At 60.9% G+C, this 57,671-nt stretch carries 49 protein-coding genes (2 of these 49 only partly in view); 19 read left to right on the forward strand and 30 right to left on the reverse strand.

Annotated features, from left to right (window positions below; genetic code table 11):
* Positions 1-27, forward strand: the end of a protein-coding gene (locus M5B42_RS13660) for a sarcosine oxidase (RefSeq protein ID WP_248746144.1). It extends 540 nt beyond the left edge of the window; only the last 27 of its 567 coding nucleotides appear in the window; the start codon falls outside the window, past its left edge; its stop codon occupies positions 25-27.
* A gap of 70 nt (positions 28-97) precedes the next feature.
* Here M5B42_RS13660 and M5B42_RS13665 read toward each other — a convergent pair whose 3' ends face one another.
* Positions 98-349: a DUF1652 domain-containing protein gene (locus M5B42_RS13665; protein ID WP_103497282.1), complete on the reverse strand. Its 252-nt coding sequence runs from the start codon at positions 347-349 to the stop codon at positions 98-100.
* A 201-nt stretch (positions 350-550) separates the two neighbouring features.
* Positions 551-2,464 carry a PAS domain S-box protein gene (locus M5B42_RS13670; RefSeq protein WP_248746145.1) on the reverse strand — a complete coding sequence of 638 codons (1,914 nt, stop codon included), beginning with the start codon at positions 2,462-2,464 and terminating at the stop codon, positions 551-553.
* 222 nt (positions 2,465-2,686) lie between these two features.
* On the opposite strand from M5B42_RS13670, the gene M5B42_RS13675 reads away from it, so the two are divergent.
* Positions 2,687-3,229: a DinB family protein gene (locus M5B42_RS13675; protein ID WP_248746146.1), complete on the forward strand. Its 543-nt coding sequence runs from the start codon at positions 2,687-2,689 to the stop codon at positions 3,227-3,229.
* 72 nt (positions 3,230-3,301) lie between these two features.
* On the opposite strand, the gene M5B42_RS13680 is transcribed toward M5B42_RS13675, so the two are convergent.
* Positions 3,302-3,664, reverse strand: a complete 363-nt coding sequence (locus tag M5B42_RS13680; protein ID WP_248746147.1) for a helix-turn-helix domain-containing protein — start codon at positions 3,662-3,664, stop codon at positions 3,302-3,304.
* Between the two features lie 117 nt (positions 3,665-3,781).
* On the opposite strand from M5B42_RS13680, the gene M5B42_RS13685 reads away from it, so the two are divergent.
* Entirely contained in the window at positions 3,782-4,516 is a 735-nt protein-coding gene (locus M5B42_RS13685) for an SDR family oxidoreductase (protein WP_103497431.1), read from the forward strand.
* Positions 4,517-4,585: 69 nt separating this feature from the next.
* The gene (locus M5B42_RS13690; RefSeq protein ID WP_248746148.1) at positions 4,586-5,185 is read left to right on the forward strand and encodes an NADPH-dependent F420 reductase; all 600 of its coding nucleotides are present in this window, start codon (positions 4,586-4,588) and stop codon (positions 5,183-5,185) included.
* A gap of 66 nt (positions 5,186-5,251) precedes the next feature.
* Here the strand turns inward: M5B42_RS13690 and M5B42_RS13695 are convergent, their stop codons facing one another.
* The 4 genes from M5B42_RS13695 to gabT all read right to left on the reverse strand — a co-directional run bounded on the left by M5B42_RS13695 (position 5,252) and on the right by gabT (position 8,359).
* Positions 5,252-5,704, reverse strand: coding sequence for a helix-turn-helix domain-containing protein (locus M5B42_RS13695; protein ID WP_103497429.1), 453 nt, complete (start codon positions 5,702-5,704; stop codon positions 5,252-5,254).
* A 76-nt stretch (positions 5,705-5,780) separates the two neighbouring features.
* Positions 5,781-6,269 (reverse strand): Lrp/AsnC family transcriptional regulator, encoded by a 489-nt coding sequence (locus M5B42_RS13700; protein ID WP_100943735.1) that lies wholly within the window; start codon positions 6,267-6,269, stop codon positions 5,781-5,783.
* A gap of 45 nt (positions 6,270-6,314) precedes the next feature.
* Positions 6,315-6,971: a 2-haloalkanoic acid dehalogenase gene (locus M5B42_RS13705; RefSeq protein ID WP_248746149.1), complete on the reverse strand. Its 657-nt coding sequence runs from the start codon at positions 6,969-6,971 to the stop codon at positions 6,315-6,317.
* Positions 6,972-7,066: 95 nt separating this feature from the next.
* Positions 7,067-8,359, reverse strand: coding sequence for a 4-aminobutyrate--2-oxoglutarate transaminase (gabT, locus tag M5B42_RS13710; RefSeq protein WP_103497426.1), 1,293 nt, complete (start codon positions 8,357-8,359; stop codon positions 7,067-7,069).
* A 273-nt stretch (positions 8,360-8,632) separates the two neighbouring features.
* On the opposite strand from gabT, the gene M5B42_RS13715 reads away from it, so the two are divergent.
* Positions 8,633-9,559 carry a glyoxylate/hydroxypyruvate reductase A gene (locus M5B42_RS13715; RefSeq protein WP_248746150.1) on the forward strand — a complete coding sequence of 309 codons (927 nt, stop codon included), beginning with the start codon at positions 8,633-8,635 and terminating at the stop codon, positions 9,557-9,559.
* Between the two features lie 61 nt (positions 9,560-9,620).
* Here the strand turns inward: M5B42_RS13715 and M5B42_RS13720 are convergent, their stop codons facing one another.
* From M5B42_RS13720 to M5B42_RS13780, 13 genes are all read right to left on the reverse strand, one after another.
* Positions 9,621-10,700: a tartrate dehydrogenase gene (locus tag M5B42_RS13720; protein ID WP_248746151.1), complete on the reverse strand. Its 1,080-nt coding sequence runs from the start codon at positions 10,698-10,700 to the stop codon at positions 9,621-9,623.
* Between the two features lie 41 nt (positions 10,701-10,741).
* A complete protein-coding gene (locus M5B42_RS13725) occupies positions 10,742-12,199 on the reverse strand; it encodes an NAD-dependent succinate-semialdehyde dehydrogenase (RefSeq protein ID WP_248746152.1) in 1,458 nt (485 codons plus the stop codon).
* Between the two features lie 132 nt (positions 12,200-12,331).
* Positions 12,332-13,489, reverse strand: coding sequence for an acetylornithine deacetylase (gene argE, locus M5B42_RS13730; protein ID WP_248746153.1), 1,158 nt, complete (start codon positions 13,487-13,489; stop codon positions 12,332-12,334).
* Positions 13,486-14,640, reverse strand: a complete 1,155-nt coding sequence (locus M5B42_RS13735) for an FAD-binding oxidoreductase (protein WP_248746154.1) — start codon at positions 14,638-14,640, stop codon at positions 13,486-13,488. The genes argE and M5B42_RS13735 overlap by 4 nt, the downstream gene beginning before the upstream one ends.
* Positions 14,637-16,013, reverse strand: coding sequence for an FAD/NAD(P)-binding oxidoreductase (locus M5B42_RS13740; protein WP_247263224.1), 1,377 nt, complete (start codon positions 16,011-16,013; stop codon positions 14,637-14,639). The genes M5B42_RS13735 and M5B42_RS13740 overlap by 4 nt, the downstream gene beginning before the upstream one ends.
* The gene (locus tag M5B42_RS13745) at positions 15,995-16,303 is read right to left on the reverse strand and encodes a (2Fe-2S)-binding protein (RefSeq protein WP_103496042.1); all 309 of its coding nucleotides are present in this window, start codon (positions 16,301-16,303) and stop codon (positions 15,995-15,997) included. The genes M5B42_RS13740 and M5B42_RS13745 overlap by 19 nt, the downstream gene beginning before the upstream one ends.
* Positions 16,300-18,141 (reverse strand): ABC transporter ATP-binding protein, encoded by a 1,842-nt coding sequence (locus M5B42_RS13750; protein ID WP_248746155.1) that lies wholly within the window; start codon positions 18,139-18,141, stop codon positions 16,300-16,302. The genes M5B42_RS13745 and M5B42_RS13750 overlap by 4 nt, the downstream gene beginning before the upstream one ends.
* 1 nt (position 18,142) lies before the next feature.
* Positions 18,143-19,018 (reverse strand): ABC transporter permease, encoded by an 876-nt coding sequence (locus M5B42_RS13755; RefSeq protein ID WP_248746156.1) that lies wholly within the window; start codon positions 19,016-19,018, stop codon positions 18,143-18,145.
* Positions 19,015-19,971 carry an ABC transporter permease gene (locus M5B42_RS13760; protein WP_103496045.1) on the reverse strand — a complete coding sequence of 319 codons (957 nt, stop codon included), beginning with the start codon at positions 19,969-19,971 and terminating at the stop codon, positions 19,015-19,017. Before M5B42_RS13760 ends, M5B42_RS13755 begins: the two co-directional genes overlap by 4 nt.
* A gap of 48 nt (positions 19,972-20,019) precedes the next feature.
* The gene (locus M5B42_RS13765; protein WP_248746157.1) at positions 20,020-21,657 is read right to left on the reverse strand and encodes an ABC transporter substrate-binding protein; all 1,638 of its coding nucleotides are present in this window, start codon (positions 21,655-21,657) and stop codon (positions 20,020-20,022) included.
* 92 nt (positions 21,658-21,749) lie between these two features.
* The gene (locus M5B42_RS13770) at positions 21,750-23,024 is read right to left on the reverse strand and encodes an FAD-binding oxidoreductase (RefSeq protein ID WP_248746158.1); all 1,275 of its coding nucleotides are present in this window, start codon (positions 23,022-23,024) and stop codon (positions 21,750-21,752) included.
* A 53-nt stretch (positions 23,025-23,077) separates the two neighbouring features.
* The gene (locus M5B42_RS13775; RefSeq protein ID WP_103496048.1) at positions 23,078-23,746 is read right to left on the reverse strand and encodes a haloacid dehalogenase type II; all 669 of its coding nucleotides are present in this window, start codon (positions 23,744-23,746) and stop codon (positions 23,078-23,080) included.
* 361 nt (positions 23,747-24,107) lie between these two features.
* Complete coding sequence (locus tag M5B42_RS13780; RefSeq protein ID WP_103496049.1) at positions 24,108-25,580, reverse strand: aldehyde dehydrogenase family protein; 1,473 nt, start codon at positions 25,578-25,580, stop codon at positions 24,108-24,110.
* Between the two features lie 242 nt (positions 25,581-25,822).
* On the opposite strand from M5B42_RS13780, the gene M5B42_RS13785 reads away from it, so the two are divergent.
* Together M5B42_RS13785 and M5B42_RS13790 are read left to right on the forward strand one after the other, a co-directional pair.
* The gene (locus tag M5B42_RS13785) at positions 25,823-26,680 is read left to right on the forward strand and encodes a GNAT family N-acetyltransferase (RefSeq protein ID WP_248746159.1); all 858 of its coding nucleotides are present in this window, start codon (positions 25,823-25,825) and stop codon (positions 26,678-26,680) included.
* Positions 26,681-26,745: 65 nt separating this feature from the next.
* Complete coding sequence (locus tag M5B42_RS13790; RefSeq protein WP_248746160.1) at positions 26,746-27,459, forward strand: cupin domain-containing protein; 714 nt, start codon at positions 26,746-26,748, stop codon at positions 27,457-27,459.
* 80 nt (positions 27,460-27,539) lie between these two features.
* Here the strand turns inward: M5B42_RS13790 and M5B42_RS13795 are convergent, their stop codons facing one another.
* Positions 27,540-28,136, reverse strand: coding sequence for a TetR/AcrR family transcriptional regulator (locus M5B42_RS13795; RefSeq protein ID WP_103496052.1), 597 nt, complete (start codon positions 28,134-28,136; stop codon positions 27,540-27,542).
* Positions 28,137-28,747: 611 nt separating this feature from the next.
* Here M5B42_RS13795 and M5B42_RS13800 point away from each other — a divergent pair.
* From M5B42_RS13800 to M5B42_RS13835, 8 genes are all read left to right on the forward strand, one after another.
* Positions 28,748-29,761, forward strand: a complete 1,014-nt coding sequence (locus M5B42_RS13800) for an SDR family oxidoreductase (protein ID WP_103496053.1) — start codon at positions 28,748-28,750, stop codon at positions 29,759-29,761.
* Positions 29,762-29,840: 79 nt separating this feature from the next.
* The gene (locus M5B42_RS13805; RefSeq protein WP_248746161.1) at positions 29,841-31,361 is read left to right on the forward strand and encodes a class I adenylate-forming enzyme family protein; all 1,521 of its coding nucleotides are present in this window, start codon (positions 29,841-29,843) and stop codon (positions 31,359-31,361) included.
* The gene (locus M5B42_RS13810; protein ID WP_152739479.1) at positions 31,351-31,962 is read left to right on the forward strand and encodes an HAD-IB family hydrolase; all 612 of its coding nucleotides are present in this window, start codon (positions 31,351-31,353) and stop codon (positions 31,960-31,962) included. The genes M5B42_RS13805 and M5B42_RS13810 overlap by 11 nt, the downstream gene beginning before the upstream one ends.
* 3 nt (positions 31,963-31,965) lie before the next feature.
* Positions 31,966-33,729 carry an FAD-dependent monooxygenase gene (locus M5B42_RS13815; protein WP_248746162.1) on the forward strand — a complete coding sequence of 588 codons (1,764 nt, stop codon included), beginning with the start codon at positions 31,966-31,968 and terminating at the stop codon, positions 33,727-33,729.
* Between the two features lie 117 nt (positions 33,730-33,846).
* On the forward strand, positions 33,847-34,932 hold the full coding sequence (locus M5B42_RS13820; protein ID WP_248746163.1) for an acyl carrier protein: 1,086 nt from the start codon (positions 33,847-33,849) through the stop codon (positions 34,930-34,932).
* Between the two features lie 82 nt (positions 34,933-35,014).
* The gene (locus M5B42_RS13825) at positions 35,015-38,443 is read left to right on the forward strand and encodes a beta-ketoacyl synthase N-terminal-like domain-containing protein (RefSeq protein WP_248746164.1); all 3,429 of its coding nucleotides are present in this window, start codon (positions 35,015-35,017) and stop codon (positions 38,441-38,443) included.
* A gap of 48 nt (positions 38,444-38,491) precedes the next feature.
* On the forward strand, positions 38,492-38,968 hold the full coding sequence (locus tag M5B42_RS13830) for an SRPBCC family protein (protein ID WP_103496062.1): 477 nt from the start codon (positions 38,492-38,494) through the stop codon (positions 38,966-38,968).
* An 84-nt stretch (positions 38,969-39,052) separates the two neighbouring features.
* A complete protein-coding gene (locus M5B42_RS13835) occupies positions 39,053-39,751 on the forward strand; it encodes an outer membrane beta-barrel protein (RefSeq protein ID WP_103496059.1) in 699 nt (232 codons plus the stop codon).
* A gap of 48 nt (positions 39,752-39,799) precedes the next feature.
* Here M5B42_RS13835 and M5B42_RS13840 read toward each other — a convergent pair whose 3' ends face one another.
* From M5B42_RS13840 to M5B42_RS13865, 6 genes are all read right to left on the reverse strand, one after another.
* Entirely contained in the window at positions 39,800-42,208 is a 2,409-nt protein-coding gene (locus M5B42_RS13840) for an MMPL family transporter (RefSeq protein ID WP_248746165.1), read from the reverse strand.
* A gap of 52 nt (positions 42,209-42,260) precedes the next feature.
* On the reverse strand, positions 42,261-43,364 hold the full coding sequence (locus M5B42_RS13845; RefSeq protein ID WP_248746166.1) for a YCF48-related protein: 1,104 nt from the start codon (positions 43,362-43,364) through the stop codon (positions 42,261-42,263).
* A 69-nt stretch (positions 43,365-43,433) separates the two neighbouring features.
* Positions 43,434-44,795: a DUF1329 domain-containing protein gene (locus M5B42_RS13850; protein ID WP_248746167.1), complete on the reverse strand. Its 1,362-nt coding sequence runs from the start codon at positions 44,793-44,795 to the stop codon at positions 43,434-43,436.
* A gap of 15 nt (positions 44,796-44,810) precedes the next feature.
* Complete coding sequence (locus M5B42_RS13855) at positions 44,811-46,460, reverse strand: DUF1302 domain-containing protein (RefSeq protein WP_248746168.1); 1,650 nt, start codon at positions 46,458-46,460, stop codon at positions 44,811-44,813.
* Positions 46,461-46,561: 101 nt separating this feature from the next.
* Positions 46,562-47,329, reverse strand: coding sequence for a coniferyl-alcohol dehydrogenase (locus M5B42_RS13860; protein ID WP_248746169.1), 768 nt, complete (start codon positions 47,327-47,329; stop codon positions 46,562-46,564).
* Between the two features lie 63 nt (positions 47,330-47,392).
* Positions 47,393-48,868, reverse strand: a complete 1,476-nt coding sequence (locus M5B42_RS13865; protein WP_248746170.1) for a benzaldehyde dehydrogenase — start codon at positions 48,866-48,868, stop codon at positions 47,393-47,395.
* A gap of 292 nt (positions 48,869-49,160) precedes the next feature.
* Here M5B42_RS13865 and M5B42_RS13870 point away from each other — a divergent pair, with 292 nt between their 5' ends.
* Both M5B42_RS13870 and M5B42_RS13875 read left to right on the forward strand, forming a co-directional pair.
* Positions 49,161-50,933 carry a sigma-54-dependent Fis family transcriptional regulator gene (locus tag M5B42_RS13870; protein ID WP_248746171.1) on the forward strand — a complete coding sequence of 591 codons (1,773 nt, stop codon included), beginning with the start codon at positions 49,161-49,163 and terminating at the stop codon, positions 50,931-50,933.
* 188 nt (positions 50,934-51,121) lie between these two features.
* Positions 51,122-51,733, forward strand: a complete 612-nt coding sequence (locus M5B42_RS13875; protein WP_103496940.1) for a TetR/AcrR family transcriptional regulator — start codon at positions 51,122-51,124, stop codon at positions 51,731-51,733.
* A gap of 24 nt (positions 51,734-51,757) precedes the next feature.
* On the opposite strand, the gene M5B42_RS13880 is transcribed toward M5B42_RS13875, so the two are convergent.
* From M5B42_RS13880 to M5B42_RS13890, 3 genes are all read right to left on the reverse strand, one after another.
* Positions 51,758-52,861, reverse strand: coding sequence for a polyamine ABC transporter substrate-binding protein (locus tag M5B42_RS13880; protein WP_103496941.1), 1,104 nt, complete (start codon positions 52,859-52,861; stop codon positions 51,758-51,760).
* Positions 52,862-52,900: 39 nt separating this feature from the next.
* Positions 52,901-54,238: an alginate export family protein gene (locus tag M5B42_RS13885; protein WP_248746172.1), complete on the reverse strand. Its 1,338-nt coding sequence runs from the start codon at positions 54,236-54,238 to the stop codon at positions 52,901-52,903.
* Positions 54,239-54,358: 120 nt separating this feature from the next.
* Positions 54,359-55,621, reverse strand: coding sequence for a serine hydrolase (locus M5B42_RS13890; protein ID WP_248746173.1), 1,263 nt, complete (start codon positions 55,619-55,621; stop codon positions 54,359-54,361).
* Positions 55,622-55,865: 244 nt separating this feature from the next.
* On the opposite strand from M5B42_RS13890, the gene M5B42_RS13895 reads away from it, so the two are divergent.
* Both M5B42_RS13895 and M5B42_RS13900 read left to right on the forward strand, forming a co-directional pair.
* Positions 55,866-56,909: an aromatic ring-hydroxylating dioxygenase subunit alpha gene (locus M5B42_RS13895; protein WP_248746174.1), complete on the forward strand. Its 1,044-nt coding sequence runs from the start codon at positions 55,866-55,868 to the stop codon at positions 56,907-56,909.
* Positions 56,906-57,671 carry the 5' portion of a PDR/VanB family oxidoreductase gene (locus M5B42_RS13900; protein WP_248746175.1) on the forward strand. It continues 185 nt past the right edge of the window, so 766 of the gene's 951 nt are visible here — the first part of the coding sequence; the start codon lies at positions 56,906-56,908; its stop codon lies beyond the right edge, outside the window. The genes M5B42_RS13895 and M5B42_RS13900 overlap by 4 nt, the downstream gene beginning before the upstream one ends.

Genomic DNA, 57,671 nt, shown 5'->3' on the forward strand with positions numbered 1-57,671 from the left:
CTGGCGGAATTCGGGGTGCAGGGCTAGCAACAGCCTTCGGCAGAAGGCTGGCGTGAACGGCGGGCGACGCGTTTGACAGCCGGTGGTGGGTACGAACCTAGTTCATGCCACCGGCAAAAGCCCTGCGCCCGGCCTTCATCTCGGTGCGCAATTCGCCGATGAAATTGGCAATCGAACGGATGCTGGTGAAGCCGCTGGTGGATACGCCATTGAGCTGCAGATCCACGCGCCCCGAAATCGGATCGAAGATCTTGATCATCAAGGCACCGCTGGCATTCACCGTGCAGGTGCAGGACAGCGGAAGAAAGCCGGATTCAATGATCTGGCAGAGCTCTGCTTCTGGAATCATGCTGTTCATCCTTGATGATCAGTCCGGGTAGTGCTTGACGGGACCAGCATAGACCGGTTTTTTCAAACGCAAGACTCTGCGCGAGCAGATCGCTCAAGGGACTGTGATGCCTGTCACAGACAGGCACCCATCCTGCCGCGCCATCCGACGAATTGCACTCCCCCGCGACACATGGCCGATATGGCCTCGCGGCAGCACCTCTCAGCGCTGCTGCGAGGCAAAGCGGCCCTTGCCCGCCTGCTTCGCTTCGTACATTCGACTGTCCGCCTCACGCAACAGCTGTGTCGCGGATCTCGGATCATCGCGCCGGTACACCGCAATCCCGATACTCACCCCCACCTGCACGGTGGCCGCCCCGATCAGCACCGGCTCATTGATCAGTTGGATCAGTTTTTGCGCCAAATGCTCCGCGTCCTGGGTGCCCCCGAACTGGCCCTCCACCACGGCGGTAAATTCATCGCCCGCCAGCCGGAACACCGCATCCGTCTCCCGCAGGCAGGTCTTCAGCTTCTCGGCCACGACCTGCAGCAACAGGTCGCCGATTTCATGGCCAAAGGTATCGTTCACCGCCTTGAAGCCATCCAGGTCAAGAAACAGCACCCCCAGGGGAACGCCGGTCCGGCGTGCCCTGGCCATTGCGTTGGGCAGGTATTCGAGCAAGGAGCGGCGGTTTGGCAATCCGGTCAGGGTATCGGTCAACGCCTCTTTCTCACGGCGCTCGGCCATGGCCTTGCGTTCGGTAATGTCGTGCAGGAAAACACTGAAAAACCGGTGCCCATCGATTGCGACCGGACTGATCCGCACCTCGACGGGAAAGACCGTGCCGTCACGCCGCAACGCCGATATCTCCAGGCGTTGGCGCAGCGCTTCATCATCACCGGTAGCCAGATACTGCCGCCACGCCGTCAGGCGAGCCTCGCGCATGGCCGTGGGGATGACCAGTTTTTCCAGTGACTGGCCCAGCGCTTCATCACGGGACCAGCCGAAGGTCGTCTCGGCCATGCGGTTCCAGGCCCTTATGGCGCCGGCCTCATCGATACTCACGTAGGCATCGCTGGCGTGCTCCAGCACCGCCGACAGCTCCGCCTCACGCTGCCTGAGCTCGCGATCGGCCTGCAGCCGTTGCAGCATCGTATGGGAGAGCATTTCATTGGCCCGCTGCAACTCCGCGGTACGTTCCTCGACACGCTGCTCCAGCCCGTGCCGCAGCGCCTGCAGGGACGCCTCGGTTTCCTTGCGGCGCTGGATGTTCTGGACCGTCGCGATGTAGTACTCCAGGTCACCATCCACCGACAGCAGCTTGGCCACATGCAGGTCGACCCAGACCGAGGAGCCGTCCTTGTGCCGGTACCTTTTCTCAAGCTGATAACGATCGATTTCGCCACGGTTCAACTGGCGCAACAGATTCAAGTCACTGTCCAGGTCGTCGGGGTGAGTGATGTCCTGGAAGCTCAGGGTCATGAGTTCGTCGGCGTCGTAACCGACGATGGAACAGAACGCACTGTTGAGGCTGAGGAAGCTCCCGTTGCCCGCGACCGCCGCAATGCCCGTCGGCGCCAGGGCAAAGGCGGTTTTCAGGCGCGCTTCACTGGCCGCAAAGGCCGCCGCGGAGTGGGTGATATGGGAACGGGACAGCAACGCCGCCTCGCGCATCTGGAATTCCCGGCTGACCAGCCCGGCAAAGTCCTCCAGGATCTGCTGCGCCTCATCGGTGAAAACCCGGGCCTTGATATCTATCGCGCAGAGCGTACCCAGCGCATAGCCCTCGATGGAGCGGATCGGCGCGCCCGCATAGAAACGAATATGTGGAGCGCTGGTGACCAGCGGATTGGATGAAAACCGCGGATCATTCAGCGCATCCTGGACCACCATCGTATGCTCTTGCTCGATGGCAATGGTGCAGAAGGAAATATCCCTGGGTGTCTGCCGGATGTCCAACCCGAACCTGGACTTGAACCACTGGCGGTCGCTGTCGATCAGCGAAATCAGCGCAATGGGCATCCCGAGCGTGGCGGACAGCAACCGGGTCAAGCGATCAAAAACCGGCTCTGCCGCGGTGTCGAGCACCTCCAGAGCGTGCAACAGCTTTAAACGTCCAGCTTCGGTATGGAGCAAAATAGACGACCTCTCTCAGCTGACCCACCTGCGTTCTCCCTTCCATGTCGAGAATAGTGCAGCGATTCGCTCTGGGCGTGTGTTGGAGCCGCAGGCCACGGTCAGCACGGCTTGATGCTCACAGCATATGCCATTCTGGGTGGGCTTCAAGAAGGGGATGGTATTAGACTGGGCCGGGCGATGAGTGCGGGGCGCTTGTCAAATGATCAAAGGATGAGCGCAGTGAGCCGTACCAGACATATCTGCCTGATGGCGGACTACAACCAGTGGATGAACGCCAAGGTCTATGCGTCGGCCAAGACTTTACCCGAAGAAGAGCTGGGCGCCGACAGGAAAGCCTTTTTCGGCTCGATTCTCGGGACGTTGAACCATCTGGCGGCCGGGGACAGGGTCTGGCTACAGCGATTCGCCCGGCACCCGGCGCAATACCTAGCCCTGGAGCCGATTCGACAACTGCCCACGCCCGAGCGCCTCGACCAGTTGCTGTTTCCCGGTTTCCAGGAGCTTGCGGTGCATCGGGCATGGCTTGATAAAATCATTGTCGAGTGGTCGGGCTCGCTGACAGAGTCGGACCTGGAGCATCCGCTCCACTACAAAAGCATGAAAGGCGTACCGGCTGACAAGAACTTCTATGGCCTGGTCATGCATTTTTTCAACCACCAGACCCATCATCGTGGGCAAGTGACCACCTTGCTGTCGCAGGCAGGTGTCGATGTCGGGAGTACGGATCTGGTGGGGCTTGTTCCGGACGAATTCCCCACATAATTGACGCCCGCTACCGTCCTGCCTTCCACGAAGGCGACGGGGCGTCCGACTCAGCGGTTCTTCGGCACCCTGCTAGGGCAAAGTGTTGCGCTTGGCGAAGATGCTTGCCATTTGCGCCGCGTTCTCGGTTCCCCAGGTACACAGCGGGACGATCGCATCAGCCAGACTGCGACCGAGCGGGGTCAGTGAGTAGTCCACGCGCGGCGGCACCTCCTTGTAGTCGGTCCTCGTTATGACCCGATCGGCTTCCAGATCCTTCAATTGCTGGATCAGCACCTTGTCGCTGACGCCTTGGGTCAAGCGCTTGAGCTCGCCGTAGCGCTTCGGGCCGCCGCGCAGGAAAAACAGGACCAGCGGTTTCCACTTGCCCGAGATGATACGCAGCGTGGCATTGAGCCCACAGCCGGTGTCGCAGATTTCAGAGGGTGTCGTCATTTTTTTTGGTACTTACCTAAAAGTGCATACTTGTCCTTAGGTTATCAGAACTGCATCCTTGGCCTCAAGCAAGCGGTTCCCTGCTTGCATACACAATGCTTAGGAAGGATGCACGTCATGACCAGACTGAATGGAAAGACCGCGGTAATCACCGGCGGCGCTACCGGCATCGGCCTCGCCGCTGCAAAACGCTTCATCGAGGAAGGAGCCTTCGTCTTCATCTTCGGCCGCCGGCAGGAAGCGCTCGACGCCGCCGTGGCTGAGCTCGGGCCCAATGCCCGGGCGGTGAAGGGCTCGGTCTCGGATGAGGCTGACCTCGACCGACTCTACGCCGCGGTGAAGGCCGAGCGCGGAACCCTCGACATCGTCTTCGCCAATGCCGGGGCGGGAGGCCAGCTTCGGCTCGGCGAGATCACCGCCAAGCACATTGACGAAACCTTCGACACCAATGTGAAGGGTACGATCTTCACGGTCCAGAAGGCGCTGCCACTGATGGGCCAGGGCGGCTCGATCATCCTGACCGGATCGAGCGCCGGCACCACGGGCGCTCCGGCAATGAGCGCCTACAGCGCGAGCAAGGCGGCAGTGCGCAACCTCGCGCGGTCCTGGGCGGAGGATCTGAAGGGCACCGGTATCCGGGTAAACGTGCTGTCGCCCGGGGCGACTGCGACCGATCTCGCGAAGGAAGCGTTGGGCGAGGAAGGTATGAAGGTTTTCGCCTCGATGACGCCGCTTCTGCGCATGGCCGATCCAGCAGAGATCGGAGCGGCGGCCGCCTTTCTCGCCTCGTCGGACAGCAGCTTCATGACCGCCAGCGAGGTCGCCGTCGACGGCGGCCTGGCCCAACTCTGACGCGCCAGGCCCGGCACGTCATTCGACTATTCGAAGCGCCGTCGGGCGTGGTAAATCCAAGGAGAATATATGAGTTACGCAATTATCGGCTTCGGCAATATCGGCCAGGCCCTGGCCAAGGCGTTTGCCCGCAGCGGCATCGAAGTATCCGTTGCAAGCACCCGCGACCCGAAAAGCTTTGCATCCGCCGCGGCCGCGATCGGACCGCAGATCATTCCCAAAACACTGGCGGAAGCGGTCAAGGCGGACATCATCTTTTTGGCCGTCCGTTTTGAGTCGCACCCGGCTGTCGCGAAGGCGCTGCCCAATTGGAAGGGCAAGACCATCATCGATGTGACCAATGCCTACGGCGTGTCCCCTGAGGAACTGGGAGGCCAGCCTTCTTCCAGGGTCGTCGCGCAGGCCTTCACGGGTGCAGGACTGGTCAGGGGCTTCAACCATTTGGGCGCTGCCGTCCTTGGCCAGGATCCGGCCGTACAGGGTGGCAGGAGAGTCGTGTTCCTGGCGAGCGACGATGACGGTGCCGCAGAGAAGATCGGTGCGCTTGCGCAACAGCTCGGTTTCTCGCCGATCCAACTGGGCGGCCTTTCGGAAGGTGGATTGCTTGTGCAGGCCCGTGGAAATAGCTGGGGTCACTTGATTTTCAAGGACTTGGTCAAGTTCGACTGACGAGTCGGGATCGCACATTCCGATGCGATCCTGCCTGGTAAACAAAGGGCCGCTACAACGAGCCTCTCATTCCGTACTCCCAGGGAAGATACATCCCCCATTGCGGACCAGCGCCTTCACCTCTTCGCCCACCTCCCGTGGGCTTTGGCTCAACCGAGCAATGAACTCCTTGCGGTGCCGCACATACGACTTCGAATCGTGTTTCGCGCTCCAAAGGACGATGTTAAGCACGATGGGGATGAGGTCCAGGCCCTTCTCGGTCAGCGTGTAGAAGTCCTTGCGCCCGTCGTCGGGGCTGGGCGCCCTCGAGAGAATGCCTTGCTCCTCAAGAAAGGCGAGGCGGGAAGCCAGGACATTGGTCGCAATTCCCTCTTCCGATTTCCGGAACTCGCCATATGTCTTCTTGCCCACAAAAACGATGTCGCGAATGATCAAGAGCGACCATCGGTCGCCGAAAATCTCCACACCGTAGTTCACTGCGCAATGGGACCGAATGTCTTCTTTACAGGTCGTTTTCATGTCCGGATCTTACATTGCTTGCATGAGGCAAGTAAATTCCGGCATATCACTTGCTTTTTATAAGTCATACTCCGATTCAGTGACGCAACAATTTGCGCAACGGCACACCGTCCTTGAGCACGGGAGACTTGATGACGATGTAGCTGAAGTACTTGGAGATGCCGATGTTCTTGTCCAGCAGGCTTTCGATCACCTCCTGGTAATGCTGGATACTGCGGGTCATGAAACGCACCAGGTAATCATAGCCACCGCTGATCAAATGGCATTCGAGCACTTCGTCCACCAGCCGGATATTGGACTCGAATTTGGCAAAGTCTTCGCGCTTGTGGTCGCTCAGGGTGACTTCGGTGAAGACCGTGACCGAATCGGTGATCTTCGCCAGGTTCAGGTGCGCCTTGTAGCTGGAAATGTACCCGGCCGACTCCAGCCGCTTGACCCGTTGCAGGCAGGGGCTGGCCGACAACCCCACCGCATCGGCCAGGCTCACGTTGGTCATGCGCCCATCTTTTTGCAGCTCAACCAAGATGCTGATGTCGATCCGGTCCAGTTTTACTAAACCTTCCATTGCCTACCTCTTGACTGCCGTTTGTAAGACAATCTTCTAGCAAAATCAGCGCCGTAAAGACAGCTGATGCTGCGTCACCAGATCCGCCATGCTGTTGATGCAGTAATTGGCCGCGCAGGGCGACGTTTGTTTTGCCCGGCCACGACAGATCAGGCACACGTCAGTGGTCGCCTGCAGACTGACCGATGGTCGAGTCACCTGCAGAATGTGCGCCCTTTCAAGCTCGTTGACCTTCAACCATTCGGGATCGAGCAAAGGATCGTCCGCCAATGAAATAAAATCATCGGGCATGATCCCCAACCGCTCACAGAGCAGCCCCCGGTCCTCAGTGTCCCGGTCACCCCGTACCAGCAAGCGATAGAACTTGCGCAGGTACAACATCGCCCCGGGGGCGTCTTCGAACAGTGACCAGTTGGCGACCGAACGGGCAAAGCTCATCCCCTCCTCCCAACTGGCTTTCAGCCCCCAGCGCTCGGCCAGCTGGCGATGAACAAAACACAGCAAGCCACTAAAGCCTAGCTCACCGAACCGAGGATAGAGCGTGCGCACGACCTCGGCGTATTCGGCCAGCACCTGTTCCTTGTTCGGATGACCGCCTCGGCTGTCGAGCAACGGTTGCAATGCCGTCCAGACACCCGAATCCCGATCCACCAGAACCTCGTCGCAATCAATGAGCAGCGTCCGATAGTCAGTCAGCCCCATGGTGTGCAAAGCCTCCGGTGATACATTTCATCCATCCGTGCCCCATAAACGCTCACGAGCGATGCCTGGCGGCACCGCTCCGAGCAGCCACGAGCTCAGTTCAAGACCCGTGCCAATGCGCCTTCCAGAATCTGCAGCGCTTCGTCGACCTGTTCTGGCGTGGTCACCAACGGGGCGAGGAAGCGCAGAACGTTGCGGTAGACACCACATTTTATGACCAGCAAACCGCCGCTCCGGGCCTCATCAATCAACCGCTGGTTCAAGTCAGCGTCCGGAGTACGCGCTTCGTCACCCTTGATCAGCTCGAGCGCCAGCATAAAACCGCTACCGCGCACATCACCGATTTGCCAGTGACGCGCCTGCAAACGCAACAGCCCCTGGCGCAAACGCTCGCCCAGTGCTTCGCCACGGGCCAGCAACTGTTCTTGCTCAAAGGCGTCGATCACCGCCAGGGCCGCGGCGCAGGACAAGGCGTTGCCGCCGTAGGTGCCACCCAGGCCGCCTGGCAACGGGGCGTCCATGATCGCCGCCTTGCCGACCACACCCGATAGCGGCAAGCCACCCGCCAGGCTCTTGGCGACCGTCACCAGATCCGGCTGGATCCCGGCATGCTGGAAACCGAACCATTTGCCGGTACGGCCGAAACCGGTCTGGATTTCATCGAGGATCAACACGATGCCGTGCTTTTCAGTCAGGGCACGCAGCGCCTGAAGAAACTCCACCGGTGCCGAGAGGAATCCGCCGTCCCCCTGCACGGGCTCGATGATGATGGCCGCGACCCGTTCCGCTGCCACCTGAGTGGCCAACAACTCGTCGAGTGCCTTGAGCGCCATATCGCTGCTGACACCGCGGTAGGCATTCGGGTACGGGGTATGGAACACCTCCGGCGCGAACGGTCCGAAGTTCTGCTTGTAAGGCTGGCTCATGCCGGTCAGTGTAGTGCCGAGCAAGGTGCGACCGTGGAAGCCCCCGCGAAAGGCGATAACGGCCGAGCGGTTGGTGTGGGCACGGGCGATCTTGATCGCGTTTTCCACGGCTTCGGCGCCCGAGGTGAAGAACGCGGCTTTGTACGCCTCCTGGCCACCGATCATTTCGCACAGGCGTTGGGCCAGATCGAGATAAGGCTGATAGGCAACCACCTGGAAACAGGCGTGGGAGACCTTTTGCAATTGTGCCTGCACGGCCGCGACCACCTTGGGATGATTGTGACCGATATTCAGCACACCGATACCGCCGACGAAGTCCAGGTAGCGCTTGCCGTCCACATCCCACAATTCGGCACCCAGGGCGCGATCGATCACCAAGGGGTGAGCGGTAACCAGGCCACGTGGCACGAATTGATCGCGCTGACGGAGCAAATGAGGGGTTTTGTCGACTTGGCTATTCATGGCATTTCCCATCGTGAGTCCGGCAACCGGGAGATGGTTGCGATGCTGTTCAGGTTAAGCGTTGCGCGAAACGATCTACGCCGAACTTGGCCCCTGAGAAATTCGGATCGACTGTTTTCACCCTGCCAAACGGCAGATTCCTTCAGCACACCGAATCTGCCGGAGCATCGCCAATAGAACGTCGCGCGACCCGTTTAACCCGGCGCTTTCGACAGATCCTGCGCCGGCATTGCGCGATGATGGAGAACACCTTCAGCCGTTCAGGAAATGCCCATGGCCCTGCTGTATAAAGCTGACCCCGTACGCGGCGAACAGTGGAAAGCGCTGTTTGCCGAACATGCCCCGGATATCGAATGGCGCGCCTGGCCGGACATCGGCGACCCCGCGGACATCGAGTACCTGGCCGCCTGGCAGGCGCCCGACGACCTCGAGGCCTTGCTGCCCAATCTCAAAGTGCTGTTCGCCCTGTCCGCCGGAGTCGATCAACTGGACCTCGGTCGCTTGCCCCTCAGTTTGCCGCTGGTGCGCCTGCTGGATCCGGGCATCACCCGGGGCATGTGCGAGTACGCCAGTTTCGCCGTGCTGAGCCTGCACCGGGACATGCTCCGTTATCGCCAGCAGCAAACGGCTCGCTGCTGGCAGGCGCACGTGCTGCAACCGGCCCACAGGCGTCGGATCGGGGTCATGGGTCTCGGGACCCAGGCCCGGCAGATTCTGGCGACGTTGCAGCCCCTGGGGTTTGCATTATCGGGATGGGCCCGCAGTGTCCATCAGGTTGAGGGTGTGGCGTGCTATGCCGGCAACGAACAACTGCCGGCGTTCCTGAACCAGTGCGACATTTTGCTGTGCGTACTGCCGCTGACCGAACAGACCGAGGGCATTCTCGACGGCAAACTATTCGAACAGCTGCCCCAGGGCGCGGCGCTGATCAACATGGGCCGTGGTGGGCATCTGGTGGAAGGTGATCTGCTGGCGGCCCTGGACAGCGGGCAACTCAGCGGCGCGGTCATCGACGTGCTGCAGCAGGAGCCGGCACCGGCGGATCATCCGTTCTGGCACCACCCGAAGATTCTGCTGACCCCGCATATCGCGGCCATGACCCAACCGGAAAGTGCGTTCGAGGTGTTGCTGGAGAATATTCGGCGACACCAACGTGCAGAGCCGATGGTCGGTGAGATCGATCGTACCCGGGGTTATTGAATACAGCGAGCATCCACTGTGGAAGCGAGCTTGCTCCCCCCACAGTGGATCGTGGCGTGGGTCAAAGTCGCTCGGCAATCGCTCTGCCCACTTCCTGTGTCGAGCCCTTTCCACCCAGGTCCGGTGTGATCGGCCCGTCGGCGATCACATGTTCGATCGCCTGCACAATCCCGTCATGCGCCGCGCGATAGCGCGCGTCACCGTTACCCAGGAAGTCGAGCATCAGCGCACCGGACCAGATCATCGCAATCGGGTTGGCGATATTCTGCCCATAGATGTCCGGTGCCGAGCCGTGCACCGGCTCGAACAGCGACGGAAAACGCCGCTCGGGATCGAGGTTGGCCGACGGCGCGATACCGATGGTCCCGGCGCAGGCCGGGCCGAGATCGGAAAGAATGTCGCCGAACAGGTTCGACGCCACCACCACATCAAAACGGTCCGGTTGCAGGACAAAACGTGCGCACAGAATGTCGATGTGCTGCTTGTCCCAAGTGATCTGCGGGTACTTCGCCGCCATCAATGCGGTGCGCTCGTCCCAATACGGCATGCTGATGGAAATCCCGTTGGACTTGGTCGCTGCCGTCAGGCGCTTGCGCGGCCGGGTCTGGGCCAGGTCGAAGGCGAATTTGAGAATCCGGTCCACACCGCGCCGGGTGAACACCGACTCCTGCAACACGAACTCATGCTCGGTGCCTTCGAACATCTTGCCGCCGACCGAGGAGTACTCACCCTCGGTGTTCTCGCGGATCACCACAAAATCGATGTCCCCCGGCTTGCGCCCAGCCAGGGGGCACGGCACCCCGGGAAACAGGCGCACCGGACGGATGTTCACGTACTGGTCGAAGTCGCGACGGAACTTGAGCAGCGAGCCCCACAGGGAAATATGGTCCGGCACCTTGTCCGGCCAACCCACGGCACCGAAATAGATCGCGTCAAAGCCCTTGAGCTGTTCGAACCAGTCGTCGGGCATCATCTGCCCGTGCTCCATATAATAATCGCAGTGGGCCCAGTCGAGTACTTCGATGCTCAAGTCCAGCTGCCATTTCTTCGCGGCCTGCTCCAGCACACGCAACCCTTCCGGCAGGACTTCCTTGCCGATGCCATCGCCGGCAATCGCGGCGATTCTGAATGCCTTGCTCATCAATCATGCCTCGCAAAATGTCTGTGCCATCGTCGGTCGGGTTACAGCCCGCCCATGTGGAAGGCTTTGACTTCCAGGTATTCGTCGAGGCCGTACTTGCTGCCTTCACGGCCCAGGCCCGACTGTTTGATACCGCCGAACGGGGCGACTTCCATGGAAATGATCCCGGTATTGAGACCGACCATGCCGAACTCCAGCGCCTCGCCGAAACGCCAGGAGCGACGCAGGTCCTGGGTAAAATAATAGGCGCCCAGGCCGTAAGGCGTGGCATTGGCCAGCGCGAGGGCTTCGGCCTCGGAGGTAAAACGCATCAGCGGCGCCACCGGACCGAAGGTTTCTTCGTTGGCCAGCAGCATGCCGGCGTGGGCTTCGCCGAGTACGGTGGGCTGGACAAACTGACTGTCGCCCTCGGGAATGGCGCCGCAGAGCAAACGCGCGCCCTGGCTCAAGGCATCATCGATATGTCGGGCAACTTTGCTCACGGCGGCCGCATTGATCAGCGGTCCGATAGTGACGTCGGCCTCCAGGCCGTTGCCGACCTTGAGCTTGCCCACCTCCTCCACCAGCCGCTGGGCAAATCGCTCGTAAATGCCGTCCTGCACCAGAATGCGATTGGCACAGACGCAGGTCTGGCCGGCGTTGCGAAACTTGCTGAGCATGATGCCGGCCACTGCCTGCTCCAGGTCAGCGTCATCGAACACAACGAACGGTGCATTGCCGCCCAGCTCCAGGCTCAGGCGTTTGATGTGTTCGGCGCTCTGGCGCATCAGTAATCGGCCCACGGCCGTGGAGCCGGTGAAGGAAATCTTCCGCACAGTCGGGTTGGCTGTCAGTTCTTCGCCGATCCCCGCGGGCATGCCGGTCAGCACATTGAACACCCCGGCCGGAATCCCGACCCGCTCGGCCAGCACCGCCAGGGCCAGGGCCGACAGCGGTGTCAGGTCCGAGGGTTTGACGATGATCGGGCAACCCGCCGCCAGCGCGGGTGCGCATTTGCGGGTGATCATCGCGTTGGGGAAGTTCCACGGGGTGATCGCGGCGCACACACCCACGGGTTGCTTGAGGGTCAGCAGCCGGCGATCGCCGCTGGGGGCCGGCATGGTTTCGCCGTAGACCCGTCGGGCTTCCTCGGCGAACCATTTGACGAAACCGGCGCCGTAGCGAATTTCGCCTTTGGCTTCGTTCAACGGTTTGCCCTGCTCGCAGGTCATGATCAGTGCCAGGTCGTCGAGATTGTCGATCATGGCCTGATACCAACACTCCAGCAGCGCCGCACGCTCGGCCGCCGGGCGTGCGCGCCAAGCCGGCCAGGCCCGTTCCGCCGCCTCGATGGCGCGACGGGTTTCCGTGCCTTGCATCGCCGGCACGCGGGCGAGCAACTGACCGCTGGCCGGGTCGATGACGTCCAGGGTCGCGGCGTTGTCAGCGCCGACCCACTGCCCATCGATATAAGCGAGTTCTGCCAAAAGGCTGGGGTCTTTCAAACGATTCTTGAGCATGGTCGAGGTCCTGATCCGAGACACGCTCCAGTCTAGGGAGGTGCCACGGACGAGGATGCTGAAAGCGCCTTGAGGGCAGTGTCGGATGCTGAAATTTGCGCAGCAACGGTAGATTTGTGGTCTATGGGGAAATCACAGTTTCAGGGAGCCCAGCAGTCCCTCCAGAAACCGCTCCCCGGCCTCTATCTGGCTGATCTCGATAAACTCGTCCGGCTTGTGCGCCTGTTCGATCGAGCCAGGTCCACACACCACCACCGGGACATCCAGACGCTGCTTGAACAACCCGCCTTCGGTGCCGAAAGAAACTTTGGCGGTACCGGTGTCCGGCGCTGCAAAGTTCTTCAGAAAGCGCACCGCTTCGACACTCGGGTGGGTGTCGAGCCCCGGATAGACATTGAGGGTTTCGATTTCGATGTCCGCGACACTGGACAAGCGCTTGGCCTCGCGCACGATCACTTGCGCACGCTCGCGCATCTGCTCGAGGAACTGATCCAGATCGTCCGCCGGCAGGTTGCGCACTTCAAAGTCGAGGGTACAGAGGTTCGGCACGATGTTCAGCGCCCTGCCGCCGACGATCTGCCCGACATGCACCGTGCTGTAAGGCACATCGTAGTCCGCATCCTGGGCGCCCTGCTCCTGCAACTGCTGCTGGCTTTGACGCAGCGCCGCGATAAAGTCACAGGCCACGTGAATCGCATTGACCGAGCGCGGCGCCAGGGATGAATGAGCCTCCAGGCCCCGGCAGTAGGTGCGATAGGAACCCTTGCCCTTGTGGCCCAGCACAAACTGCATTTGGGTCGGCTCGCCGATCAGGCACAGGAAGGGACGTACCGGTGCCAGGTGCAACACGTCCAGCAAACGCCGCACGCCGACGCAACCGGTCTCTTCGTCATGGGACAGGGCCAGTTGCAGCGGTCGACTCAACGGGCTGTCCGCTGCCTCGAGCATGGTGTCGATGGCCAAGGCGATGAAACCCTTCATGTCGCAGCTACCGCGACCGTAAATCTTCCCGTCCTGCACCGTTGCCTGAAACGCCGGAAAGCTCCAGGCCTGGCCTGCCGCCGGGACCACGTCGGTGTGCCCGGACAACAGAATCCCCGGTAACGCCCGAGGGCCGGTACTGGCGAACAGGTTGGCCTTTTTGCCCGTTTCATCCTTGACGATCAGCGACTCGATGCCCTTGCTCAGCAGCAGGTCGCGGACATACTCGATCAAGGCCATGTTCGACTCCGAAGACACGGTGTCGAAGGCCATCAGGCGTTTGAGAATATCCAGTACACGGGGTTTCATGAGGCCTTGCTCCGTTGCTCGGCTGAAAGGGCGAACCGACGGATGGAGAACGGCTCAATCGAAGTGCTGGTGCTGCCGGTGCTGATCAGTTCGGCCATCACGTCACCGACACCCGGGCCGAGCTGAAAACCGTGACCACAGAAGCCGAAGGCATAGAACAAGCCATCGACGGTGCCGCTCGGGCCCATCACCGGCAGGGAATCGGGCAGGTAACCTTCGATACCGCTCCAGACCCGGATAATGTTCAGATTGCCGACACCCGGCAGCAGACGACGCATCTGCCCGAGTTGGTTGAGGATGCTGCGCGGCTCGACCTGGGCCCGACGGGTCAGCATGTCCGGTTTGCTGCGGTAGCCGCCGCCGATGACGATGTTGCCACGGGGGATCTGGCGGAAATAAATCACTTCCTCGGGAATCCTGGTGTACACCCCGATCACCGTCGGCAAGGCGTAAGGCACCGGCTCGGTGACCGCCATCTGCGGGCCATGGGTGTCCAGCGGCACCGGCTCGCCGAATTGCGCCGAGAGTTTCTGCCCCCAGGCACCGGCGGTAATCAGCAGGCGTTCGGCGTTGAACTGACGACCATCGGTGGTGGTGATGCTGAACTCGCCGCCAACCTTCTGCACCTCGGCCACTTCAGTCTGTTCCTCGATCCGAGCGCCGATACGTCGTGCCGCCCGGGCAAACGCCGGGGCCGCCAGACGAGGGTTGGCATGGCCGTCGTGGGGTGCATAGGAGCCGCCTTTCACGTCAGGCCCCAGGAACGGGAAACGCTGGTGCAGGTCCGCACCGCGATAGATCTTCAGGTCCAGTTGCGCCGCCTCGGGGGCCGCGGCGTAGGCCTCAAGCTCGGCGATTTCGTCTTCGCGGTAGCACACCCGCATGTGCCCGCTGGCAATGAACTCGAGGTCGTCGTCAATCAGCTCCGGCAAGCGCTTCCACAACGCCCAGGAACGGTTGGCCAATTCCAGCTGCCCAAGGAAACGCCCCTGCCGCCGGACATTGCCGAAGTTCACGCCGCTGGCGTACTGACCGATCTGGTCACGCTCCAGCAGGATCACCGTCTGCCCGCGCCGGCGCAGGAAAAACGCCGCGGCCGAGCCCATCAGGCCGCCACCGACAATCACCACATCGGCTTTCTGTAGCGTCATGGCGACACCTCCTCGGTGAGCATCGACAGCGGTTTGACCGGTGCCTGACCGCGCTGGCGGCCGACCTGTTGCACGGTGACGCCCGCCGCGGCGGCAATCACCTCGGCCCCGGCCTGGGAGCAGTAACGCCCCTGGCAACGGCCCATGCCGACCCGGCTGAAGGCCTTGGCCCGATTGACTTCACAGGCACCTTTCTCGCTGACCGTGCGCCGCAACTCACCGGCGCTGATCATCTCGCAACGGCAGACAATAGCGGTATCCGGCAAGGCTTTGGCTTGCGCCGAGGGCCAGGGAAACGCCTGAGCCAGACCCAGGCGAAACTGCTCCATCACCGCCAGCGCCTGACGCTGTTCGTCGCGCAATCCGGCATTCACCGGTTTGTGCTGATCCTCCAGCAGCGCCATCGCCACCAGGCGTCCGGCATGTTCGGCGGCATCCGCGCCACGGATTCGCGAACCATCACCGGCGGCATACACGCCGCTCACCGAGGTCCGGCCATCGTCATCGGTAGCCAGCAACCATTGGCTGGAGGCCTCATCGAAGCGCAAGCGACAACCGGCCAGATCGGCCAATTGGGTTTCCGGGCGCAGGTGATACCCCAGGGCGACGGCATCGCACGCCACGTTCAAGGTCGCCCCTGCCGCCGTCCGCACTCGCACACCACTGACCCCGCCGGCGGCGTCACCCAGCACCTGCTTGGGTTGGATACCCAGGTGTACGGGAATCTTCGCCCGGTACAACTGCGCCAACAATTTCATCCCGGTGAACAGCAACCCGGGACGCGCCAGCAGTTTCGGCAAGGCGCCGAGGCGCTTGCCCAGCGGCGAAGTGTCGAGCACCGCCGCTACCTTGGCACCGGCCTTGAGGTATTGGCTGGCGACCAGGTACAGCAACGGCCCGCTGCCCATGAACACCACGCTATGACCGATGGACACCGCCTGGGACTTGAGCGCGATCTGCGCGCCACCCAGGCTGTAGGTCCCCGCCAACTGCCAGCCTTCGATTGGCATCAGGCGATCGGTGGCACCGGTACAAAGGATCAGCGCGTCGTAATCCACGGTCGAGTGCCTGCCCTGGCTGACGCAGCACAGTTGCCCCGGCGTGAGGTTCCACACCAGGGTCTCCGGGCGATAATCGATCGACCCGCGCAAGCGCTCGAAACTCATGTGCAGGTCCCGGGCCTTGGCGGCTTCGGTGCCATACAAGGTGGCGTAGTCGCGGGTGAAACCTTCCGGCTGGCGCCGGTAGATCTGCCCGCCATCGCGACGATTTTCATCGATCAGGATCGGCTTGAGACCAGCAGCCAGCAGGGTTTCGGCGCAACGAACACCGGCCGGCCCGGCGCCGACGATGACTATCCGTGCAGTGGCCATATCGCCTCCGGTTGCGTGGTGAGAATATCCAGCCCTTCACGGACTTCGTTGGAACAGGCACGCAGGCGTTCACCACTGCGGGTCCAGACCCAACAATCCTGGCAAGCGCCCATCAGGCAGAAACCGGCACGGCGCCCCGTATCGAACTCCGACTGGCGCAACGCCGTGCCCTGGGTCAACAGCGCGACCATCAGCGTGTCGCCCTGCAAGGCTTCAATCGGTGCGCCGTCCACCTGCAGTTTGACGGTCGGCCGGCCCTGCTCGGCCAGCCTTACAAAACGCCCCTTCATGCATAGGCTCCCTGGGTCAAGAGATTCAAATCCAGCTGCGTCTTGAGCAGCTCGGCGCTGTCGTGGTGGCAGAGGATTTCACTGCCGCCCTCGATGATCCGACGGCTCGGCGCGGTGTGATTGCACAGGCCGTCCACCCGTACCGGGCAGCGGTTGAGGAAGGTGCACAGCTCCGCCACATTGGCCTTCGCGCCGATGGGCGGCAGTTCGCCGCAGGTGGTACCGCAGCTCTCCAGCCAGCCCTGGCGCAGCTCCGGCACCGAATGGATCAACAGATCGGTGTAGGGATGGAACGGGGCCTGGGCAAATGACTGCCGGGTGCCGGCCTGAACCTTGTGGCCGCTGTACATCACCACGATGTCGTCGCACAGCGCGCGTACGGTGGAAATGTCGTGGCTGATAAACAGGTACGAAACCCCCAGCTCCTGACGCAGGTCGCGCAGCAGTTCGAGAATCGCCGCGCCGACCACGGTATCGAGTGCCGAGGTCACCTCGTCGCACAGGATCAGGTCCGGTTTCGCCGCCAGCGCCCGCGCCAGGTTGACCCGTTGCTTTTGCCCGCCGGAGAGTTCATTCGGACGCCGTTCGGCCATGCTCCGCGGCAACCGCACCAGGTCCAGCAGTTCGCCGATACGCTCGCGCAATGCCGCCCCCTTGAGGCTGAAATACATCTTCAGCGGGCGGCTCAGAATGGTACCGACGCTGTGCATCGGGTTGAGCGCGGTGTCGGCGTTCTGGAAGACCATCTGAATGCGTCGGAACTGCTCGGGGGTGCGCTCGCCAAGACTCCCCCCCAGGGGCTGGCCAGCGAACGTCAGCCCACCCAGTGCCGGAGTCAGCAGCCCGGCCACCACCCGCGCCAGGGTCGACTTGCCGGAACCCGACTCGCCAATCACACCAATGGCCTGCCCCCGGCGGACAGTCAGGTCGATGTCTTCCAGCACGCGGATCGACGGCATGCCTTGCAGGTTCTTGTTGCCATAGCCGGCGGTCAGTCCCTTGATGGTCAACAAGGGTTCGTCTTCGGCGACACCGCTGGGCGGGCGGATCGTCGTATCAGGCCGCGCCGCCGCCAGCAGGCTGCGGGTGTACTCATGGGCCGGGCCCTTGAGCAGCGGCGCGGTGGCGCTCTGCTCGAAGACCTGGCCACCGTTGAGCACCACAATCTGGTCGGCCATCTGCGCCACGACGGCCAGGTCGTGAGAGACATAGACCGCCGTCGCCCCACGTTCCCGGACCACCCGTTTGAAGGCGCGCAGCACGTCGATCTGGGTGGTCACGTCGAGGGCGGTGGTCGGTTCATCGAGTACCACCAGTAACGGATCGCTGATCAACGCCATCGCCGCCATCACCCGCTGCAATTGCCCGCCCGAGACCTGGTGCGGGTAACGCTGGCCGATGTGCTCCGGGTCCGGCAGCGCCAGGTCGCGGAACAACTCGATGGCCTTGGCTTCGAGCACCGCCCGGCTGCCAAGGCCATGAATCAAGGCGCCCTCCACCACCTGGTCGATCAGCTTCTTCGCCGGGTTGAACGCCGCCGCCGCGCTTTGCGCGATATATGACACCCGGTTGCCACGCAAACCTTGCAGTTCGCGTTCACTCAACGCCAGCATGTCGTGCTCGCCGACCCGCACCACACCGCCCGACAGCCGGCAGCCGCGCCGGGCATACCCGAGCAGCGCCAGGGCGATGGTGGTCTTGCCGGAACCGGACTCACCGATCAACGCCAATACTTCACCTTTTTCCAGGGAGAAGCTCACACCCTTGACGATTTCCACCTCGCCCCGTTCGCCACAGGCAACTACGCGCAGGTCTTCAACTCGAATCAGCTCACTCATTTCAATGGCCTCCCGCACGCCGACTACGTCGGGACGACAGCCTGTCGATAAACAGATTCACACCAATGGTCAGGGTGCCGATGGCCAGGGCCGGAATCACGATGGCCGGCGCGCCCTGGTTGAGGCCGCCGATATTTTCCCGCACCAGGGAGCCGAGGTCGGCATCCGGTGGCTGCACGCCCAGGCCGAGGAAGCTCATGCCGCTGAGCAGCAACACGATAAAACCGAAGCGCAGCCCCAGGTCGGTCAGCACCGGGTTGAGCATGTTCGGCAGGATTTCCACGCAAGCGATGTACAGCCGGCGCTCACCACGGGTACGGGCCACCTGCACGTACTCCAGCGCCTCGATGTTCACCGCCATGCTGCGGGCGATGCGAAAGGCCCCGGGGCAGAAACTCAGCACGGCGGTGCAGATCAGCAACGTGACCGAGGAGCCGAACGCCGAGACCATGATCAACGCCAGCATCTTGCTCGGGATCGAGATAAAGGCGTCCATCAAGCGACTGATCACCTCGTCCAGCCACTTCGGCGACACCACCGACAGCAGCGCGCAACCGGTGCCCAGGCCACTGGCCAATACCGCGGCAATCAACGCCAGGCCGACGGTAAAGCGCGCGCCGACCAGGACACGGCTGAGCATGTCGCGGCCCAGGTAGTCGGTGCCGAACGGGTAAACGGCACTGATGCTGTCAAAGACATTATCGGAGACCACTTCGCCCACCGGGTGCGGCGCCAGCCAGGGGCCGAAAAGCGCCACCAGCAACCAGATAACGCACATCGCGGCGCCAATCAAACCCAGCCAGGCCGGACCATGAGACACCTTGCCGGCCGCCAGATCGGGGGTACCCGGCGTCGATTTAACAATGAAATGGTTCATTGGTTTCTCAGCCTCGGATTGGACAGAATCGCGCACAGGTCGGCAATCAGCACCAGCCCCAGGTACGCCGTACAAAACAGCATGGTGCAGGCCTGGACCAGCGCCATGTCACGGTTGGTCACGGCATCGACCATCAGGCTGGCGATGCCGGGGTAGTTGAAAATCGTCTCGACAATCACCACCCCGCCCAGCAGATAGGACAGGCTCAGGGCGATGGCATTGGCAATCGGCCCGATGGCATTGGGCAAGGCATGCCGCAGCACGATGCGCATCGGGCTCACACCTTTGAGCCGGGCCATTTCCACATAAGGGCTGTCGAGCTGATCGATCACCGCAGCCCGGGTCATGCGCGCCATTTGCGCGACGATCACGCAGCACAGTGTCATCACCGGCAAAGCGTAAGTGCGCAGGAATTGCAGGGGTGAGGTGATGTCACTGGCATAAGACAGCGCCGACAACCAGCCCAGGTTCACCGCAAAAATCAGCACCGCCAGGGTCGCCACCAGAAACTCCGGCACCGCGACCATCGCCAGGGTGACAAAGCTCAGGAAACTGTCGATGCGCCCACCGCGGCCCATGGCCGAACCGATGCCCAGCACCAGGGCCACCGGCACGGACACCAGCGCCGTGGCGGCCGCCAACATCAAGGTGTTGGGCACCCGACCGGCCATCAAATCGCTGACCGGCATGGCGTTGGAAACGGACAGCCCCAGGTCGCCGCCGAGCAGGCTGATCAACCAGTGCAGGTAACGCAACACACCCGGCTGATCCAGCCCCAGTTTCAGGCGCAAGGCCGCCACCTGTTCCGGCGTGGCGAACTGCCCCAGCGACTGTTGCGCCGCGTCCCCCGGCAGTACCGCCGTGATGGCGAACACCACCATGGAGACGATCAACAAGGTCACGATCGCGGCGCCCAGACGCCGGCCGATCAGCCACAGTGTGTTGCTATTCATCGCCCTCTCCTCCTGCAATGCAACGCGGGCCAAACCCGGGGCAGCCCATCACGCGTCCAGCCAGACCTGCTCGGCGAACATGTAGCCCATGAAACCGCCCAAGGGGTTGCTGCCATAGCCCTTGACGCGCTGGTCGACGGCATCGATGTTGCTGATGAACACCGGGATGCCGATACCGCAGTGGTCATGGGCCAGGGTCTGCATGTCCGCGTACATCTTGCTGCGCTTGGCGTCGTCGGTTTCAGCGCGGGCGAGCATCAGCAGCTGGTCGAACTGGTCGTTCTTCCAGCCGGATTCGTTCCACGGCGCGCTCGATTGGAAGAACTGCGAAAACATCACGTCGGCGTTCGGCCGCGGGTTGATGTTGCCGAAGCTCAACGGGTGTTTCATCCAGTGGTTGGACCAGTAGCCGTCGCTGGGCAGACGGTTGACGTCGAGCTTGAGCCCGGCCTGTTTCGCCGACTGCTGCAACAGCACGGCGATGTCCACCGAACCGGTCGCTGCCGGCGAGGCCACCAGGGGCATGCTGATGCTGTCCATTCCGGCCTTTTTCAACAAAAATTTGGCTTTTTCCGGGTCGTAGACGGTCTGCGGCAAATCAGCGTTGTAGTAGCGCGAACCGGGGGCAATCGGATGATCGTTACCCACCACCGCAAAGCCGCGGAACACGGCGGACTTGATCTGCTCGCGGTCCATCAGGTACTTCATCGCCTGGGTGAATTCCGGACTTTTACCGGGCATCTGGTCCTGACGGATGATCAAGTCAGTGTAGTTGCCCGACGGCGCATCCACGACGCGGTGAGTGGTACTGGCCTTGATTCGCGTGGTGGAACGCGGATTGACCTCGTTGATCATGTGCACGTCGCCCGACAGCAGCGCGTTGACCCGCGACGGTTCGTCGGCAATGGCAATGAACTCGATCTCGTCCAGGTAAGGCAGGCCCGGTTTCCAGTAGCCGGTATTGCGCGCCGCAATCGAGCGCACGCCCGGTTTGAACTCCTTGACCTTGAACGGCCCGGTCCCGATGCCTTGATTGAAGTCGGTGGTGCCCTCCGGAACGATCAGCAGGTGTGACACCGCCAGGATCGACGGCAACTCGGCGTTGGGCGCGCTCAGACGGATCTGGACTTCATTGGCGCCGGTGGCCTTGATCTCGGCGAACTGCTCCATCAGCGGCATGACCTTGGAGCCGGTCAACGGATCCTTGTGCCGCGACAGCGAGAACACCACGTCGGCGGCGCTCAGGGTCTTGCCGTTGTGGAACGTCACATCCTTGCGCAGGGTGATGGTCCACAGCGTGGCATCGACGTTGTCGATGCGCTCGGCCAGCTCCAGTTGCGGCACCAGATGGCTGTCGAAACGGGTCAGGCCGTTGTAGAACATATAGTGGCGCGCGTAGTCGGTGGACAGCGCCCCCTTGGCCGGGTCCAGGGTATCGGCGGTGGAACTGGACATGCCGGCGACACGAATCCGTCCGCCCGGCTTGCCTTTGCCGGGGCTCGCGGCGTCATCGGCAAACAGCTTGCCGGCGGCGCTGAACAGGCTGCCGGTGCCTGCGGCGGCCACCCCGGCCACCCCGAGCATCTGCAGGGCACTGCGGCGTGACATGCCGCGATTGAGGCTTTCGAATACCCTCAGGCTTTCCTGGCCGGAGATCAGTGGGGAGTCGATCTTGTTGTCAGTCATATCAGCTGTACCTGTCGATAATGAGAAGGCCCATGCTCGCGGTTGTCCGGAGCGTCTAGAAACGCAAACGACGGTGACACCACCCTTTCAACTCAATGCAAATAGTCCTGGAGCCGGTAATAAGCGCCCACCAGCGGCAGGAACCAGGGTTTGCCGAAATGCCCGGGAATCGCCGGCCAGTCGAGTTCGCGCCAGGGATTGGCCTCGACCTTGCCGGCCATCACCTCGGCCATCACCTGGCCCATGTGCACCGACATCTGCACCCCATGGCCGCTGTAGCCCATGGAGTGATAAACCCCGCCATGCTGGCCGGCACGGGGCAGCCGGTCGGACGTCATGTCCACCAACCCGCCCCAGCAGTAATCGATCTTCACGCTGGCCAACGACGGAAACATCTGCACCATCGCCGCCCGCAGCACCTTGCCGCTCTTGGCGTCGGAGACGCTGTCGGACATCGCAAACCGCGCACGGCCGCCAAACAGCAGGCGGTTGTCCGGGGTCAGGCGGAAGTAGTTACCGATCATGCGGCTGGTGACATAAGCGCGCCGACCGGGCAGCAACTGGTCGATCAGGGCCCGGGGCAGGACCTCAGTGGCGATCACGAAACTGCCCACCGGTACGATCCGCCGCCGATACCAGCCCAACCCGCCGTGCTGACAGGCGCCGGTCGCCAGCAGCACTTGCCCGGCGTGCAGCGAGCCCTTGGCGGTGTTGACCTGATAACCGCCGGCCCGGGCTTTCCAGTCCGTCACCGGCGTGTCCTGATAGATCAACGCACCGTGACGTACGGCGGCCTCGGCCAGACCGACACCGAAGCGCCCGACATGCATCTGCACGCCGTTGCGCTGCAGCAGGCCACCGTGGAACTGGGCCGAGTCGACTTCAGCGCGAATCTGCCCGGCGGACAGCAACTCGACATCGGCATCGACTTCCCGGCGAATCAGCTCGCAGGTCCGGGCCAGGCCCTCGTAGTGCATCGGCTTGGCGGCCAACTTGAGCTTGCCGTTACGCTTGAGGTCGCAGGCGATCTGCTCCTGCTCCACCAGCGAAACCACGCTTTGCACGGCACTCTCGTAGGCTTGGTAATAGGCTCGCGCCCGGTCGGCACCGAGGCTGGCGCTCAGGCCGGTGTAGTCCTGGGCGACGCCGGTATTGCACTGCCCCCCATTGCGCCCCGAGGCTTCGCCGATCACTCGCCCGGCTTCCAGCACCACCACACTGGCGCCCTGCAAGGCCAATGCCCGAGCCGCCGCCAGGCCGGTGAAACCGCCACCGATGACGGCCACGTCGACCTGCCCGGGCAATGCGCCGAGCTGTGCACCGGTAAACGCCGGTGCGGTGTCGAGCCAGTAGGATTCACTGCCCATGTCTGATCCGCCTATGCCAAAACCGCCTGTGCCAAAAAAAGTGCCGTTACGACTCAGAGCCCAACCAGCGCGGCCAGCCCGCCGATGTCGCTGATCTGCTGGTAGCCGTAGAAGGCATTGCCCGGCACTTCGTGGCCACGGGCGACGAAGGCCTTGTTGCGGATCTTCATGTCGTGGGCCGGCATCAGGTCGTAACGGAAGCTCGACGACACATGCAAGATGTCCTCCGGGCCGCAGTTGAGGTTGTCGAGCATGTACTCGAACGCCGCCAGACGCGGCTTGTAGGCCTGTGCCTGTTCGGCGGTAAAGACTTTGTGAAACGGCGCGCCGAGCTTGTCGACGTTGGACATGATCTGGCTGTCGCTGGCGTTGGAGAAAATCACCAGGGGAATCTTGTCGGCGATTTTCGACAGGCCGGCCGGTACGTCCGGGTGTGGACCCCAGGTCGGCACGGCGTCGTAATACAGCTGGCCTTCGTCCCGGTATTCGATCCCCCAACGCTTGCAGGTCCGCGCCAGGGCGGTCTTGAGGATTTCGTCATACGGCATCCAGTCACCCATGACCTGGTCCAGGCGATAGGCGGAGAAGTCCTTGACGAATTGATCCATCTGCTCGGGCACGACACGATCGGCGAACAACTCGCGAGTCATCGTTCCCATGTGGAAATTGGTCAGCGTACCGTAGCAGTCGAACGTAATGAATTTGGGACGAAGAAAGCTCATTGAGTGCGGTCCTGAAGTTCGTTGAGGTCATGGCGTGACAAGCATTCGCTCCGTTTCAGGAGCCGTGATGCAACGCTGCAGCACATCGTCATTACAACACCGTGAAATCAGCAGATGGCGTTAAAAGCGACCTCTGCTCAATACAAACCACCGTTTTAGCACCTCCCCTCAGCAGACTTTGCGGACCGCTCCAGCCTTGGGCAAACCCCGTATTCATGCGCTCTTATGGACCTTTATAACCCTGTAGAGGCTCAATACGCACTGCAGCACCGCAGAACCTGCGCCGGGCCGAACGAAAACGGGCGCTTCCCTGAGGAAGCGCCCGTTGAAGGGTCATTCGAGTGTGTTCGAAGGAGGTGGATCAACCGGCGATATCGATCAGCACACTCTTGAAACGCAAATTGGCCTCGAATGCCTCGCGCCCCAGATCCTTGCCGATACCGGAACGTTTGTAGCCACCGGTCGGCAGGATGTAGTCGTTACTGCGTCCGTAACGATTGACCCATACGGTCCCCGCTTCCAGGCGCCGCACCAGGCGCAAGGCGCGATTGAGATCGGCCGTGTGCACCCCCGCCGCCAGGCCGTAGGTCGCATGGGCCGCCAGGCCCAGCGCCTGCTCTTCGTCGTCGAACGCCTGCACCGTCAACACCGGGCCAAAGATCTCCTCGCAGACCGCCGGGTTCTGGTTGTCCAGGCCGGCCAGCAAGGTCGGCTGGTAATAGGCCCCGCCCAGGCCTTCGAAGAGCCCGCCGCCGGTGAGCACTTCGGCGCCGGCCTGGCGCGAGCGCTGGACGATGCCATCGATGCGGCTGGCTTGCAGCCGGGAAATGATCGGCGACAGCGTACTCTCGGACGACCAGGTCGGGCCGGGGCGCAGTTCCTCGAAATACGCCTGCAGGTGGGCAATGAACGGTTCCATGATCGAGCGCTGGATCAACAACCGGGAACCGGACACGCACACCTGCCCGGCATTTCCGGTAATGGCCAGGGCCACCGTGCGGGCGGTCTTGGCGATATCCGGCACATCGGCGAAGACCAGTTGCGGGCTCTTGCCACCGAGTTCCAGGGTGACCGGTTTCGGACCGACCAGCGCGCAGGTGGACATGATGCTCGAGCCGGTCGCGGTGGAGCCGGTAAAGGTCACCTTGCCTACCCGTGGGTGACGACACAAGGCATCGCCCGTGATGCGGCCATCGCCCTGGATCACATTGAAGATCCCCGCCGGCATGCCCGCCTGCACCGCCAGCTCGGCAAAGCGCAGGCTGGAGAACGGCGTCAATTCCGACGGTTTGAGGACCACGGCATTACCGGCCGCCAATGCCGGGGCGACTTTCCAGGAGGCCATGCTCAACGGAAAATTCCACGGTGCAATGGCGGCAATCACGCCGTAAGGTTCGGCGATCTGCATGCCCAACCGGTCGGTCTGGGTGGCGGCAACCTGGCCACCGTGCTTGTCGGCCAACTCGGCAAAAAAGCGAATGCCCTCGGCGACGTAGGGAATATCCCAGGCGATCACATCCTTGTGGGGACGGGTCGAGCCCAGCGCCTCCAGCGGCGCCAGGACGGCAGCGTCAGCTTCGATCAAATCGGCCCAACGGCGCATGACCCGCGCCCGTTCCCGAGGTGGACGGCTGGCCCAATCACTGCGCTGAAAAGCCTGCCAGGCAGCGTCGACGGCTTCATCCACCATCTCGGCATCGGCGATCGGCAACTGGGCATAGACCTGGCCATCCGACGGTCGCACAACGTCCAGTCCCGGTTGCGCATCGCGGTATTTACCCGCAATGAAATGAGCGCTGCGCACAGCGATAAGGCGAGGATCGAAGCTATCCATGGAGCACTCCAGAAAAGGGTCGGCGAGTCGTGAATCCAGGGCTCCATCGTAGAAAAAAAGCGCAAGCATTTGCTGCCGACCTTGTACTGCAATTAAGTAGTAAGTGTGGTCTGCCGGCCTTGGGCGCGGGGAATCTGCCGAATGTTCCGGCCCCCCTTGCCAGGCCTTCACGCAGATGGGATACAGGCACCCTCGCGGCGCAAAACCGGCCGCTCGTGCACACGGCCCAACGGAGACTCGCCATGTCCGCCCCGCAACCTGTTGCTTATGTCTATCGCCCGATGACAGCCGCCGATCTGCCCTCGGCCCATGCCTTGTCCGTGCAACTGAAGTGGCCCCATCGCCTGGACGACTGGGCCATGTTGCAACGGGTCAGCGACGGTTTCGTGGTCCTGGATGGCGAGCGTCTGGTCGGCACCGCATTCACCTGCCCGCAAGGCGAGTTCGCGACCATCGGCCTGGTGATCGTCAGTGACGACTATCAGGGCCGGGGCATCGGCCGTCGCTTGATGGAAAAGGCCCTCGACGCCTGCCAGTCACGCACCCCGATGCTGAACGCCACCTTGGCCGGCGCGCCGCTTTACAGCAGCCAGGGCTTTATCGAGTTCGGCCGGATTCAGCAGCATCAAGGTCAAGCCCATGCGCCCAGCCCAGAGCCGTTGGCCCAGGGTGAAGTGTGTCGCCCGCTGCACGAGGCCGATCGGACTCGTCAGCTGGCGCTGGCCAACGCAGCCAGCGGGCTGGACCGCAAGACCGTGCTCACGGAGCTACAGGATGTGGTGGAGCATTCGGTGGGCATCGAGCGCGACGGCCAGTTGCATGCTTTCGCCCTGCTGCGCCCATTTGGCCGAGGCCGCTGCATCGGTCCGGTGGTCGCGGAAAATCCCGCACAGGCCAAGCACCTGATCGCCGCGTTACTGGCCCAGGTGCCGGACGCATTCGTACGTATCGATATTCCGACGGACAGTGGCTTGGGCGAGTGGCTGGTATCGGCCGGTCTCAAGCAGGTCGATACCGTGGCGCAAATGGCACGGGGCACACCGCCGCAAGCGGTCAACGGCGTCCGACAGTTTGCCCTTGTCACCCAAGCCATAGGTTGACCCGCGCGCACGAAGCAGAACTCGCTATCCCCCTCAACAGCCCATTAACAGGGAGCGTCACCCGCATGCCTCAACCTACCCTTCTGCTCTTGGCTCGCGCCGATGGCAGCCGTGTCAGCACGCCTTTCAACACGATGCCCTTGAGCACTGCCGACCCCTTCGGGGAACATCGTCAGGTCGCCTACAGCGGGGCCGACGGTATCTGCGCGGGGATTGTGAGCACAGGCCAGGCACTGGATATCGATGTTTTTCCGCACACTGAAATGATCGTGATCCACGCCGGCAACGTCGTGCTGCAATCCCGAGGCCAGACGCTGAAACTGGGCATCGGCGCAAGCGCCGTGATCGGCTGCGGTACAGCGCTCCGGCTCCTGGCGCAGCCCGATACTCGCTGGGCATTCTGTGCCGTCATCGACCCCACGGCTGAACCGGCACCAGGACTGACAGCGCTGGACCCACAAGCGCTGCTCTCCCCTTCGGCCGCACCGGAACCCCACATACTGATCGGGCCCACCCCACAGTGCCGCTCAGGTAATGTCTTCGAAGACGCCAGTACTGACCTGCGCGTCGGCGTCTGGGACTCGACACCGTACGAACGCCAGGGTCGAGCGCACAAACTCAATGAACTGATGCACCTGATTGAAGGCAGTGTGACCTTGCAGGGCCCCGAAGGTACGAGCCTGACGGTCAACACCGGTGACACGGTGTTCGTACCGCAAGGTACGCCGTGTGCGTGGAAAAGCACTCGCTACGTGCGCAAGTTCTATGCGGTGAAATAGACCCGGGGCGCAATGTACCCTGTCCGAAGTCCGGGCCTCGGACATGCGAATACCGTATACATGAGAAAAATGGCAGAACGCTATAAAGGTTCTGCTGTCTGGATAAGCGAGTTCAACACCAATTTTATTTCAGAAGCCGGATCGTTATGTCCTTGCAGTATCAAACCTTCCGACAGAGCGGTGAAGGTCCGGGCAAGAGCGGCATGGTCAAGAGGAGGTTTCTTGCCGGCATGATTGAATATAATGGTAATCAGCTTGCCCAGCGCCTCACTGTTTTCCTGATGCAAATCGTAGTAATGCTTCGAGAACGCCTCATCGCGCAAGGCGATCAGTTGCAGTTCGGCATCAAGAATCGCACAATTGGTATTATTCTTAAGCGTGTCAATATACGCATTCAATCCATGGGCCAGCTCTTCCGATGAATAGCCGGCAGCCAGGGTAGCACTCAACCGATCGATTTCAACTCGCTTGAACCGCTGAGTCAATTGCAGAAGCAAATCCGATTTGCTTGCAAAGTTTGAAAAAAAGGCCCCTTTGGAAAAACCGGCCTCCTCGGAAATAGCGTTGACGCTGGCGGCGTGAAAGCCCTTGCTGATCATAAGATCAGTGGCCGTGTCGAACAACTTGTCTCTGGTTACTTGCTGACTTTCCTCTCGCCCCATTCTCTTTTTCATCACGCCTTCGGCTCCTTTGGCCAAATAAAAAAACACCTATTTGTAACTAAATGTAAAGATCGCCGCTTACCGCAAAAAACAATGTCAACTATCATATATTACACTCACCCTTTCAATCGTTTTAAATTTAATTTTCAAGGTGGCCCATCTACACACCATGTATCGGGGCAACGAAAAGAGGCCGCAAGATGGCCTGTACCCGCGAGTTTTCGCCGCTATCGCAAACATTGGCGACTCATGAAAACGCCTCGACTCCGATAGCTTCAAGATGCCTTGGTATCCACCTGACACGCTCTCCCTGTCCGATCGAGTCGGTGAGGCTGCCTTGTGACTTTCCTGTACAGAACCCCGTGGAGAAATATTTGCGGGACGCCCTCAAGCCCCTCGATCCGGGCGAATAGCCGTGACCGGCGAAGCGCTTGAGCCCTGGATTGCCGTGTTTCACGTCAGATTCAGGTGTCGACCTTGCGGAGCCAAGCAAATACCGCTTGATCTTCAGATACCGTATGGTTTTTAATTGCGCCGTTGACGCCCCCAGCACCCGATCGGAGCATCGAGTCCGGTGGCATCAATCTCAATACAGCAGCAGATGACCCTACAGGAGCTGGATCTTAATGGAATATGCCTTTGTCACAGGTGCTACTGGCCTGCTCGGAAATAATCTGGTTCATGCGCTTTTAAAACGAAATATCAAGGTAAAAGCGCTGGTCCGTTCCGTAGAAAAAGCCAAGAAACAATTCGGCAATCTGCCTGTCGAGTTTGTCCAAGGCGACATGCTCAATGTCGACGCCTTCAGCCATGCCCTGCGAGGCTGCGACGCCTTGTTTCATACGGCTGCCTATTTCCGCGACAGTTACAAAGGCGGAAAGCACTGGCAAAAACTGCATGACACCAATGTGACCGGAACCGAGCGCTTATTGCAGGCCGCTTATGCCGCCGGTATTCGTCGTGCCGTTCATACCTCCTCCATTGCCGTGCTGAAGGGCGATAGAGATCAAGTGATCGATGAAACCATGTCTCGCAGTGAACAGGAGGCTGACGATTACTACCTGAGTAAAATACTGTCCGAGCAAAAAGTTCAAGCATTCCTGTCGCAACACCCGGACATGTTCGTCGCCATGGTATTACCCGGCTGGATGTTTGGTCCCGGCGATATAGGCCCCACCTCATCAGGACAGTTCCTGCTCGACTTTGTTGGACAGAAATTGCCGGGGGTGCTCCCTGGAAGCTTTTCCGTTGTCGACGCCAGGGATGTGGCGGAACATCAACTCGCAGCCCTCACACATGGCCGATCCGGAGAGCGCTATCTGGCAGCCGGCAATCACATGGACATGAACAGTATTTTCCAGGTGCTGTCCCGTGTCAGCGGCGTAAAAGCGCCGGAGCGCAAAGTTCCATTGTTCATGCTGCGCTTTATTGCCTTGATGTATGAAGGCTATTATCGGATTACAAAAAAACCGGTACTCATCAGCACCTCCACGGTCAAACTCATGGAGCAAGAGCAAGGACGTACCCATTTCAGCCATCAGAAAAGCTCAGAAGAGCTGGCGTGCAAGTTTCGCCCCGTCGCTGAAACACTGTTCGATACCCTGGACTGGTATCGTAAAAATAACTACATAGATGCCTGACTGAAACAGTTCATCTGTCACCTGCCTCTGCAGTGCTTTTTGTCTAGTTAAAAATTCAAGGATTGAGAGAGGTTGGTCAATGAAAAATCTTTTATGCAAAGAAGGTTTTCTGCATCGCTTCGTCGGTTTTTCAGAGTCTTTTCCCGACCAGATTGCCATCCGTCATCTGGACGCGGAAGAAGATACCGTCACTTACCGTGGCTTGCGAATCAAGGCTGAAGAGTGCAAGGGTGCCCTCAAGGCCCTGGATGTATTGCCGGGCGATAAAGTAGCGCTGGTTCTACCCAATGGCGTGGAATTCATCGCTTATTATCTGGCGATCATCGGCAGTGGGGCAATTCCGGTCATCCTCAACTACAAACTGACGTCATTCGAAATGACCAGCGTCATCAGCAGCGCCAGGCCGACGCTGGTCGTCACCACCGAAACCCTGTTCGAGCACCATCGCGAGCTATTCCAGCCAGCCTACGGCGTTCGTCACTCCTTGGTGTTGAACGCCGGGAGGGAGCCGTCATCGCCCTTGCCCGACAACGCAACGGCCGACTCTCGACTGCCTCGACACGGCGAGCCCTTGTTACTGCCCGAGGGCAATCCGATAGTCTCGGTACAGTTCACTTACCGGGGTATCGGTAGGCCTCTGGCCGTTTCTCACCGCTACCTTGACCTGACGCAATCGAGCGATGGGCTGCATGAGCAGTTTCATCTTCAAGGCATCGGCTCGGTTCATCTGGTGACGCTGCCGCTGTATGCCATCTTCGGACTGTCCGTGATGATGGTTTTTCCATTAAGCGTGGGCGCCACCCTGCTCATGACCAACACCCTGCTCAACAGGGATCTGGCAGAAGTCCTGTCTGAGCATAAGGTCAGCTTTGCCTGCCTGGTGCCCGACGTCATTCGCTACTTCAATACGCGACTGGCCAAACGCAAAGGCGCGCTTTTGCCAATGCACCCTCAACTGATGATTTATTCGGGTGGCAGCCATCTGCCGGCAGACGAAGCCGAGAAACTGGGCAGGCTGCTGGGATGCAATCCGGTACTACAAGGCTATGGATTGACCGAGAGCATGCCGGTGATTGTCCAAAGCTCGATTGGCAAGGTCCACCGCGGCGCCATGGGACAACCGATCAGCGGTGTGGAACTGCGGGTCGTCGATGCCCAGGGCCGGGATGTCGTACCCGGGCGTATTGGCGAACTGCTGATACGCGGCTCGATGGTGATCGACGGCTATAACGACGCAGAGGAGGCCAATGCCCGGTTCTTCCGTGAGGGCTGGTTACACACGGGGGATCTGGTCTGGCGGGACGACGATGGACATGTGTTCTTCTATTGCCAACGCCTGCGAATCTCGAAGATCAAAGCGCAAATGGTCGACCTGACGGAAATCGAGTCCGTCGCCCTGAAGCACCCCGGCGTGGTCCGCGCGAAGGCCTTCATCGTCCCTGACAATAAAGAGGTCAACGTATTGCACCTGTGCGTTGAAGGGCACGGCGACCTGACCCAGAACACTGTCTCCACCCTGCTCGCGCGCGACCTCTCGGGCTTCAAGCTGCCCAGAACCATCGAGATTATCTCTCTCAAGGAAGAGACCCATGCAAGCTGATAGCACACAACCGGTACTGGCCGTTTTCGACTTTGACGGCACATTGACCGACAGGCATACCTTCTGGCGCTACATGCGTTTTATCGTTGGAACCCGATCGTTCTGGCTCCGGATCATTCCCCTGCTGCCCAAAATGCTCAGTGTGATCCTGGGAATCACACCGCTGATGCAAGCCCGACTGGCGTTCATTGCCTGTTACCTGGGCGGCCTGTCAGTCGAGCAAGAGCGCGAGCATGCCAAGTATTTCATTACCGAACAGCTACCGCTCTGGCTCAGGCCCGAGGCCCTGCGCCGATTGCAATGGCATCAATCCATGGGGCATGTCACGGCGCTGGTCAGCAATTCGCCGGAGAACTATCTGATTCCCTGGGGCCAGGCGGCGGGTTTCGATTATGTGTGCGGTACCCGCCTGGCGACTGCAAAGAACAAGCTGACCGGTGGGATATCCGGCACCAACTGTGTTGAGAGAGAAAAAGTCACACGGCTGAAAGGCTGTTTGAGCAACCTTGATGACTTTTACATTTATGCCTACGGAGACTCATCAGGTGACGATGCCCTGCTCGGCATTGCCAACTCTCCCTTCTATAGAAACTGGTACTGACAGATGAACACGCTGAGCACTTTGGCCCCCAAGCACTCCAGGCAACCCGATAACACCCCGACCGTCATGATCGTAGGCGCAGGCCCTATCGGTCTGTCCCTGGCTATCATGCTGAAAAAATGGGGTGTCTCTTTTCGCATTATTGAAAAGAATGCCGGCCCTTCGACCGCAACCAAGGCAATGGCCATTCATTCCAGAACCCTGGAAATCTTTCGGGACCTGGGTGTTGCCGATCAAGTCATCGGTGACGGGTTCACGATCAACCAGTTTTCGGTGCAATCGAACAGCAAACGGGTGCTGAACTACAACTTCTCCTACCTGGATGCGACCTATCCCCTGCTCCTCAGCCTGCCACAACCGCAGACAGAGAAGATCCTGCTTGAACGACTGAACGCGTTGGGGGTAGAGGTTGAGTGGAATACCGAACTGGTCGATATAGAAAACCAGCCAGGATCCGTGCGGATGACACTTCATCATGCACAGGGCAGCGATGAAGCCTCTACCTGTCGCTGGGTGGTCGCGTGCGACGGTGCCCGCAGCAACATCAGAAAACGCCTTGACATGACCTTCGAAGGATCGTCCTACGATCGATTCTTCATGCTCGCCGATGCCGATATCGAGTGGTCTGGAAGCAAGGACGAAGGCGCTTTTTTCCTCGGCGCACAGGACGGTTATGTGGCGGTCGCGCCGATCAGCGCACCATCGCGTTATCGACTGTTCATCGAGATGCCCTACAACCTGCCGCCAGAAGGTGAGCGCCCCTCGCTGAGCCTGGAGAGCTTCCAGCGGTTGTGCGAAGGACGCGGGCAAAAAATGACGCTGTCCAATATTTCATCGACCACCATCGCCTCTTTTCAACACCGCCGCGTGCAGTCGCTGCAGCAAGGCTCAGTGTTCCTGGTGGGCGACTCGGCGCATATCGGCAGCCCGATCGGTGGGCAATGGATGAACCTGGGGGTTTCCGAGGCCTATAACCTGGCGTGGAAGATGGCCTATGTCGATCAGGGCCTGGCGGATCCGACATTGCTGGAGAGCTACAACGAAGAGCGCTACCCGGTAGCCCTGGAAGTCGAGAACACGGCACACCGACTGACCGGACTGATTACCGTCAAGCATCGCGCCCTGGTTTGGCTGCGCGACAATGTCCTGCCACTGCTGAGCAACCGGCGCAAGGTTCAGCGCAAGCTGCCCTCGATGATTTCCGGTCATCAGTACCACTATGGCAAAAGTGATTACATTCAAGAAGCGCTGACGAAAAAGCAGCGCAAGAACTGGGACAAAAAAGGGAAAAAACCCGAATTCCAGACATCCGTGCCTCGTGCAGGTCAACTGGCTCCCGATGTTGAGTTATGGCAACTGCAAGGCCGGTCGCCAAAACACTTGATCGACTTGTTCCACGGGACCTTCACGCTGTTGATTTTCAGCGCGGCCGATCAGTTTTCTCCCCTGTTACCGGGCTATTACTCGCTGGCCGAATCGGTGGAAAAAGACTACCCGGGCATCAAGGCTTATTGCGTTATCGATGCCCTCAATAGCGCTGAGCTGCCTGCCTGGCACTCGACGTTGCTGGACCCCGATTGGCGGCTGCACAAGCGTTACCATGCCAAGGCGGGCACGTTGATGCTGATCCGTCCTGATGGCTACATCGCTTTCCAGGGGGCCGATGCAATAACGCTCTTCACGTATCTGAGCGCAAGATCCGGCCTGCTCAAGGGTGCAAAAAAAACAACATCGTCCATGATCGACGCAGTGGAACTCCAACTTTAAGTCTCTCTATGACTACTGTCAGTTTGGTTAATTGATTCACACCAGGCCCAGCCTTGGGTCATGTTTTTTGATTTCTTGCTTATAGAAATATATACCGACTTTGGTTAGGAGAACCTCATGCGCTTGCAACTCAACGATGTTGTGCAGGAATTTATCGTGTCCAATGGAAAAATAGCACACAGCTATTTCTCGCTCTCAGAAAAAATCATTGATTCACTGTGTGAGTCGAACATAGCAAAAGAATCAATATTGATGCGTGTGCTGGAGCAGGCCGAATCCGTCACCGCACATTACTTCAATGCTCATCAACAAGTTCTCGAGGGCGTTTATGCCCATGGGCTTGAAGCCCCTGTCAATAGAAGCCTTCCGGTGCTGGAACCCCTACAGTCGAACTCGGCCATACTGGCCTCGGCCCCCATTGCCGAACAACCCCCGACACTCAGCTACGGGCAATGGTTGCGCGCCGAAATAAGCTCGGTCACTGGTTTCAACAAGGAACACATCGACTTCGATCAGAGTTTCGAAAGCCTGGGCATCGATTCTCTCGGGCTGGTCGATATTTTCGAGTCCCTGGCCCAGCACTTCCCTGAAAAGAAAGACCTCACCTCACTCCTGTTTGATGCCCCGACCCCAACCGCCCTGCTGGCCCGGCTTGAAGCCAATCCGCAGTCCCCTGCCGTGGATGTCGAAGCCTGGGTATTTGAACAACTGGCTCATATCACCGGTTTTGCGGTTGACCAGATCGACCGGAAACAGAGCTATGAAAGCCTGGGCCTGGACTCCCTGGTGCAGTTGGACTTCCTGGAGTCGATCGTCGCCTTGTGGCCGTCACTCAAGGCCAACAGTACCGAGTTGGCCAACGCCAAGTTTCCACAGGACACAATCGCCCTGATACAAGCCGCCCTCGCCAGCCCCGAGTCGACCTCGGCAATACCTTGTGAAGTGCAATCACCTGCCACAACGGACGCTCAAGGGCAGATGAGCCATCTGCTTATCGACGCCCTGTCCCCCCTGATCCCGAACACGCCAGAGTCGATCGACATCGAGGCCCCCTTTACACAGTTGGGACTCAACGGTTTTGCCCGGGAAGCACTCTGCCAATCAATGGCGCAACAGTGCTCTGCCAGCGAGTTTGCCGGTGAAGCGCTGATGTCGCGTCGTACGCCGCAGGAAGCCTTGTCGCTTCTGGCAAGACTGAGCTGAAGCACTGAGCCGCTGGAAAAAAGGCATGGAGTCCGGGTGATCGAGCAGATCAGCCAGCATTTGGGTAATCAGGAGATAGGGTATGAGTGGCGCGGTAACAACAGGGGGCGACTTTTGCTTCAGCGCAATGGCGGGCGAGTTTCCAGGGGCTCCGTCAACGGATGCCCTTTGGCACTTGCTCTCTGAAGGGCGGATAGCACCTATCGATTCAATGCCGGCACGCTGGGAGCTGAAGAAAGCGTCGATCTATTCAGACAAGCCCGGAGAAAAGGATCGCACCTATCTGGACAGTGCTTTTTGCCTGACCGATGACGTATCAATCCCCTCTCGTCATGAGGGACGTCAGGTCGCCATCGGCAAGAAAGTCCTCCAGACGCTCCTCACTCAGCTTGCCGGACAGGGCTCCACGCTGATCAAGGAGCGCACAGCCTTGGTGGTCGCGACGTCCTGGAGTGATGAGAGTTACTTCGTCACGGGCACGTCCGGAAAAGCCGATACACCAAGGAGTTCTTCGTCCCGGGGCTATACGCCGGGTGAACAAGTGGCTGAACTGGCGGCGACTTTTGCCTTGGGCGGCCCGGCGCTATCGGTCGATACCGCCTGCAGTTCGTTCCCCTATGCAATCGATATGGCTCAAGCCCTGATCAACAGTGGACAGGCGGATAACGCGATTGTCATGGCATTGAACACCGTGCTGCCACCGGCGCTGTTCCTGGGGTTCTCGCAGTTGACCGCCTTTTCCTCCCGGGCCCGGATGCAGGCGTTCGGCCAGGACGCTGACGGCATTGTGCCAGGCGAATGTGCGGTCGCCTTTCTGGTCGAACCCGTAGCGCAGGCCCTGATTGCACAGCGCCGCCCCCTGGGCGTTTTGCGGGCATTGGGGCTTTCCGCCGACGGCGCCGAAGGCTCAGTGTTTGCGCCGGGCAAACAGGCCCAGTACACGGCTTACCAACGGGCCTATAACGGTCTTGATCCCCGCGACGTGGACTACATCGAGACCCATGGCACCGGCACACCCTTGGGTGACGCGACAGAGTTGGACTCATTGAACCGCTTCTTCGCCCCCCATCGCACAGGCGGCAAGAAAATAACCATCGGTTCGATCAAGTCCGTCATTGGTCATCCATTGGCCGCCGCCGGAGGCGCTTCGCTCGCCAAGGCCCTGATGATATTGCGCCATAAAGGTATTCCACCTCAGCCCAGCTACCGACCCAGCGCAAAAGTCGGCGAAACCTGCCTGCAGTTGGCCAGCGGGCAGGTACAGCCCCTCGCTGATCGTCAGTCGGCGCTCCGGATAGGCATCTCCAGCTTTGGTTTTGGCGGCGCCAATGCGCATCTGGTGGTGGATGAATATATTCCTGACAACCGCCCTAGCGCTCCCCAGGTCGCCTCCGGCGTGCTGATGCTGGACCTGGCGATTGTCGAGGCTGAAGCGGCGATCGGCAATCACGGCTCATTGCAGTCATTCAAGCAACAGCTCGATCGGCCAGCAGCCCCCTCAGTCATTTTCCCTTATGGGCGCTTCGTTGATTACATCACGACGCCTGCCCAGCCCTTACTGGGAAAATTCCTGGCGCAGGATCGCATCATCGATATCGACGGTTTCGGCATGGGCCCCAAACCACTGGCCCATGTCGATCCGTTCAAGCTGTTGATCACCGATCGCGTCAACCATTTGCTGCGACGCCTGCCGGGTGTGGCCGGCTCCCCCGGCACGGCGATGGTCATGTGCTGCAACATGGGTGGCGAACGCTTCAGTAACGCGTACAGCAGCGCCCACAACTTCTACTCCCGGGCTCAAGGCAAGCCACCGGGCGTGGAGGTAACAGACGTGGCAACCATGCTGCCGAATATGTTGTCCGGCTACCCGGCGCAGATTTTCGACTTCAAGGGTTTCCATCAGACACTGGTTGGCACCCCGGGCCTGTTCTGGCAAACCCTGCTGGCATCGCAGCAATGGTTCAAGGAAGGCATCACCACCCTCTTGCTCGGTGCAGGGCGCTTTATCAGTGGTGAAATCGAGGTCGAACGCGCCCGACACTCAGCGACCCTGCAAGGTGAAGGATTGGGGCTGCTTGCCCTGCGTCCTTATCGACCAGGCTCCAGCGACAAACCTTTGCTGGTGATTCGCGCCGCGGTCCTGGCCCATGCCGCGAAGTCGCTGGAAGAAGCTTGCCAACGGCTGGGTAAGGAGCGCAGTCAATACCAGGACATTGAAGTCTGCGAGCTGCAGCCTGATGCGACTCACGCCGGCGGATCACTGCAGGAGATGACCGGTTTCCTGGCTGAAGCCAGTGGCATTGAAACCCTGTTGGCAGTGATGTTGAGTGCATCGTCTCACACGGTGATCGAGGTGCGCGAAGCCGGCAAGGCCGTGATGTGGCTATTTACGGAAAAGCTTCGGGAGTGGAGCCCGGCGGTCGAACCCAGCCCGGCCATCAAGTATCCCTTCACGTTGCGCTTTGCTCACTCGGCCGCCCACGAACTGCAGCAGGTCATCCCACCTGCCCGCCCTGTCAACCTTGCCCGCGAACGGCAACACGATGGCGTCGATGTACTGCAACTCAGTGACATGCTGACCAGCACCCTGCTCTCCGGGTTGCGTGTCAGGGTTCGTGCCATGGAGGGCCTGTTCGCCTTGCACCGTGGTGCCGAAGCCCAGCGCCCGACGCACTGGCAACGCGCCCCGGAAAATATCGTGATCGCCAACGTCCGGCGCAGCCCGCAGTCACTGCACGCCCAACTCGTGGTGAACGAAGCACACCCTTATTTCTTCGATCACCCCCTTGATCACATCCCCGGCATTTTATTGCTTGAGGGTGTGTTGCAACTGATTGAACTGACCATGCCCCCACTGGGTGGGCGAGTCGCCTATGTCAAAACCCTGAATATCAAGTTCCAGCAGTACGTACAAAAAGAGGGTGTGATCGATCTGCATCTGGAACAAGGCAAAGACCCCCACGTATTCAATGCGAAGGTCATGCAAGCCGGAAAACTGATGTGCACCTGCGTACTCGGGATGGCCTACAGCTCGGCGTTCGAGACAGCGCCCGCCGGCGAGTTCACGGCCACCCGCTGCCGCGACAAGGCCTTGCTGCACAAGGCCAGGGAAGAAAACGTCATCGTCAGTGACATCAGCGGCATCGCCCAGGGCTTGAGCGTGGACACGCTCAAGCTGGCGGACGAGCACTTCTTCCAGGAGGGCGACCCCGAGCACTATTCGATGGTGTATTTCCTCGAAGTTGCCCGCCAGTGCTACATGCAGATTGCCCACAGCTATCTGCGGATTCCACTCAACATCCCGATGAACCTGCTGGCCTTGAGTTTCACCCTGGATCGGCCAATCCCCAGGAACAGTCCGTTGTCCTTGGCCCCACAAGCCGGCTTTGACGCGCAGGACCCGCCATTCAAGACCAACCGCGTCTATATCGACCTGTTCAACCGCGGCGAAAAAATCGGCCAAGCCAGTATTACCGCTCAAGTGTTGAGTCGATCAGCGCCCGCTGCCTGAGGCATTGAATTGATCTCAATCTCCACCCCCGACAACCAAGGTGTCGCCGTGAACGATGTGAATGTGCAAGTCCGAGTCAAATCGTCGCCCTCGGAAATATGGAAGATCTGGAGCAATTTTCCAGAAGCCCCGTTATGGGATACCGACGTCAGCCATTGTGAGCTCAATGGTCCGTTCCAACCTGGAACGCGAGGCAAATGCATCCTCAAAAATGGCCTGACCATGCCACTGAAACTGGAAGCGGTGAAGAAGCATGAAAGCTATCGGAACACGGCAAGGCTGCTTTGGATCGACCTTGAGTTCGATCACCGGATGCACAGGCTTTCCCCGGATGAAACCCAGGTCGTCCATAGCGCGAAGATCTCCGGACGCCTGAGTTTTCTATACCGCGGGCTGCTCCGCAAGCTGCTGACCGCGGCCATGACCAGCGCACTGGACAACCTGTGCAGGTTGGCTGAACAACGAGCGAAAGCCACCAGTCCCCCTGGGCTCGAAAAGCCTGGAACGCATTTGCACCCTGTATGAAATATCCCGGGAGAGAGCGTGTTGAACGCTTGCTCCCCAACACGCTGCGCTTACTAATCGATAACGGCACACTTCGGACCGAGCATGAACCTACTAAAAAACACTCAGTATCTTGTGATGGGCGTCATTGGCATGGGCTTTATCGCCCCAGCGTCCAGTTCCGCCGACACGCTCGGCCCCTACATCAGTGCCATGGGCGGCTTGAACTGGGTGGCTCCACAGAACCTTAGCCAGAACCACCTCGACTTTGTCGAGATGGAGTTCAACCAACCGTTACACTCCGGCTACGCCACCGGACTGGCACTGGGCTGGCGATTTCCCGTCGGGCTCCGGCCTGAAGTGGAACTCAGCTACCGCAAAAACACCCTGACCCAGTTCAATCACCGGGTCTACGAAGGCGGCGGGAGCATCAACGGCAAAGGCGAAGAGGAAGCCACCAGCCTGATGGCCAACCTCTGGTATGACGTCTTGAACCTGCCGGCCCCCTTCAGCCGGTTCACCCCCTATATTGGCGGCGGCCTGGGCTACACCACCCTTTCGGTCAGTGGCCTGGAAGCCGGTGGCGTCCAGTTCGGCAACACTCATCGCGACACCGTATCGGCCTATCAACTCGGTGCCGGGGTAGGTTACGAGCTCACCGATCAATGGTCCATGTCCCTGGACTATCGATACCTCAAGACTCGTGATGCGCACTTCGGTGACATTCAAGGCCTGCCCCAAGGCGATGTGCACACTGACTACAGCGCCCAGTCACTGATGCTTGGCCTGCATTACTGGTTCTAAGCGATGGTTGGACTGCGGCCCGTGCCTCGGGCCGCAGGTGCACTTGAGTCACTGCACCAGCAGACTCGCTTCAGGCTTTTTTGCGAAGACCTTGCGCGGCAGCAACCACCAGGCCAGTGCCGGCAGCAGGATCAAGGCGCCGAGCATATTCACCAGGAACATGAAGGCCAAAAGGATCCCCATGTCGGCCTGGAACTTGATCGGCGAGAAAGCCCAGGTCGACACCGCCACCGCCAGTGTCATACCGGTCAGCAGTACCACCTTGCCGGTGAACAGCAACGCCTGGTAATAGGCCTGGGCCAAGCTGTCACCGGCTCGCATCCGTGCCAGGATCACGCTCAGGACGTAGAGCGCATAGTCGATGCCGATGCCCACGCCGAGCGCGATCACCGGCAATGTCGCGACCTTCACCCCCATCCCCAGGGCGACCATCAGCGCCTCGCAAAGAATCGAGGTGAGCATCAGCGGCAGCATCGCGCAGAGGGTGGCACGCCAACTGCGAAAGGTCAGCAGGCATAACAGGCTGACCGCGCCATACACCCAGAACAGCATCTCATGCATGGATTTTTTCACCACGATATTGGTCGCGGCCTCGATCCCGGCGCTGCCGGCGGCGAGCATGAACTTGACCTCCGGCACCGGATGCCCGGCGATAAATTGCTCGCTGGCCTCCACCACCCGGCTCAGGGTATCGGCCTTGTGATCGGCCAGGTAAACGTACAGCGACAGCATCGAACAGCCCTGATTGAACAGCTCCCGCGGTGCCCAGGTCTGTACCGCGCCCAGTGCGCCGTCATTGGGGATCAGCTCATACCATTTGAAATTGCCTTCGTTGTAACCGACCGTGGCGATCTTGCTCAACGCCGCCATCGAGGTGGTCGACTCCACGCCGGGCAGTTGCTCCAACCGCCAGGCCAGCGCATCTACGGCGGACAGGCTGGCATAGCGGGTGCACTGATCTTCCGGCGTCTTGATCATGACCACGAAAATATCCGAGCTGGCCGCATAGTTGCCGGTCATGAACTGCGCATCACGGTTGTAGCGCGAGTCGACGCGCAACTCCGGGGCTCCGGGATCGAGATCGCCAATTTTCAGGTGCAGGCTCACGGCAAAACCGAACGCCGCCAGCAACAGGCCACCGAGCATGGCACCAATGGCCCAGCGCCGTCCGGTGAACCGATCGAGAAAGCGCCACAACGGGTGCTTGATCCGGGCCTGTAGCTCGGCGGTTTCCGAACTCAGGCTGCGTTGCGCCGCCGCCGGGCTGACACCGAAATAGCTGAGCAGGATCGGCAGCAGGATCAGGTTGGTGAAGATCAGCACGGCCACGCCGAGGCTGGCGGTGATCGCCAGGTCCTGGATCACCCGGATATTGATCAGCAGCAACACCGCGAACCCCACGGCATCACAGAGCAACGCAGTCATACCGGCGGCGAACAGTCGGCGGAAGGTATAACGCGCGGCCACCACCCGGTGGGTGCCGCGCCCGACATCCTGCATGATGCCGTTCATCTTCTGCGCGCCATGGCTCATGCCGATGGCAAACACCAGAAACGGCACCAGCGCCGAGTAAGGGTCCAGCTCATAACCGAGGATCGCGAGCAGACCCAGTTGCCAGAGCACCGCCACCAGCGAACAGGTCACCACCACCAGGGTGCTGCGCGCGCAACGGGTGTAGCCATAGAGCACCACCACGGTCACCAATACCGCCACCACGAAGAACAGCAGGACCTGGGTCAGCCCCTCGATCAGATCGCCGGCGATTTTGGTGAAACCGGTGATGTGAATCCGCAGGTCATCGGTCTGGTACTTGCTACGCAGGGCTTCCAGTTGCCGGGAAAAATCGCCGTAGTCCAGGGCTTTGCCGGTCTGCGGATTGATTTCGAGCAAGGGCACGAAAATCACGCTGGACTTGAAGTTGCCGGCCACCAACTGACCGACCTCACCGGAGCGGGCGACGTTGGTTCGCACCTGCTCGATACTGGCGACAGACCCGTCGTAATCGTCAGGGATCACCGTACCGCCATCGAGTCCCTCTTCGGTCACCGCGGTCCAACGCGTGGTCGGGGTCCATAACGACTTCATGTAGGGCCGGTCGACGCCCGGCAGCAGGTAAAGCTCGTCATTGAGCCTGGCCAGTGTGTCGAGGTAGTCCTTGGTAAAGATGCTGCCCTGCCCGACCTCCACGGCGATCCGCAACGAGTTGCCCAGGCCACTCAGTTCGCTGCGATTGTTCAGGAAATTGGCGACATAGGGGTGCCCGCCGGGAATGGTTTTCTCATAGCTGGCATTGATGCCGATGCGCGTGGCTTGCCAGCCGAGCACCAGGGTCACCAGCAGGCACAGCAGGATCACCCAGGGCCGGTGGTTGAAGATCGCCCGCTCGGCGAAATTGCCCGAAGCCTGGTCGAAGTCCTCCAGGCGACCAATCACGGTTTGAGTTTTGTCGTCTTTCAAGTCTGACTCCTGTTGCACGGGCCATAGCCCGATAGCACTACACCGTGAAGTTTCAAGGTTTGCCGGAGGCCTGCGGATCCTGGTCGGCGGCCACGCCGCTCAAGCCGACACTGGCCAGACTGCCGTCGGCCGCCTGTTGCACGGCGGCGACCGGCGCGCCGTTGCGGCTCTGACGTTTGTCAAAACTGCGACCCTGGTCATGGCTGAGCAGGAGCTCCCCGCCCTGGCTGGCCAGCAGCAGACTGCCGTCCTGCAGTTCGATGGCACTCGCCAGCGTTGACTCGACACCGGTGTCCAGGCGTCGCCAACGGGTGCCACGGTCATCCGACCACCAGGCGTTGCCGCGCAAGCCATAGGCAATCAAGGCGCCCCCACGGGTGCCGAGCAGACCGAAAAAGCTGCCTTCATAAGGTGACTTCAAAGGCTGGAAGGAATGCCCGGCGTCGCTGGAACGCAACAATAAGCCGCGCTCCCCCACCAGCAGCAGATCGTTGCCCGATGCACGAATGCCGTAGAGGTTCAGGCCTTGTGGATTGTCCACATGCCGCATCCAGGGCTGCCAGCTTCGTCCGCCGTCGTCGGTGCGATAGATCTGGTTGTAGGCACCGACGACGTAGCCATGCAGCCGGTCGCTGAAGTACAGGTCGAGAAACGGTTTGTCCGGTCCGTCGCCCAGTAAATGCCGCGCCTGTTCCAGATTGCCGGCACCACCCGGCTGATCGACATCGCGCTGTGCGCTCTGCACTGCCAACGCGGCGGCAGCCTCGCCATCGAGCTGCTTGTGCCAGGTTTCGCCCCCATCCTCGCTGTGCAGTACCACCCCCAGATGCCCTACCGCCCAACCCTGCTCGGCATCGACGAATTGCACCGCCGTCAGGCTGACGCTGACCGGCACCTTGGCCTGACGCCAACTTTTCCCCGCGTCGTCCGAGAGCAGTACGATGCCGCGCTCACCGACCGCCACCAGACGTTCCCCGGCCCGGGCCAAACCGAGCAATACCGCGCGCGGGGCCTTGGCGGTGGGCAGTGCCGGCTGCTGCAGTGCCGCGAACGTCGCGGCCTGCCCAGCGCCAGACGTACTCGCCAACAGGAACAACGCCAGGGCGCAGGCCCCCCATCGCCGGCCAAAACGCGCAAAGATTCTTTCAAGGTTCATATCTTTATCCTGCTTGGAAAGTCACTGGCGACCGCGACGAACCTCTCGCCCGCCACGGTCGCCCAGGGTTCAACGCATGTTTTCGTTGGCCATGGCATCCGGCGTGAAGAAGGACGCCGAAGGTTTCGCGACTTTCTGGTACTGAACCGCCAGGTCATTGCTCGATGAGTTGAGGAAGTAGGCACCGGTGTCGAGGTTGTAGCTGCCCCACATGACCTGTGCGGTGAGCGCCGGCAGGTCCGGCGCCAGCAGCGTCAGCGAATACATCTGGCGCCCCAGCTTGCCCTGGGCGTCATAACCGTCGGCCATCAGGATCTGCCAGGAGTCCTCGTCGATGTAGTAGGTCCGACGCGGCACCACATGACGCTTGCCGGATTTGAGCGTGGCCTCGACCACCCAGACCCGATGCTTCTCCCAACGCACCAGGTCGGGATTGAGGAAGTTCGGTTTGACCAGTTCATCGCTCTTGGCCAGACCGGCACGGTTATTGTTGTAAGCGACGATCAGCTCTTTCTTGCCCATCAGCTTGAGGTCATAACGATCAGTTGGCCCAAACAGCATGAAGGCTTCGTCGAACAGGCCGACACCGGAGGTGACGAAGTCCGGGGTGTCATAGGCAATATTCGGCGCCCGACGCACCCGGCGCTGACCGACCAGGTATTGCCAGGCCGCACGGTTGGCCGGGTCCAGGTCCCAGTGAGTCATCAGGCCTTCGCCGGCCTTGGACGACGGCAGCTCGGTGAACAGTTTGCCAAGCAGGTATTTGCCGGAGAAAGTTTCCGGGCTGCCGTTTTCGATGTAATAGGGAAACTGGTAGGTATACAGCGCCCGGGTGGCCTGGACCTTCTTGCCGCCCGCGGTCATCAGCCAGGTGTCGAACGGAGAGCTGATGGTGTCGCCACCCTGCCAGGACAACCGGTAGTTCCACAGGACCTGCGCGCCGTTGTCCGGAATCGGGAACGGGATACCGCCATAGGCGCCGCTGACTTTCTCGCTCTCGACGTCCAGCGTGGCGCGGGTGGCATTCCTCGCGGTGTTGTCGTAGACCCATTGCGGGGCCGCGGCCGAGCGGTGGGTCGGGTACACGTCCAGGCGATAGTCCGGGTATTTCTTCAACAGAATCTTGGTGCCTTCGGCCAGTTCAGCGGCGTACTGCTGCATATTCGAAGCTTTGATCGTGTACAGCGGTTTCTCCCCGGCGAAGGGGTCGGGGCGTTTGTCACCCGGCTTGTAGCCCGGCGCGACCTGGGTGTAACCGCCATTCCAGGCCGGAATACTGCCATCGGCGTTGCCGGTGCGTTCGCCGCCCAGGGGCGTCAGTTCGGACTTCAAACGGGCGGCCTGTTCGGGCGACACCGCCGCCTGCGCCAGGCTCATGCCGACAAGGGCCAGGGTCAGGACGCAGGTGTTGAAAAAAGCTTGGTTGCGCATGGCAAATCCACCTTATTAGAATGAAGTTTTCACGTAGAGCGAAATGAAGTCGCGGTCGGCCAGGGATTGTCCGTAGCTGAAGTTGCCGTCCTGGCGCAGCCCGGCTTTCGGGGCGCCGAAGAAGTTCACGTAGTTCAGGCCGACATCCCAGCGCTGCAGATAGGTCGCCTTGAGCCCGACACTCCAGTCGCCGGAGTGGGTGTTGCCGAAGCCCGACTTGTTCACCGCCGAAGAGCGCCCGTCGAGCACCACGCCCATGCCGATCGGCACGGTCAGGTCGATCCCGTCGACAATCTGGAAATACGCCGGCTCCACCAGCACCCGTAGCGCCGTGGCGTCACGGGTCGTATTGGCGTCCAGGGCCGCGGCGTTCTCGGTGATGCTCAGGGTGCGGTTCCAGGCCAGTTCAGCCAGTGCCGAACCGCCGTCCCAGAAGGCCGTCGGCGACAACAGGTAGATCGCTGAGAGGTTGGCGTGGGCGGTTTTGCCCCGGGCAAACAACGAGTGGTCACCGCCGTCCGCCAACATGCCTGGGGTGACCACTTGCAGATTGCTCACCAGCGGCGCATTCCAGCGAATCGAGGTTTCACCGGCGAAGTTGAAGGGGCCCTGGGCGGTGGAGAAGCTCATGCCGGCAGTGCGAATATCTTCGGCATAGACCTGACGATAAGAGCTCAGGATCGGCAACCCGGTGGCCGCCGCGGCCGGGCCGTCGAGGTAGGCGTACAGGCCGATCGGGGTTTTGTCGTGATACTGCGCAGCGTAAAAACCCAGCTCCAGCTCGGTCCCGGCCGGTTTGAAGCGGATCTGCATACCACCCTGCCCCGAGTTTTTCGGTTTCAGATCGCCCGCGTTCACCGTGTCATTGCCGAACACCTCATGCAGCGAACCGCTGCCGTAGCCGATGGCGTCGGTATCGCTCAGGTAGCTGCCGGCGCCAGGCAGGTTGGAGCGTTCCCACTCGAACTGGTAGTAGGCCCCCACCGACAGCTGCGGGTTGATCTGCAACTGCCCGGAGATCTGGTTGACCGGACGCAGGATCTCCTTGAACTGGGTCCCCGGCACACTGAGCAACTTGACCACATCGGTCGGGCCCTGGGCATTGGCGATGCCATTGCCGCCGTAGAACAGGCTTTCACCGTAGACCAGGCTGTGCCGCCCCAGGCGCACCACACCCTGGGAGTCTTCACCCAGGTCCCCCCGCAGGAACACGAAGGCGTCGAGGATTTCGGCGTCGCGGCCATTGAGCTTGCGGGTATCGCTGAGGAAATGCGGTTGCTCGCTGCTGTCGGTTTCCTTGTTGTAGACATCGTCGTACCAGGCCGCGCCGCTCACTCGCAGCCCGTAGTTCTTCCGGCTGAGGTCCATTTCGGAAAACAGGTCCAGGCGATTGGAGACCAGGCCCGTGCCGAAGTTTTTATCGCCCTGGCCCTGGATCGAGGGATACAGACCGTTGGCGGTCGGTGCATTGGTCAGGCGGCTGTCCTGCCCCTGCAGGCGCCAGGCCTGGCTGTACTTGATGGTGTTGTCCCAGCGCAGTTTCCAGTCGGAATCACCGAGGTCCAATTGCATGGCCTGCGCCCTTTCAACCATCGCGCCTGTGCTGCATAACGCCAGAAACAGGGCGCAATGCTTAAAACGAAAGCCACCTATTACGTTGTCCATGGACGCTCCTCATTATTTTTATTTTCGGCATGGCTTTGCACGCATGGCGCCAGCCAACACGCTCGGGTAGCGGCTTGCGCCGCTGCTTACAGGTTTGCGTTTCAGATATAGGTGGAGGCCAATCCACCATCGACCGCCAGGTTGACGCCGTTGATCCAGCGCGACTCGTCGGCACACAGGAAGGCGATCACCGCCGCCACCTCATCGGCATAACCGGGACGCTTCATGCGATGGGCATCGGCCTGGGTCCTGGCCTCGCCGAGCATGCTCACGAAGTCGCCGAGAATGGGGGTGAACACCGGGCCCGGCGCCACGCTGTTCATGCGCACCGAATGTTCGAGAAACCAGGGCTGGGCCTGCAGATAATTCCAGACGATCAAGGCTTCCTTGAAATACTGGTAGCAGGTCTGGTCCGGTACCGGGTGCCCGGCCAGCCAGGCTTGCGCGGCGGCAAAACCCTCGATGCGCGCCAGCGCCTTGTGCAGTTCCAGGCGCAGCGGCCACTCGGCACCGAGGATCGAGGCGATATTGACGATGCTGCCCCCCGCCGTGATGCGCGGCAGCAGCACGCGGCTCAGGTGGCGCAGGCCGAGGTAGTTGACCCGCGCCAGCAGTTGCGGGTCGGCGGTACCCGGGACTCCGGCGATATTGCACAGGCTATCTATTCGCGCGGGTAGCTGCGGCAACAGCCGGTCGATGCTCTCGGCGCTGCCCAGGTCGCCCTGGACAAAGCCGTCCAGGGTCATGTGCGGAGCCTTCAGATCCACGCCGATCACCTGGGCGCCATGGCTGCGCAGCAGGCTTGCGGTGGCGGCGCCGATACCCGAGGAGACCCCGGTCACCAGCACAATCTTGTTGTCGAGCTTCATGTTGTGTCCTCTTATTGTTTTTGTGTATTCATCTGGTCGACCGCTCGCGTCGACCTGTCTTGCTCAGAACGGGTAGCGCGGCGCGGTGTCCTTGACCGTCACCCATTGCCATTGGGTGTATTCGTCCCAATCGGCCGGACCACCAACGCTGCCGGCATTTCCCGAACTGCCACGCCCGCCAAATGGATTGATGCACTCATCAGCCACCGTCTGGTCGTTGATATGCAGCAGGCCGCAATTGAGTCGCTCGCCCATCGCCATCGCACGCCCGAGCGAAGGCGAGATGATTCCCGCGGACAAGCCGTACTCGGTGCGATTGGCCAATTCGATGGCCTCCTCGTCGTTGGCGAAACTCACCACCGTGGCCACCGGTCCGAAGATCTCCTCGTCGAACGCACGCATGCCCGGACGCACGCCGGAAAGTACCGTGGGTTGGTAGAAGAGCTGGTCAAACTCGCCGCCCGCCTCCAGCCTTGCCCCCGCCCTCAAACTGTCCGTGACGATTTCATGCACCCGTTGCAACTGGCGCTTGTTGATCAAAGGCCCCAGCACCGCCTCGCCACGAGCCGCGTTGCCGACCGTGATCGTCCGGGCTTTCTCGGCCAAGCGGCGGACCAGTTCTTCAGCGATCGATTCATGAGCCAGGATGCGTCCGGTGGCCATGCAGATTTGCCCCTGATGCAACCAGGCGCCCCAGGCGGCATTGCTGGCCGCCAGGTCGAGATCGGCGTCTTCGAGCACGATCAGCGAGTTCTTGCCGCCCAACTCCAGGGCGACTTTCTTCAGATGACGCCCCGCCACCTCCGCGACCTTGCGACCCGCGGCGGTGGAACCGGTGAACGCAATCATCCGCACATGCGGGTCGCGGCACAGCGCCTCACCGGCAACGGCTGTGCCCGGCAACACCTGCAACAGGCCTTTGGGCAGACCGGCTGCCTCGAACAGCCGGGCAATAATGAAGCCACCACTGACCGGAGTCTGCGGATCAGGCTTGAGCACCACGGCGTTGCCGGCCGCCAACGCTGGCGCCACCGAGCGCAGTGAGAGCACCAGGGGGAAGTTGAACGGGGAAATCACCCCGACCACACCGTGGGGCAAGCGGCGGGCATAGGACAAGCGCCCCGCTTCGCTGGGAAGCACCAGACCATGGGGTTGAGACAGCAGACCCGCCGCCTGATGCAGCAAGACGATCGCCTCCCTGACCTCATGTTCGCCCTTGAACAGACTGCCGCCGCTTTCCCGGGCGATGTACAGCGCCAACTCGGCAAAATGTTGCTGGGCCAGTGCGGCGGCCTTACGAAAGATCTCCGCACGTTCCCGTGGCCCCAACGCCGCCCAGGCCGGCTGCACGCGAGCAGCGCTGAGGCTGGCAAAGGCGATGTCCGCCGCATCCGCCAGCCCGGTCACCGTCAGCACCTCACCGGTGGCCGGCTCATATACGCTATTGCTGCCGCCCAACGGGCGTATCCAGTCGCCGGTGAAAATACGCTCACACCACAACTCGTCCTGCAGGAAATCAGAGGGTTCACTTACCGCCATTTCGGCCTCCCGGCTCTTGTGTTTGTCATCGCCCGACACCGCCTTGCTGAAGCGCTGAAGTCGTCTGCGTGGTGAAAGCACTAGAGCAAGGGCCATGCCGATTTCCGCCAGGGCGCCGCTCTTCAAGCCGCGAAGGCTCTGGCTTACGGGTTCGCGCGCAATACCCGCGGACAGGGCGATAGACCCGGCGAGCGCCCGATTCTGCGGCACTTGTCCAAATGATAAAGTTATGTTTAATAACTATTATTACAGTTGATCATTTCGATCAGTCGACTCGCCCAGGGGCATAACAATGAAAAATCCCCATTCGCTGTTCCCGGATCTCGCGCTGTCGGAGGAACATTTCTCGCCAAGGGGCGACAGTACCCAACTGGCGGAGGGCAACTCACCGACCCTGGCCGAGCTGACCGAATGCCTGTTCTTCTCCCCGGTCGACGGACGCATCTGGCTCAATGATCAGCGCATGCTGCTCTTGCACAGCTCATCCTTCGGCGCACTGCGTCGGGAAATCATCGATCGCCAGGGACTGGAACAGACCCGTGGCCTGTTTACCCGCACCGGCTACCTGTCCGGCGCACGGGATGCCCGACTGATCCGCGAGCGCTGGCCGGATGCCGATGCCGCGGCGATCTTCTCCGCTGGCACACGCCTGCATACCCTTGAAGGCATGACCAAGGTCGAACCCCTGCACTTCAAGTTCGATGCCGACTCCGGTTTCTACGAAGGCGAGTTCCTCTGGCATCATTCCTGCGAAGCCGACGAACATATCGCCGCCTACGGGATCGGCCAGGACCCGGTGTGCTGGACCGAACTGGGCTATGCCATCGGTTATGTCAGTGGGCTGTTCGGGCGCCTGGTGATCTTCCGGGAAATCGAATGCCGGGGCATGGGCCACGAGACCTGCCGCGTGGTCGGCAAGACCGCCGAGCAATGGGGCGATGTCGAACAGGACCTGAGTTATCTCACCGCATCACCGACCCACGCCCCCCTCAGGCAGCACCAGGCCCCGGTACCCGCGCCCCAGGATGACAACGAGCTGTCCGGCGGCCCCAAACCCATTGGCGCCAGCGCGGCCTTCAATGCCGCCACCCTCGCCCTGCAACGCGTGGCGCCAACACCCGCAACGGTGCTGTTCAGTGGTGAGTCAGGGGTTGGCAAGGAGCTGTTTGCCCGTCAGTTGCACCAGTACAGCCCACGCCATCAGGCCGCTTTCGTAGCCCTCAACTGCGCCGCGATCCCGGACAATCTGATCGAGGCGGAGCTGTTCGGCGTCGAACGCGGCGCCTATACCGGCGCAACCCATTCGCGTCCCGGACGCTTCGAACGGGCCCACGGCGGCACCCTGTTCCTCGATGAAATCACCAGCCTCAGCCTGCCCGGGCAAGGCAAGCTACTGCGTGCCTTGCAGGAGCGTGAGATCGAACGCATCGGTGGCGGTCAGCCGATCAAGGTTGATGTGCGAGTGGTGGCGGCGACCAACGTCGACCTGCGCAAAGCGGTAGCGGCTGGCGACTTTCGCGAAGACCTGTTCTACCGCCTGAACGTCTTCCCCATCACCCTGCCGCCGCTGCGTGAGCGACGCGACGATATCCCGTTGCTGATCAATGCGTTCCTGCGGCGCTTCTGCCAGGACTACGGACGCAAGCCTGCCGGGCTGACCATGCGCGCGCTCAAGGCGCTGCTGCGCTACGATTTCCCCGGCAACGTGCGGGAACTGCAGAACCTGGTGGAGCGCGGCCTGATCGCCAGCGAAGATGGCCAAGCCATCGACCTGGTCCACCTGTTTCGCAACGAGCCCATCCCCCAGGAGCTCTACTCCCTGGACAACAATGGCAGCCTGGCGGCCAGCAACCAGAATCCCACCGGCACACAGCCGCGTGCGGCCTTGCTGGAAACCTTGAGCCGGCTGGAGCAGGGTTTCTCCATCGAAGGACTGGAGTCACGCCTGATCGACGAAGCGCTGCAACACAGCGCGGGCAATCTGGCGGCGGCGGCGCGCCTGCTGGGGTTGAGTCGGGCGCAGTTTGCCTATCGCCTGAAGAAGTACCAACAGGCATCGGTCTGACCCAGGCCGCGCCTCTATATTCCACCACCCGAAGTGGCCCCGGTTCGCGCCGGAACCGGCTCATTGAAAACCCCGTGCCAGGCCTGGAGGGCATGTGCGGTTAAGCTTTATTTAATAAAGTATTTTTGCGACAAAGATAATCGATTATCCTGCTGGCTTTCGTACCCGCCTAATTAAAAGGACCTCCCGTGACTGGACTGCGTGAACGCCAGAAAGTCCTACGCCGCCAGGCCATCAGCAAAGCCGCAGTGGAGCTGTTCGAGCGCCAGGGTTTCCAGAACACCACCATCGAACAGATCGCCAACCAGGCCGGGGTCTCGGCGCCCACGGTGTTCAAGTATTTCGGCAACAAGCAGGAAATCATCCTGGAAATCCTGCACGACGCCGACCAGCGCGCCCTCAAGGACACCCGCAGCCAGATCCCCGAAATGGACGATCCGGTCGACACCTTGTGCTACCTGGAACAGCTCTTGACCCGCTACGCCCTGGAAGTGATGCACCCCAGTCTCTGGCGCGAACTGCTGCCGCTGATCCTGTTTGGTGGCGACAATGAACTGCCCGAAGGCTACCGTGCCATGAACGATGCGTTGCGCTCGGAAATCAGTGGCCTGCTCAGGGACCTGCAACAGGCCGGCAAGCTGCGCGGCGACCTCAACGTCGAGACCGCCGCCTTCCTGCTCAATGACTATGCGCACCTTCAACTGCTGCGGCTGGTCAATCAGGAGCCGCCAGACATGGCGTCTCATTCCAGCCAGGTCCGGCGCATCACCGCCCTGCTCTTCCAGGGCATGCACGCCTGAGCCGAGCCCCGGCAGCCAGGCTGTTCAGCGATTGGTCTTGATGCTCGTCCAGGTGCGGGTGCGGATCCGCTCCATGGCTGCCGGCATGGGTTGCAGGGCGAACAGCGTTTTACGCGCCTCGTCCGGCACATACATATTGGGGTTGTTACGGATATCGGCATTCACCAAGGCGGTGGCGTCCTTGTTCGGGTTGGGGTAACCGATCTTGTTGCTGATCCGGGCGATCACATCCGGTCGCAGGATGTAGTTGATGAACGCGTGGGCCTCCTTGGCATCCGGCGCATTGACCGGCACCACCATCACATCCGACCACATCGGCGCACCCTCCTTGGGCAATGCCATCTCGACCTTGACCCCCTTGCCAGCGGCATCGGCCAGTTGCTTGGCCAGCGCTACGCCACCCGACCAGCCCACTGCGACGCAAATATCACCATTGGCCAGATCCATGCCGTAGCGCGACGAGTTGAAGTAGGTGATGTAAGGGCGAATTTTCATCATCGCCGCCTGGGCCTGCGGGTAGTCCTCACGCTTCTGGCTGTTGGGATCGAGGCCCTTGTAGTGCAAGGCGATGGGCACGATCTCGTTGGCCGCATCGAGAAAGCCGACGCCGCAACCGGCCAGTTTGGCGAGGTTCTCTTCCTTGAAGATCATGTCCCAGCTGTTCATCTGCACATTGGCGCCCAGGACCTGGCGCACCTTGTCGACGTTGTAGCCGATCAACGTGGTGCCCCACAGGTAAGGAACCGCGTAGCGATTGCCCGAGTCTCCCACGGCCTCCAGGGATTTCATGAACTCCGGGTCCAGGTGCTGCCAGTTCGGCAGTTGGCTGCGCTCCAGGGGTTCGATGGCACCCGCGGCGATCAGGTGACTCAGGTTGGAACTACTCGGGAAGACCACGTCGTACCCGGAGTTGCCGGTCAGTAGCTTGGACTCCAGGGTCTCGACACTGTCGAACACATCGTAAATCGGGCGGATGCCCGTTTCCTCCTGAAAACTCTTCAGGATCTCAGGCGGCAGGTACTCGATCCAGTTGTAGATCCGGACAGTCCGCTCTTCAGCCAGGCACAAACCACTGGCCGACAACGAAACGACAGCACCCAGCAAGGTGTTACGCAAAAGACGGTTCATGATGAAATACTCCAGCGCGGCCGCAAAGGCTCGCGGCACTTAGTAGCGGTAGGTGAAATACAGTTCCAGCGCGCTGAACTTCTGATCGTCGCCGAACACCTGCCTGGCTGCCGCCAGCGGCTTGACCCAGTTATAGGACAGCGAGGTGGACAGCGATTTCGACGCAGCCCAATCGAGGAAGACGACGCTCTCGTCGGCAAAGCGTCGATCACTGACCGCCGCGCCCATGTAGTTTTTTTCATCCAGCCAGAACTGGTAGTGGATCGCGCCGAGGGTCAGGGCTTCGTTGAGGTGGGTCTTGAGCGAGAACTGTTGAACGTTTTCGTTACTGTTGAACAGCAGGTAGTTGCCGACCACGTCGCCAATCAGCCAGGTGCTCCAATCGACAAAGCCCTTGCTCAAAGGGTCCCAGGCTTTCTGACGGTTATCGGAAAGGTTGTTGTCGCCGGAAAAGCTCGCATAGCGATAGCCGATCACCGGGGTCAGTGGCAAGGTGTTGAAGGCATAATCCGCCTGGCCATACCAGGCATTGGCATCGTAATCCACGCCTTCGCCACTGCCCCGCTCCAGGGCGTATTCGCCATTCAGGGTCAGGTTCGCCACACCCGGGACTTTCGCATTGAGCGCCCTGAGGTTATACACCAGCATCCCGTCACGGCGTCGCGGCAGGGTACTGCCCCTGGGGCCCAGCGCATTGACCCTCATCGCCATGGCCCCCAACGTCACCTGATCGTCGAGGTTGTAATCCAGGTTGACGCCGGTCATGCGGAAGTCCCCCAGATCGTCATCGGTGCGCAAGGTGAAAGCCTGGGCTTTCAGGGAGGCATGGTCCCAGGCCAGGATCGCCGAATCCCTGAAGGCCGTCCTGGGACCCAGCCAGTAGGCGCCGTCCTTTTTCTGGTCGAGGTTACCGTCCATGACGATGAAGCCGGTGCCGATCAGGTAATTCTGGCGACCGGCAGTGAACGTCCACTCGCCACGGCGAAAGCCGCCGTAGAGTTCTTCTGTCGCCACCTTACCGTCGGAACTGCGGGTGAAACCACCAGCGTCACCATCACCCAAGGTCTTCGCCGCTACCAGAGAGCCGCCGGCCAGCAGGCTGAAATCCGGCTGCACCGCATACTCCAGCTTGACCCCGGGTTTCACGTAGAACTCCTGCCAGTCAATGCTGCTACCGCCGTTCCGGCCGTTACGCATATCAATCCGGCCGCTACCGAAATTGACATTGCGAGTGAAAAGCGTCGCTGCGCCGGCGGTGAGATTGACCTCCCCCTTGAGGTCGCCATCCTCGAAGGTGTAGCCCGCCATCGCCGCCTGGGTAGCCAGGGGTAGCCCGACCGCCAATAGCGCGCGTGAAAAACGCATCGTGGGAAACATAGTGAAGCTCCTGTGTGATTTATTGTTGTTACAGGGCAGTTGAGCGGCGGCGCAGTACGCCGCCAAGACCCCTTCGGGTCGGGTGAAGCGATTCGCAACGTTGTTGTTTTAAAGCGGTGCTCAAGGACTCAGATGGCCGGCGATGGCGCGCAGCATGCGCACGCTGTCGGCATCGAATGGGCCGACGGCATCGGGCAGTGATGACTGCTTGACGATCACCACGCCGGATGGCTTGTCGATGAACAGGTATTGGCCATGAATACCACCGGCCATGAGCGCCTGACTGTGGTCGTTGAAGACGTACCACTGGCTGCGATAGGACGCGCCGGGTGTCCATCTGGAGAACTCGGGGTTCGCGGCGTAGATCGCCGGATCGGAACCGCCGACGATGCACGCGATGGCCTCGCTCGAGAGCAACTGCCGGCCGTCCTGCTGCCCCTCATTGGCCAAAAGGCGGCCGAAACGTGCCATGTCCCGCAGGGTGGCGCTGAAACCGGCCCCCGCCACACCACGGCCCCAGGGGTCGGCCATGAAGTAGCCGTCGCGCTCACACCCCAACTGGCTCCAGATGCCTTGCAGCAACTGGTCGCAGGACTTGCCCGAGGCGCGCTCCATCACCCAGGCCAGGGCTTCGGTGGTGGCGGTCACATAGTGGAAAAACCCACCATGTTCACCGCGCTTTCGCAGGGACGGCAGGTACTGGTAAAGCGACTCGAACTGAGCGTACTGCGGCGGGGTCGGCTGGAAACCGCAGGCGTAGCCATACTGTGAACTCTCGGAATTGGGGTCGTCATAGACCTCGCTGTATTCGATGCCCACGGCCATGTCGAACAGCTGCCGCACGCTGGCATCGGCAAACGCGCCGCCCAGCAACTCCGGCACGTAATGCACCGCGGGCAATGCCGGGTCGAGGGTGCCCTCGCAGACCAGTTGCTCCCCCAGGGTGCCGATCAGCGACTTGGTGACCGAGAACATGACATGCCGATCCCGGCGCTGCTGGCCGTTGAAGTAGCGCTCGAAGAGCACCGTGTCGCCTTGCATCACCAGGAATGCGTCGGTGTGACTGGCTACCAGGTGATCGATGACGCTGATGCCCAGGCCGCATTCACTGACGAAACTCAGCTCATCCAGCGCCAGTGGCGCCTCCTTCAAGACACCGGTCGTACCAGGGTTGGCCTGCACATCGATGGACGGACGCAGGCGTGCCAGGTTGCGAAACCCCCACTGGTTGAACGGCGGGCTCATCCAGTTGGACCAGGTGACGCGATGTTCCGGTTCGGCCGGAAAACCTTGCATGAGTGACGACGCGACAGGTCCGTCGGCTGAAGACTCATTGGCCTCGACATAAAGACTGGCCAGCGAAGGCAGGTGGTTCTGACTCATGGGGTTGCCCCTGGAAATGACTCTGCGTGAGAGCAGATGCAGGAGAATAATTAACCAAGACTATTTATTTAGTCAATAAAATAATTAATAAGGTTAATTAATGCCTTGGCGCTGTGCGGTTCAGGCGTGCGTCAAACGATCCAGTGGATCCATTGAAAAGTAAAAAGCATTTTTTGTTTGACTTTAATCGCACAAAACAATCCTAATGGATCCACTAAATACAAAAAAAGCTGGGAGAATCGCCATGTATCTCAAGAACACCTGGTACGTCGCCTGTACGCCTGATGAACTCGACAAGCCCCTGGGCCGTCAGATCTGTGGTGAGAAGATGGTTTTTTACCGTGGCCATGAAGGCCAGGTGTCGGCCGTCGAGGACTTCTGCCCCCATCGCGGCGCTCCGCTGTCACTGGGATACGTCGAGAACGGCCAACTGGTGTGCGGTTATCACGGCCTGGTGATGGGTTGCGATGGCAAGACCGTGGAAATGCCGGGGCAGCGGGTCCGGGGATTCCCCTGCAACAAGACCTTTGCCGTGGTCGAGCGCTACGGATTTGTCTGGGTCTGGCCCGGCGATCAGGAGCAGGCCGACGCGGCGCTGATCCCTCATCTGGAATGGGCGATCAGCGACCAGTGGGCCTATGGCGGAGGCCTGTTTCATATCCAGTGCGACTACCGCCTGATGATCGACAACCTGATGGACCTGACCCACGAAACCTACGTGCATGCATCCAGCATCGGCCAGAAGGAAATCGATGAGGTCGCGCCGATCACCACGGTCGAGGGCGACGAGGTGATCACCGCCCGCCACATGGAAAACATCCTGGCACCGCCCTTCTGGCGCATGGCCCTGCGCGGCAACAACCTGGCCGATGATGTGCCGGTTGACCGCTGGCAGATCTGCCGCTTCAGCCCCCCCAGTCATGTGCTGATCGAAGTCGGCGTGGCCCACGCCGGCAAAGGCGGTTATCACGCCGATCCGCAGTTCAAGGCGTCGAGTATCGTCGTCGACTTCATCACCCCGCAAACCGAGACCTCGATCTGGTACTTCTGGGGTATGGCACGCAACTTCAACCCCCGGGACGAAGCCCTGACCGCGAGCATCCGCGAGGGTCAGGGCAAGATTTTCAGCGAAGATCTGCAGATGCTCGAACGCCAGCAACAGAACCTGCTCGACCATCCCCTGCGCAACCTGCTCAAGCTCAATATCGACGCCGGCGGCGTGCAGTCGCGCCGAGTCCTGGAGCGTCTGATCGCCCGGGAACGAGCCCCACAGGAGTCACTGACATGATCGAAGTGCGAGTGGTTTCGCGCCACGACGAAGCCCAGGACATCTGCAGCTACGAGTTGGCCAGTGTCGACGACCAACCACTGCCGGCCTTCAGCGCCGGCGCCCATATCGATGTGCATCTGCCTGGCGGCCTGATCCGACAATACTCCCTGTGCAACCACCCCGAAGAGCGCCATCGTTACCTGATCGGCGTACTCAAGGACCCGGGTTCCCGAGGCGGTTCACGGGCCATGCACGAGCAGATCCGGCCTGGTACGCGCCTGTCGATCAGCGCGCCGCGCAATCTGTTTCCACTGGTCCATGAAGCCAGGCGCAGCCTGCTGTTCGCCGGCGGAATCGGCATTACCCCGCTCCTCTGCATGGCCGAACGCCTGGCACACAGCGGCGCGGATTTCGAACTGCACTACTGCGCCCGTGCGCGGGACCGCGCGGCCTTTATCGAACGGTTGCAACACTCGCCGTTTGCCCACCGGGTGTTCCTGCATTTCGATCAGGAACCCGAGACGGCGCTGGACGCCGCCAAGGTCCTGGCCGCGCCCGAAGACGACGTTCATGTGTATGTGTGTGGCCCCGGTGGCTTTATGCAGCACGTGTTGGATACGGCCAAGGCCTCGGGCTGGCAGGAGCCCTGCCTGCATCGCGAGTACTTCGCCGCCGCGCCCATCGACACTGGCGCCGACGGCAGCTTCTCGATCAGGATCGCCAGCAGCGGCCAAACCTTCGAGGTGCCTGCCGACAAGAGCGTGGTGCAGGTGCTGCAAG

It is taken from the genome of Pseudomonas sp. MWU12-2037, from assembly GCF_023242345.1.
In the GTDB taxonomy this organism is placed as follows: Bacteria; Pseudomonadota; Gammaproteobacteria; order Pseudomonadales; family Pseudomonadaceae; genus Aquipseudomonas; species Aquipseudomonas gingeri_D.

What these genes read in the sequence shown, in the direction of transcription:
- M5B42_RS13860 (WP_248746169.1), bottom strand. Translation starts at nt 47,329, where the DNA reads ATGAAGCTCGACAACAAGATTGTGCTGGTGACCGGGGTCTCCTCGGGT.
- M5B42_RS13755 (WP_248746156.1), bottom strand. Translation starts at nt 19,018, where the DNA reads ATGAACCATTTCATTGTTAAATCGACGCCGGGTACCCCCGATCTGGCG.
- M5B42_RS13705 (WP_248746149.1), bottom strand. Translation starts at nt 6,971, where the DNA reads ATGGGGCTGACTGACTATCGGACGCTGCTCATTGATTGCGACGAGGTT.
- M5B42_RS13885 (WP_248746172.1), bottom strand. Translation starts at nt 54,238, where the DNA reads ATGTTTCCCACGATGCGTTTTTCACGCGCGCTATTGGCGGTCGGGCTA.
- M5B42_RS13695 (WP_103497429.1), bottom strand. Translation starts at nt 5,704, where the DNA reads ATGAAAACGACCTGTAAAGAAGACATTCGGTCCCATTGCGCAGTGAAC.
- M5B42_RS13690 (WP_248746148.1), top strand. Translation starts at nt 4,586, where the DNA reads ATGAGTTACGCAATTATCGGCTTCGGCAATATCGGCCAGGCCCTGGCC.
- M5B42_RS13715 (WP_248746150.1), top strand. Translation starts at nt 8,633, where the DNA reads ATGGCCCTGCTGTATAAAGCTGACCCCGTACGCGGCGAACAGTGGAAA.
- M5B42_RS13745 (WP_103496042.1), bottom strand. Translation starts at nt 16,303, where the DNA reads ATGAAGGGGCGTTTTGTAAGGCTGGCCGAGCAGGGCCGGCCGACCGTC.
- M5B42_RS13850 (WP_248746167.1), bottom strand. Translation starts at nt 44,795, where the DNA reads ATGCGCAACCAAGCTTTTTTCAACACCTGCGTCCTGACCCTGGCCCTT.
- M5B42_RS13880 (WP_103496941.1), bottom strand. Translation starts at nt 52,861, where the DNA reads ATGAACCGTCTTTTGCGTAACACCTTGCTGGGTGCTGTCGTTTCGTTG.
- M5B42_RS13815 (WP_248746162.1), top strand. Translation starts at nt 31,966, where the DNA reads ATGAACACGCTGAGCACTTTGGCCCCCAAGCACTCCAGGCAACCCGAT.
- M5B42_RS13870 (WP_248746171.1), top strand. Translation starts at nt 49,161, where the DNA reads ATGAAAAATCCCCATTCGCTGTTCCCGGATCTCGCGCTGTCGGAGGAA.
- M5B42_RS13820 (WP_248746163.1), top strand. Translation starts at nt 33,847, where the DNA reads ATGCGCTTGCAACTCAACGATGTTGTGCAGGAATTTATCGTGTCCAAT.
- argE (WP_248746153.1), bottom strand. Translation starts at nt 13,489, where the DNA reads ATGAAACCCCGTGTACTGGATATTCTCAAACGCCTGATGGCCTTCGAC.
- M5B42_RS13890 (WP_248746173.1), bottom strand. Translation starts at nt 55,621, where the DNA reads ATGAGTCAGAACCACCTGCCTTCGCTGGCCAGTCTTTATGTCGAGGCC.
- M5B42_RS13760 (WP_103496045.1), bottom strand. Translation starts at nt 19,971, where the DNA reads ATGAATAGCAACACACTGTGGCTGATCGGCCGGCGTCTGGGCGCCGCG.
- M5B42_RS13740 (WP_247263224.1), bottom strand. Translation starts at nt 16,013, where the DNA reads ATGGCCACTGCACGGATAGTCATCGTCGGCGCCGGGCCGGCCGGTGTT.
- M5B42_RS13750 (WP_248746155.1), bottom strand. Translation starts at nt 18,141, where the DNA reads ATGAGTGAGCTGATTCGAGTTGAAGACCTGCGCGTAGTTGCCTGTGGC.
- M5B42_RS13805 (WP_248746161.1), top strand. Translation starts at nt 29,841, where the DNA reads ATGAAAAATCTTTTATGCAAAGAAGGTTTTCTGCATCGCTTCGTCGGT.
- M5B42_RS13735 (WP_248746154.1), bottom strand. Translation starts at nt 14,640, where the DNA reads ATGACGCTACAGAAAGCCGATGTGGTGATTGTCGGTGGCGGCCTGATG.
- M5B42_RS13845 (WP_248746166.1), bottom strand. Translation starts at nt 43,364, where the DNA reads ATGAACCTTGAAAGAATCTTTGCGCGTTTTGGCCGGCGATGGGGGGCC.
- M5B42_RS13765 (WP_248746157.1), bottom strand. Translation starts at nt 21,657, where the DNA reads ATGACTGACAACAAGATCGACTCCCCACTGATCTCCGGCCAGGAAAGC.
- M5B42_RS13725 (WP_248746152.1), bottom strand. Translation starts at nt 12,199, where the DNA reads ATGCTCAAGAATCGTTTGAAAGACCCCAGCCTTTTGGCAGAACTCGCT.
- M5B42_RS13665 (WP_103497282.1), bottom strand. Translation starts at nt 349, where the DNA reads ATGATTCCAGAAGCAGAGCTCTGCCAGATCATTGAATCCGGCTTTCTT.
- M5B42_RS13800 (WP_103496053.1), top strand. Translation starts at nt 28,748, where the DNA reads ATGGAATATGCCTTTGTCACAGGTGCTACTGGCCTGCTCGGAAATAAT.
- M5B42_RS13770 (WP_248746158.1), bottom strand. Translation starts at nt 23,024, where the DNA reads ATGGGCAGTGAATCCTACTGGCTCGACACCGCACCGGCGTTTACCGGT.
- M5B42_RS13685 (WP_103497431.1), top strand. Translation starts at nt 3,782, where the DNA reads ATGACCAGACTGAATGGAAAGACCGCGGTAATCACCGGCGGCGCTACC.
- M5B42_RS13785 (WP_248746159.1), top strand. Translation starts at nt 25,823, where the DNA reads ATGTCCGCCCCGCAACCTGTTGCTTATGTCTATCGCCCGATGACAGCC.
- M5B42_RS13700 (WP_100943735.1), bottom strand. Translation starts at nt 6,269, where the DNA reads ATGGAAGGTTTAGTAAAACTGGACCGGATCGACATCAGCATCTTGGTT.
- M5B42_RS13780 (WP_103496049.1), bottom strand. Translation starts at nt 25,580, where the DNA reads ATGGATAGCTTCGATCCTCGCCTTATCGCTGTGCGCAGCGCTCATTTC.
- M5B42_RS13825 (WP_248746164.1), top strand. Translation starts at nt 35,015, where the DNA reads ATGAGTGGCGCGGTAACAACAGGGGGCGACTTTTGCTTCAGCGCAATG.
- M5B42_RS13835 (WP_103496059.1), top strand. Translation starts at nt 39,053, where the DNA reads ATGAACCTACTAAAAAACACTCAGTATCTTGTGATGGGCGTCATTGGC.
- M5B42_RS13680 (WP_248746147.1), bottom strand. Translation starts at nt 3,664, where the DNA reads ATGACGACACCCTCTGAAATCTGCGACACCGGCTGTGGGCTCAATGCC.
- M5B42_RS13720 (WP_248746151.1), bottom strand. Translation starts at nt 10,700, where the DNA reads ATGAGCAAGGCATTCAGAATCGCCGCGATTGCCGGCGATGGCATCGGC.
- M5B42_RS13810 (WP_152739479.1), top strand. Translation starts at nt 31,351, where the DNA reads ATGCAAGCTGATAGCACACAACCGGTACTGGCCGTTTTCGACTTTGAC.
- M5B42_RS13775 (WP_103496048.1), bottom strand. Translation starts at nt 23,746, where the DNA reads ATGAGCTTTCTTCGTCCCAAATTCATTACGTTCGACTGCTACGGTACG.
- M5B42_RS13895 (WP_248746174.1), top strand. Translation starts at nt 55,866, where the DNA reads ATGTATCTCAAGAACACCTGGTACGTCGCCTGTACGCCTGATGAACTC.
- M5B42_RS13865 (WP_248746170.1), bottom strand. Translation starts at nt 48,868, where the DNA reads ATGGCGGTAAGTGAACCCTCTGATTTCCTGCAGGACGAGTTGTGGTGT.
- M5B42_RS13855 (WP_248746168.1), bottom strand. Translation starts at nt 46,460, where the DNA reads ATGGACAACGTAATAGGTGGCTTTCGTTTTAAGCATTGCGCCCTGTTT.
- gabT (WP_103497426.1), bottom strand. Translation starts at nt 8,359, where the DNA reads ATGAATAGCCAAGTCGACAAAACCCCTCATTTGCTCCGTCAGCGCGAT.
- M5B42_RS13790 (WP_248746160.1), top strand. Translation starts at nt 26,746, where the DNA reads ATGCCTCAACCTACCCTTCTGCTCTTGGCTCGCGCCGATGGCAGCCGT.